This window comes from Zhongshania aquatica (assembly GCF_027257955.1).
Taxonomy (GTDB): domain Bacteria; phylum Pseudomonadota; class Gammaproteobacteria; order Pseudomonadales; family Spongiibacteraceae; genus Spongiibacter; species Spongiibacter aquatica.
The window spans coordinates 56,584-114,254 of sequence record NZ_JANZNQ010000011.1; the positions used below are offsets into that span (position 1 = coordinate 56,584).

57 protein-coding genes and 1 tRNA gene (2 of these 58 only partly in view) are annotated in these 57,671 nt (G+C 47.6%); 36 read left to right on the top strand and 22 right to left on the bottom strand.

Translation table 11 applies throughout. The features are described 5' to 3' along the window. From O9X78_RS12470 to O9X78_RS12525, 12 genes are all read left to right on the top strand, one after another. Positions 1-176, top strand: partial view of an acyl-CoA dehydrogenase family protein gene (locus tag O9X78_RS12470; RefSeq protein ID WP_269620028.1) — the end only. It extends 1,000 nt beyond the left edge of the window; only the last 176 of its 1,176 coding nucleotides appear in the window; its start codon lies off the left edge, out of view; it ends in the stop codon at positions 174-176. Between the two features lie 11 nt (positions 177-187). Beyond that, entirely contained in the window at positions 188-877 is a 690-nt protein-coding gene (locus O9X78_RS12475; RefSeq protein ID WP_269620029.1) for a glutathione S-transferase family protein, read from the top strand. Positions 878-914: 37 nt separating this feature from the next. Then, positions 915-2,072, top strand: coding sequence for an acyl-CoA dehydrogenase family protein (locus O9X78_RS12480; protein ID WP_269620030.1), 1,158 nt, complete (start codon positions 915-917; stop codon positions 2,070-2,072). A gap of 584 nt (positions 2,073-2,656) precedes the next feature. After that, positions 2,657-3,031 (top strand): hypothetical protein, encoded by a 375-nt coding sequence (locus O9X78_RS12485; protein ID WP_269620031.1) that lies wholly within the window; start codon positions 2,657-2,659, stop codon positions 3,029-3,031. Between the two features lie 109 nt (positions 3,032-3,140). After that, positions 3,141-3,554: a hypothetical protein gene (locus O9X78_RS12490; protein ID WP_269620032.1), complete on the top strand. Its 414-nt coding sequence runs from the start codon at positions 3,141-3,143 to the stop codon at positions 3,552-3,554. 67 nt (positions 3,555-3,621) lie between these two features. Continuing rightward, a complete protein-coding gene (locus O9X78_RS12495; protein WP_269620033.1) occupies positions 3,622-4,473 on the top strand; it encodes a hypothetical protein in 852 nt (283 codons plus the stop codon). 111 nt (positions 4,474-4,584) lie between these two features. Further along, entirely contained in the window at positions 4,585-4,956 is a 372-nt protein-coding gene (locus O9X78_RS12500; RefSeq protein ID WP_269620034.1) for a MerR family transcriptional regulator, read from the top strand. Between the two features lie 56 nt (positions 4,957-5,012). Further along, positions 5,013-5,552, top strand: a complete 540-nt coding sequence (locus O9X78_RS12505) for a carboxymuconolactone decarboxylase family protein (protein ID WP_350339235.1) — start codon at positions 5,013-5,015, stop codon at positions 5,550-5,552. Positions 5,553-5,631: 79 nt separating this feature from the next. Further along, positions 5,632-6,072 carry an anthrone oxygenase family protein gene (locus O9X78_RS12510; protein ID WP_269620035.1) on the top strand — a complete coding sequence of 147 codons (441 nt, stop codon included), beginning with the start codon at positions 5,632-5,634 and terminating at the stop codon, positions 6,070-6,072. A 247-nt stretch (positions 6,073-6,319) separates the two neighbouring features. Further along, entirely contained in the window at positions 6,320-6,724 is a 405-nt protein-coding gene (locus O9X78_RS12515) for a GNAT family N-acetyltransferase (RefSeq protein ID WP_269620036.1), read from the top strand. 119 nt (positions 6,725-6,843) lie between these two features. Further along, positions 6,844-7,599 (top strand): methyltransferase domain-containing protein, encoded by a 756-nt coding sequence (locus O9X78_RS12520; protein WP_269620037.1) that lies wholly within the window; start codon positions 6,844-6,846, stop codon positions 7,597-7,599. A 423-nt stretch (positions 7,600-8,022) separates the two neighbouring features. Further along, entirely contained in the window at positions 8,023-8,580 is a 558-nt protein-coding gene (locus O9X78_RS12525) for a hypothetical protein (RefSeq protein WP_269620038.1), read from the top strand. A 129-nt stretch (positions 8,581-8,709) separates the two neighbouring features. On the opposite strand, the gene O9X78_RS12530 is transcribed toward O9X78_RS12525, so the two are convergent. Next, positions 8,710-9,534, bottom strand: coding sequence for a helix-turn-helix domain-containing protein (locus O9X78_RS12530; RefSeq protein ID WP_269620039.1), 825 nt, complete (start codon positions 9,532-9,534; stop codon positions 8,710-8,712). A gap of 121 nt (positions 9,535-9,655) precedes the next feature. Between O9X78_RS12530 and O9X78_RS12535 the strand changes: the two genes are divergently transcribed. The 3 genes from O9X78_RS12535 to O9X78_RS12545 all read left to right on the top strand — a co-directional run bounded on the left by O9X78_RS12535 (position 9,656) and on the right by O9X78_RS12545 (position 12,899). Continuing rightward, positions 9,656-10,216, top strand: a complete 561-nt coding sequence (locus O9X78_RS12535; RefSeq protein ID WP_269620040.1) for a hypothetical protein — start codon at positions 9,656-9,658, stop codon at positions 10,214-10,216. Then, positions 10,213-11,493: an alpha/beta hydrolase gene (locus O9X78_RS12540; RefSeq protein WP_269620041.1), complete on the top strand. Its 1,281-nt coding sequence runs from the start codon at positions 10,213-10,215 to the stop codon at positions 11,491-11,493. Before O9X78_RS12535 ends, O9X78_RS12540 begins: the two co-directional genes overlap by 4 nt. Before the next feature lie 497 nt (positions 11,494-11,990). Beyond that, positions 11,991-12,899, top strand: a complete 909-nt coding sequence (locus O9X78_RS12545) for a hypothetical protein (protein WP_269620042.1) — start codon at positions 11,991-11,993, stop codon at positions 12,897-12,899. A 404-nt stretch (positions 12,900-13,303) separates the two neighbouring features. Here the strand turns inward: O9X78_RS12545 and O9X78_RS12550 are convergent, their stop codons facing one another. Beyond that, the gene (locus tag O9X78_RS12550) at positions 13,304-15,040 is read right to left on the bottom strand and encodes a potassium/proton antiporter (RefSeq protein ID WP_269620043.1); all 1,737 of its coding nucleotides are present in this window, start codon (positions 15,038-15,040) and stop codon (positions 13,304-13,306) included. A gap of 492 nt (positions 15,041-15,532) precedes the next feature. Between O9X78_RS12550 and O9X78_RS12555 the strand changes: the two genes are divergently transcribed. Beyond that, positions 15,533-16,204 carry a type 1 glutamine amidotransferase domain-containing protein gene (locus O9X78_RS12555; protein ID WP_269620044.1) on the top strand — a complete coding sequence of 224 codons (672 nt, stop codon included), beginning with the start codon at positions 15,533-15,535 and terminating at the stop codon, positions 16,202-16,204. 132 nt (positions 16,205-16,336) lie between these two features. Next, entirely contained in the window at positions 16,337-16,792 is a 456-nt protein-coding gene (locus O9X78_RS12560; RefSeq protein ID WP_269620045.1) for a nitroreductase/quinone reductase family protein, read from the top strand. Between the two features lie 318 nt (positions 16,793-17,110). On the opposite strand, the gene O9X78_RS12565 is transcribed toward O9X78_RS12560, so the two are convergent. The 3 genes from O9X78_RS12565 to O9X78_RS12575 all read right to left on the bottom strand — a co-directional run bounded on the left by O9X78_RS12565 (position 17,111) and on the right by O9X78_RS12575 (position 20,258). Then, complete coding sequence (locus O9X78_RS12565; RefSeq protein WP_269620046.1) at positions 17,111-18,304, bottom strand: EAL domain-containing protein; 1,194 nt, start codon at positions 18,302-18,304, stop codon at positions 17,111-17,113. 385 nt (positions 18,305-18,689) lie between these two features. Further along, on the bottom strand, positions 18,690-19,889 hold the full coding sequence (locus O9X78_RS12570; RefSeq protein WP_269620048.1) for a winged helix-turn-helix domain-containing protein: 1,200 nt from the start codon (positions 19,887-19,889) through the stop codon (positions 18,690-18,692). Positions 19,890-19,904: 15 nt separating this feature from the next. Further along, on the bottom strand, positions 19,905-20,258 hold the full coding sequence (locus tag O9X78_RS12575) for a metal-sensing transcriptional repressor (protein WP_269620049.1): 354 nt from the start codon (positions 20,256-20,258) through the stop codon (positions 19,905-19,907). A gap of 191 nt (positions 20,259-20,449) precedes the next feature. Here O9X78_RS12575 and O9X78_RS12580 point away from each other — a divergent pair, with 191 nt between their 5' ends. Beyond that, the gene (locus O9X78_RS12580; RefSeq protein WP_269620050.1) at positions 20,450-20,965 is read left to right on the top strand and encodes a hypothetical protein; all 516 of its coding nucleotides are present in this window, start codon (positions 20,450-20,452) and stop codon (positions 20,963-20,965) included. A gap of 60 nt (positions 20,966-21,025) precedes the next feature. Next, positions 21,026-21,922, top strand: a complete 897-nt coding sequence (locus O9X78_RS12585) for an alpha/beta hydrolase (protein WP_269620051.1) — start codon at positions 21,026-21,028, stop codon at positions 21,920-21,922. Between the two features lie 114 nt (positions 21,923-22,036). On the opposite strand, the gene O9X78_RS12590 is transcribed toward O9X78_RS12585, so the two are convergent. Beyond that, the gene (locus O9X78_RS12590; RefSeq protein ID WP_269620052.1) at positions 22,037-23,605 is read right to left on the bottom strand and encodes a long-chain-fatty-acid--CoA ligase; all 1,569 of its coding nucleotides are present in this window, start codon (positions 23,603-23,605) and stop codon (positions 22,037-22,039) included. Between the two features lie 233 nt (positions 23,606-23,838). Here O9X78_RS12590 and O9X78_RS12595 point away from each other — a divergent pair, with 233 nt between their 5' ends. Further along, the gene (locus O9X78_RS12595; protein WP_269620053.1) at positions 23,839-24,867 is read left to right on the top strand and encodes an AraC family transcriptional regulator; all 1,029 of its coding nucleotides are present in this window, start codon (positions 23,839-23,841) and stop codon (positions 24,865-24,867) included. Here the strand turns inward: O9X78_RS12595 and O9X78_RS12600 are convergent. Continuing rightward, the gene (locus O9X78_RS12600) at positions 24,864-25,757 is read right to left on the bottom strand and encodes a LysR family transcriptional regulator (RefSeq protein ID WP_269620054.1); all 894 of its coding nucleotides are present in this window, start codon (positions 25,755-25,757) and stop codon (positions 24,864-24,866) included. The two genes, O9X78_RS12595 and O9X78_RS12600, sit on opposite strands and share 4 nt — an antisense overlap. A 190-nt stretch (positions 25,758-25,947) precedes the next feature. Between O9X78_RS12600 and O9X78_RS12605 the strand changes: the two genes are divergently transcribed. The 4 genes from O9X78_RS12605 to O9X78_RS12620 are packed head-to-tail and all read left to right on the top strand — an operon-like array spanning position 25,948 to position 29,753. Further along, a complete protein-coding gene (locus tag O9X78_RS12605; protein WP_269620055.1) occupies positions 25,948-26,634 on the top strand; it encodes a histidine phosphatase family protein in 687 nt (228 codons plus the stop codon). Between the two features lie 58 nt (positions 26,635-26,692). Continuing rightward, on the top strand, positions 26,693-27,916 hold the full coding sequence (locus tag O9X78_RS12610) for an acyl-CoA dehydrogenase family protein (RefSeq protein ID WP_269620056.1): 1,224 nt from the start codon (positions 26,693-26,695) through the stop codon (positions 27,914-27,916). Between the two features lie 10 nt (positions 27,917-27,926). Next, the gene (locus tag O9X78_RS12615) at positions 27,927-28,955 is read left to right on the top strand and encodes a phosphotransferase (protein WP_269620057.1); all 1,029 of its coding nucleotides are present in this window, start codon (positions 27,927-27,929) and stop codon (positions 28,953-28,955) included. Positions 28,956-28,973: 18 nt separating this feature from the next. Continuing rightward, complete coding sequence (locus O9X78_RS12620) at positions 28,974-29,753, top strand: SDR family NAD(P)-dependent oxidoreductase (RefSeq protein ID WP_269620058.1); 780 nt, start codon at positions 28,974-28,976, stop codon at positions 29,751-29,753. Positions 29,754-29,803: 50 nt separating this feature from the next. On the opposite strand, the gene O9X78_RS12625 is transcribed toward O9X78_RS12620, so the two are convergent. After that, entirely contained in the window at positions 29,804-30,730 is a 927-nt protein-coding gene (locus O9X78_RS12625) for a LysR family transcriptional regulator (protein WP_269620059.1), read from the bottom strand. A gap of 154 nt (positions 30,731-30,884) precedes the next feature. Between O9X78_RS12625 and O9X78_RS12630 the strand changes: the two genes are divergently transcribed. Both O9X78_RS12630 and O9X78_RS12635 read left to right on the top strand, forming a co-directional pair. Continuing rightward, positions 30,885-31,241 (top strand): hypothetical protein, encoded by a 357-nt coding sequence (locus tag O9X78_RS12630; RefSeq protein ID WP_269620060.1) that lies wholly within the window; start codon positions 30,885-30,887, stop codon positions 31,239-31,241. Between the two features lie 275 nt (positions 31,242-31,516). After that, a complete protein-coding gene (locus O9X78_RS12635; protein ID WP_269620061.1) occupies positions 31,517-33,046 on the top strand; it encodes an acetyl-CoA acetyltransferase in 1,530 nt (509 codons plus the stop codon). Positions 33,047-33,114: 68 nt separating this feature from the next. Here O9X78_RS12635 and O9X78_RS12640 read toward each other — a convergent pair whose 3' ends face one another. The 3 genes from O9X78_RS12640 to gpt all read right to left on the bottom strand — a co-directional run bounded on the left by O9X78_RS12640 (position 33,115) and on the right by gpt (position 34,852). Continuing rightward, complete coding sequence (locus tag O9X78_RS12640; RefSeq protein WP_269620062.1) at positions 33,115-34,134, bottom strand: AraC family transcriptional regulator; 1,020 nt, start codon at positions 34,132-34,134, stop codon at positions 33,115-33,117. Positions 34,135-34,215: 81 nt separating this feature from the next. Beyond that, positions 34,216-34,292, bottom strand: a tRNA-Arg gene (locus tag O9X78_RS12645). Positions 34,293-34,387: 95 nt separating this feature from the next. Further along, the gene (gene gpt / locus O9X78_RS12650) at positions 34,388-34,852 is read right to left on the bottom strand and encodes a xanthine phosphoribosyltransferase (protein WP_269620063.1); all 465 of its coding nucleotides are present in this window, start codon (positions 34,850-34,852) and stop codon (positions 34,388-34,390) included. A gap of 218 nt (positions 34,853-35,070) precedes the next feature. On the opposite strand from gpt, the gene O9X78_RS12655 reads away from it, so the two are divergent. Then, entirely contained in the window at positions 35,071-36,429 is a 1,359-nt protein-coding gene (locus O9X78_RS12655; protein WP_269620064.1) for a sigma-54 interaction domain-containing protein, read from the top strand. 16 nt (positions 36,430-36,445) lie between these two features. Here the strand turns inward: O9X78_RS12655 and O9X78_RS12660 are convergent, their stop codons facing one another. Together O9X78_RS12660 and O9X78_RS12665 are read right to left on the bottom strand one after the other, a co-directional pair. Further along, positions 36,446-36,847 (bottom strand): VOC family protein, encoded by a 402-nt coding sequence (locus tag O9X78_RS12660; protein WP_269620065.1) that lies wholly within the window; start codon positions 36,845-36,847, stop codon positions 36,446-36,448. A gap of 136 nt (positions 36,848-36,983) precedes the next feature. Further along, the gene (locus O9X78_RS12665) at positions 36,984-37,331 is read right to left on the bottom strand and encodes an SUI1 family translation initiation factor (RefSeq protein ID WP_269620066.1); all 348 of its coding nucleotides are present in this window, start codon (positions 37,329-37,331) and stop codon (positions 36,984-36,986) included. Positions 37,332-37,418: 87 nt separating this feature from the next. Between O9X78_RS12665 and O9X78_RS12670 the strand changes: the two genes are divergently transcribed. Beyond that, the gene (locus O9X78_RS12670; RefSeq protein WP_269620067.1) at positions 37,419-37,637 is read left to right on the top strand and encodes a SlyX family protein; all 219 of its coding nucleotides are present in this window, start codon (positions 37,419-37,421) and stop codon (positions 37,635-37,637) included. Between the two features lie 94 nt (positions 37,638-37,731). On the opposite strand, the gene O9X78_RS12675 is transcribed toward O9X78_RS12670, so the two are convergent. Beyond that, positions 37,732-37,965: a cold-shock protein gene (locus O9X78_RS12675; RefSeq protein ID WP_269620108.1), complete on the bottom strand. Its 234-nt coding sequence runs from the start codon at positions 37,963-37,965 to the stop codon at positions 37,732-37,734. Between the two features lie 451 nt (positions 37,966-38,416). On the opposite strand from O9X78_RS12675, the gene O9X78_RS12680 reads away from it, so the two are divergent. Beyond that, positions 38,417-41,035, top strand: a complete 2,619-nt coding sequence (locus O9X78_RS12680) for a PAS domain-containing hybrid sensor histidine kinase/response regulator (RefSeq protein ID WP_269620068.1) — start codon at positions 38,417-38,419, stop codon at positions 41,033-41,035. Positions 41,036-41,093: 58 nt separating this feature from the next. Here the strand turns inward: O9X78_RS12680 and O9X78_RS12685 are convergent, their stop codons facing one another. From O9X78_RS12685 to O9X78_RS12705, 5 genes are all read right to left on the bottom strand, one after another. After that, on the bottom strand, positions 41,094-41,303 hold the full coding sequence (locus O9X78_RS12685) for a cold-shock protein (protein ID WP_269620069.1): 210 nt from the start codon (positions 41,301-41,303) through the stop codon (positions 41,094-41,096). 292 nt (positions 41,304-41,595) lie between these two features. Continuing rightward, entirely contained in the window at positions 41,596-44,463 is a 2,868-nt protein-coding gene (locus tag O9X78_RS12690; RefSeq protein ID WP_269620070.1) for a valine--tRNA ligase, read from the bottom strand. 172 nt (positions 44,464-44,635) lie between these two features. Then, complete coding sequence (locus O9X78_RS12695) at positions 44,636-45,049, bottom strand: hypothetical protein (protein WP_269620071.1); 414 nt, start codon at positions 45,047-45,049, stop codon at positions 44,636-44,638. Between the two features lie 6 nt (positions 45,050-45,055). Continuing rightward, positions 45,056-45,478, bottom strand: coding sequence for a DNA polymerase III subunit chi (locus O9X78_RS12700; protein WP_269620072.1), 423 nt, complete (start codon positions 45,476-45,478; stop codon positions 45,056-45,058). Between the two features lie 4 nt (positions 45,479-45,482). Next, positions 45,483-46,964, bottom strand: coding sequence for a leucyl aminopeptidase (locus tag O9X78_RS12705; RefSeq protein ID WP_269620073.1), 1,482 nt, complete (start codon positions 46,962-46,964; stop codon positions 45,483-45,485). 219 nt (positions 46,965-47,183) lie between these two features. Here O9X78_RS12705 and lptF point away from each other — a divergent pair, with 219 nt between their 5' ends. Together lptF and lptG are read left to right on the top strand one after the other, a co-directional pair. Further along, complete coding sequence (gene lptF / locus O9X78_RS12710; RefSeq protein WP_269620074.1) at positions 47,184-48,296, top strand: LPS export ABC transporter permease LptF; 1,113 nt, start codon at positions 47,184-47,186, stop codon at positions 48,294-48,296. Beyond that, positions 48,289-49,350, top strand: coding sequence for an LPS export ABC transporter permease LptG (gene lptG / locus O9X78_RS12715; RefSeq protein ID WP_269620075.1), 1,062 nt, complete (start codon positions 48,289-48,291; stop codon positions 49,348-49,350). The genes lptF and lptG overlap by 8 nt, the downstream gene beginning before the upstream one ends. A 3-nt stretch (positions 49,351-49,353) precedes the next feature. Here lptG and O9X78_RS12720 read toward each other — a convergent pair whose 3' ends face one another. Next, positions 49,354-49,941 (bottom strand): RDD family protein, encoded by a 588-nt coding sequence (locus tag O9X78_RS12720; protein ID WP_269620076.1) that lies wholly within the window; start codon positions 49,939-49,941, stop codon positions 49,354-49,356. A gap of 36 nt (positions 49,942-49,977) precedes the next feature. Further along, positions 49,978-50,466 carry a hypothetical protein gene (locus O9X78_RS12725; RefSeq protein ID WP_269620077.1) on the bottom strand — a complete coding sequence of 163 codons (489 nt, stop codon included), beginning with the start codon at positions 50,464-50,466 and terminating at the stop codon, positions 49,978-49,980. A 186-nt stretch (positions 50,467-50,652) separates the two neighbouring features. Between O9X78_RS12725 and O9X78_RS12730 the strand changes: the two genes are divergently transcribed. Both O9X78_RS12730 and O9X78_RS12735 read left to right on the top strand, forming a co-directional pair. Further along, positions 50,653-51,330, top strand: a complete 678-nt coding sequence (locus tag O9X78_RS12730; protein ID WP_269620078.1) for a response regulator transcription factor — start codon at positions 50,653-50,655, stop codon at positions 51,328-51,330. After that, positions 51,317-52,696, top strand: coding sequence for a sensor histidine kinase (locus O9X78_RS12735; RefSeq protein ID WP_269620079.1), 1,380 nt, complete (start codon positions 51,317-51,319; stop codon positions 52,694-52,696). Before O9X78_RS12730 ends, O9X78_RS12735 begins: the two co-directional genes overlap by 14 nt. Before the next feature lie 25 nt (positions 52,697-52,721). Here the strand turns inward: O9X78_RS12735 and O9X78_RS12740 are convergent, their stop codons facing one another. Continuing rightward, on the bottom strand, positions 52,722-53,387 hold the full coding sequence (locus O9X78_RS12740; protein WP_269620080.1) for a hypothetical protein: 666 nt from the start codon (positions 53,385-53,387) through the stop codon (positions 52,722-52,724). Positions 53,388-53,482: 95 nt separating this feature from the next. On the opposite strand from O9X78_RS12740, the gene O9X78_RS12745 reads away from it, so the two are divergent. The 3 genes from O9X78_RS12745 to O9X78_RS12755 form a co-directional block, all read left to right on the top strand. Further along, positions 53,483-54,538, top strand: a complete 1,056-nt coding sequence (locus O9X78_RS12745) for an AraC family transcriptional regulator (protein WP_269620081.1) — start codon at positions 53,483-53,485, stop codon at positions 54,536-54,538. Between the two features lie 235 nt (positions 54,539-54,773). Continuing rightward, positions 54,774-55,973, top strand: a complete 1,200-nt coding sequence (locus tag O9X78_RS12750) for an acetyl-CoA C-acetyltransferase (protein ID WP_269620082.1) — start codon at positions 54,774-54,776, stop codon at positions 55,971-55,973. Positions 55,974-56,096: 123 nt separating this feature from the next. Then, positions 56,097-57,671, top strand: the 5' portion of a protein-coding gene (locus O9X78_RS12755) for a 3-hydroxyacyl-CoA dehydrogenase NAD-binding domain-containing protein (protein ID WP_269620083.1). Its footprint extends 588 nt past the window's final position; only the first 1,575 of its 2,163 coding nucleotides appear in the window; the start codon lies at positions 56,097-56,099; its stop codon lies beyond the right edge, outside the window.

The window sequence follows — 57,671 nt, forward strand, 5'->3', positions numbered from 1 at the left end:
AGGCCAGTGAAACCATGGAATATTGCGCCCGCGAGGCCAGCCAAATTTTAGGCGGCGCAAGTTACTTGCGTGGCAATCGCGTTGAACGTTTTTATCGGGAGGTTCGCGTAAACGCCATCGGCGGTGGATCTGAAGAAATCATGCGTGACCTTGCCGCGCGCCAATACAAGCTGTAATAGGACGCATTATGAAATCAGTAAAACCGCCTAAACTCTGGCATTGCTATACCGCGCGCTCGCTTAGGGCTCTATGGGCGCTTGAGGAAATGGATATTGAGTATGAGCTTGAGGTGTTGGCCTTTCCCCCGCGCATGTTTCAACGGGAGTTTTTAGAGGTCAACTCCTTGGGCACCGTACCGTATTTTGTAGACGGCGATACCCATATGACCGAGTCTTCAGCAATTGGCCTGTATTTGGTTGAACGCTACCAGCGCTATGATTTTGGACTAAGGGTAGATCATGCAGAATACGGTGACTATCTGAATTGGCTGTTTCATAGCGATGCGACGTTGACGTTTCCTCAAACGCTGGTGTTGCGCTATTCCCAGCTAGAGCCAATGGATCGTCGCCAGCCACAGGTTGTTGAGGACTACTACAAATGGTTCTTAGCACGTCTCAAACGTTTGAATGCGCATATAGCAGACCGCGAGTTTTTATGTGATAACCGATTTACCGTTGCAGATATTGCGATTGCTTATGCGCTGTATCTAGGTGATGGTCTGGGCTTGTCGCAGTTTTATGAGCCGCAGGTGCTGGACTACTTTAAACGTATGACCGCGAGACCGGCGTTTCAAAAGGTGGAATCCATGGGTAAAGAACACTCTTTGTTTTCGCCGACCCCTTATCCATTTGAAAATGTGCCCGACTTATTCGCCTAACGTCTGAAAATTATAATTAGTATTTACGGAGTGACACATGATTCTGACCGAAGAACACGAAGCGATTCGCCAAACCACCGCAAAGTTTATTGATAGTGAAATTAATCCCTACGCGGACAAGTGGGAAGCTGAGGGTATTTTCCCCGCCCATGAACTTTTCAAAAAAATGGGTGATCTCGGTCTACTTGGTATCTGCAAACCCACCGAGTATGGCGGTATGGGTTTGGACTACAGCTATCAAATCGTGTTCTCTGAGGAGTTGGGCCGCATCGCAACCGGCGGCGTGTCTATGGGGATTGGTGTCCAAACGGATATGGCAACACCAGCTTTGGCGCGCTTTGGTAGCGACGAGCTACGTAAAGAATTTCTTGTTCCGGCAATTAGCGGCGAAGCGGTGTTTTCTATAGCGGTGAGTGAACCCCATGCTGGTTCTGATGTGGCCGCTATTAAAACAACGGCAAAGAAAGATGGCGACGATTACGTCATCAATGGCTCTAAAATGTGGATAACCAACTCCACCCAAGCGGATTATTTTTGTCTACTGGCTAACACCAGTGACGATAAACCACACCTCAATAAATCGTTGATTGTTGTGCCGAGCAATACGCCGGGCATTTCGTTTTCTGAAAAATTAGACAAACTGGGCATGCGCTCATCAGATACCGCACAGGTTTTTTTCGACAATGTGCGAGTACCGCAACGCAATCTTATTGGTGAAGAAGGCCACGGCTTTATCTATCAAATGCTGCAGTTCCAAGAGGAGCGCCTATTCGCCGCCGCAGGTAGTTTAAAGGCAATGGAAGAGTGTATTAATAAAACTATCGACTACACCCGCGAGCGCAAAATATTTGGTCAGTCAGTATTAGATAACCAAGTCGTGCATTTTCGACTGGCGGAACTGCAAACAGAAGTAGAAGCACTCCGCGCGCTTACCTTTGATGCGGTAGAAGGTTATATCAACGGAACCGACGTTACCCGAAAAGCCTCAATGGCGAAACTTAAAGCGGGACGTTTACTCCGTGAAGTAACCGACAGCTGCATGCAGTACTGGGGCGGTATGGGCTATATGTGGGACAACCCCATCGCCCGTGCCTACCGCGACACCCGTTTAACCTCGATCGGTGGAGGCGCCGATGAAGTGATGCTGAGCATTATTTGTAAGACTATGGGAACCTTGCCCAGCCGTAAAAAGTAGCTTGTGTTGATGTTTCTATCTGGCTCATAGAGCCAGTTAGCTTTTCTACGCGATACGTGCCTATTCTATTCGCGTCTGACTGGCCGGGAGGTTCTTTTTCTGTCCTTAGACGGCCTAGCCGAATGCTGTCCGCCAGGCCGACAGTCTCAAGACACTTTCTACACGCCATGTGCCTTTATTTAAGCGATTTTTTTACCAATAACTTGGCCAGCAGTTTACCTATATGACAGTCGGAAAGTACTGGGAGTGTTTGGCTCTAGCGTCACATTAGCGGTCAGTCATCGTAGCCGGGGGAGTCCAAGTAAAGCTGCCAATCTCGTATTCAGCAGCATTGCGCTCACTAATACTGGCGGAATTCACTTAAGTAATTGATTTTTCTTGATAAGCGATTATGCTCATGGCTAAGGGATTCCACATCGAATGCAGGATGCACACATATGAAAAAAACATTTCAGACTTACTATCCTCCTGATTTAAATAGAATTATCCTGCTTAATCACCTCAAACCTTCGTTTCGCCGTGTACACGAGTTATAAAGCGCAACGCATTTGAATTCACTGTTATGTGTAAAAAGGAGAAAAGCAATGACTGTTAGCGATTGCATCTTGCTGCTTTCAGCAATCATTGTTGTGGTTGGCTGGTTCGTGAATAGCTATTTGAATCGAAGGCACGAGATAGCAAAAAAGCGGATAGATCACAGACTGGAGACTTTAAAAAGCTATCTCTCCTTCTTTATAGAGGCTCAAAAATCTAAGTCTCTAGATGGTTTTAATGATGTCCAAGTATCGTTCTATTTATATGGGTATGACGACGAAATTGAACTGGTTGAGAAAATTACCTCCATTGTTACTACAAAACCGGATAATCCGGAATGGCTGAAGCTGTTGACCGATCTGAGTATATTGGTCAGGAATCGGTTAAGGAAACAACTAGGTCTTCCAAAAGTGAAAAAACCGTGAATCACATAACAATGCAAATTCACTCGGACGGCAAAAAGCGCCGCTCCTTCGTCGCTATGCTTTTGGCCGCCGGTGATTTGCGGCGTTATGGGGCAACAACTAAGAGAATATGAATAAGCTATTTGCCGTAATTCTAATCACTTTATCTAGTTCAGCTTTCTCTGCGACTTTAACGCAAAAGGATCTGATTGGGAGTTGGGTGCCGAGCGAACAGGTTCCAACAAGTCGTGAAGTGGTAAAATACAACCTGACAGTCAGTCAGGATTTATCAGCCACCTATAAATCAACTGGCAAGCAATCTTTCGAGCTGGCTTGCAAGCATATGCCTAGTGCTACCCAGCAAAGTGTTTTCGTGTTCTATTGCTACTTGAAAGGGCAGCACTTGATCACATTAAGTTTAAGTGGCTGGGTGAAAAAAGGTGCGGAGAAAATGGCCTATGGATACGAGTACTGGCTTGGTTCGCCAGAACCGGGTAGCACATACGGCGGGGTACCAGTTAGTTTTGTGCCAGCCCGCCCATAACAAGCAAAGGCAGCCGACGCATACTGCGCGGCTGCTTTGAGCGTTATGTAACCACCCGAAAATTCCGGTGGACGAAGCTGTATTTGATTTTAAGGTGACTATGTTTGATCTACGTAGACTTTACTTAGAAAATCCTCAAAAACATGATGAGCTATCTGCCTTTCACTGGTTCACGAAAGCTATATGTCTCGAGTACGAAAGTTTAGATCTCACCGAGAGGCCGGACTTTATAATCGTTTCGGATCAGAGAAAAATAGGTATTGAAATTACACTTGCTGAGCGTAATTCCTCATCGAGAAAATATTCCTCTCAACAAATAGAAGCTGAGCAGACGAAGTTTTCTGAAAATTTGCTTCAGTCAATCAATCCAAAAATCCCCCTGGACGTTGGCTTAATTTTTGAGGATGGTGTAGTGGTTGATACAAAACAAATTAAAGGAGTTAGAAAGGCTCTTGCGCAGAGTATAAATGAGATTTCCGTAAATATGACTCCCCACTCTGTGGAGCTGATTGTGAGATCTGAAGAGGACATGTGCCGTAGCAATCATAGGAAGCACATTTTTCCTGACCTCCCTAAATTCCTGCAACATATTCAATTGCTTAACGACGGCCATACAGAATCAGTTGTGACCGGAGCTAGGGGATGTATTCTTGATACATTTACGGAAGCTGACATATCGTCAATATTAGAGAAGAAGCACCGGGCTCTTATTGGGTACCAGAAGTGTGATGAGCAGTGGCTTGTAATAGTTTCGGGGCCGGTGCCTCCTCTCTTTGTGGAGCATGATAGTCGGCCAAAAGTACTTCTTGCATCCATCGCAACCAGTTACGCTGGAATTGATGCCAAACTGCCGTTAAAGTCAAATTTTGAAAATGTGTACTTTTTTAACAGCCCTACTCATGCCACATTACTTACATAACAAGGTTGTCAAATTGACAGTTTTTCCGTCGCTCCTTTTTGTGCTAAATAGCACAAAAAGGCTCCTCCAAAACCGCAATTTACAACGGCGTTATGCATTTCCCCCACATATATGAACGTAACTGAATTTTCAAAACGTGTCGGATTGAACCCACATACGGTGAGATACTACGACAAAATTGGCTTATTAGACGATGTACATCGACTATCTAATGGCCACCGGTCATTCTCTGAGAAAGATGTGACATGGATTGAATTTGTACAAAGATTAAAAAACACTGGCATGCCTCTTGAAAAAATACTTGAGTATGCATTGTTAAGGAAAAAAGGTAGTGAGACTTTGGCTCAGCGAAAAGAATTACTCGCAGAGCACTCAAGCAATCTACAACAGCGAATTTCCTTGGAAAAGCAACACCTTAAAAAACTGTGTGAAAAAATAGAGCTTTATCAGTCCGCCCTGGAAGGAAAAACATCACTTGACTGAGAGTAAACTCTAAGGCTTAGCCTAGTTGATAGAGTGAAACAGCGGAGAGTAAACAGATGCAATCTAGGCAAAATCAACCTGATGAAAGCAAACGAGAATTCCTTCAATCATCCCTGATTTTGGCGGCGATTTCCTTTGGATATTTAGTATTAGATGGCTGTTCATCTCTATCTTATTCAACTATAGCCAAGGAGCAAACTATGAACACTGAAGGTAACGAACGATTTACTAGAGGATGGGATAAGCTTAAGGAAATTGATGGGGAGGCTGGCGAAAAAGTGATTGAATCATTGAAGAATATAGCCCCAGATTTGGGGCGATACACGATTGAATACCCATTTGGGGATATCTATAGTCGGCAAGGCTTGGATTTAAAATCTCGTGAAATTGCAACTGTAGCGGCTCTTACCTCTATGGGTAATGCAGCTCCCCAACTCAAAGTCCATATTAATGCAGCGTTGAACGTTGGATGCACACCAGAGGAAATAGTCGAAATCATTATTCAAATGTCTGTCTACGCTGGGTTTCCAGCTGCATTAAATGCAGCATCTGCTGCTAAAATAGTGTTTGTTGAGCGGGGAATAATCAATGTATAACAAAGCGTTGCACCGGACAAGCCGGTGAACGCGACGTTAGGTTGCAAAGGATTTATATACATACAAGGAACAATCGCAGATGCTCATTCTTGAAATCATCGCATTGCTGTCGTGCTCTCTGTTTGCGGGTGCTGCAATTTACATAAACATCGCGGAACATCCGGCCCGATTAGAATGTGGTACCGAACTTGCCGCAAGCGTCTTTGGGCCAAGCTATCGCCGAGCGGCAGCAATGCAGGCGTCACTAGCATTGATCGCAACGATTAGCGGTTTAGCCGTTGCTACTACCGCCGGCTCATATCTTTGGTATTTGGGCTCCGCACTAATATTCTCGGTGGTGCCTTTCACGTTCATTGCAATCATGCCAACGAACAAGCAATTGCTTGATCTAGAGCGGGACCGAGCATCAGACGATACCCTCAAGCTGTTGCGGAAGTGGGGCCGATTGCATGCAGTTCGAAGTGGCCTAAGTATTGTCTCAGCAATCTTGTTTTCATATGCCGCAATCGCCGCAACCTAACAATCCAGGGCAGTGGGACGCTCTTATTGTGCGTCGGTTTTCCGCTCTTGTTGCTGTTGCATGCGTGGCGCACATATAGCCGTAGGCCAGCAAAAATCGCGGTAGTATTTCGGGCTTTATCCATCAATGGCTTCACTTCATGGTTACTTGTCATTCAAACCTGAGTTCTAGAAAATGGTAGTTCCCAAAGCCAAGTTCAATCGCCTGCAAAAAAAGCATCCTAGCAGCGTTATATTTCAAGGAAACTATGTACTACGAATATGAAGATTATCGTATAAGTGATGATCATGAAGAGATTCAGCTAGAGATCGTAGAATCTCTATTAAGATCGTCATACTGGGCCAGTGAGAGAAGCTTAGAAACTATGAAAATATCCATAGAAAATAGCATTTGCTTTTCACTTTTCTTCAATGGTGATCAAGTTGGTTTTGCACGAGTAGTAACCGATTTTGCTTCGGTCGCCTATATCGCTGATCTAATAATTCATCCCGATCACCGTTCTAAGGGCATAGGGAAATGGATGTTCGGAGTTATAGTTAATGACCCACGTTGGTGTTCCATGTTCCAATTTTTAGCTACAGATGATGCTCATGGTTTATATGAGCAGTTCGGCTTTTCGGGCAGCACTAAATTAATGAGTACAAAAATATAGCGGCTGCACTGGACAAATTTCCGTTGCCACCTTTTGTGCAAAAATACCCACAAAAGCCGCCATCAAAAATTTTCTCGGTGACCCTAGCGTTATGTATTTAATGCCCAAAGGAGTGATATGTGAAAAGAAGTAATTCAACAACAGAAAGGCTGTTTAGGTCTGCAGGAATTTCTGAGGGCATGAAAGTCCTTGAACTGGGAAGTGGCCCCGGAGAGATATCTGAACTTCTGAGTGATATTGTCGGTCCTGCTGGCAGTGTGCTAGCCATTGATCGCAGTGAAGATATGATATCTTTCGCCTCGAAAAGTCTCGAGAAATCAGGAAGGAGCAATGTACGTTTTTTACAAGCCGATTTGAATGATGCTCCGAAGTACTTGGAAAGCATTGATCTTTTGTCTTTTGATGCAGTGGTTGGCCGTCGGGTTCTGATGTATTTGCCCCGCCCTGATAGAGTTCTTTCCAGTTTGTTACCTTGGTTGCGAGAGGGTGGCTTAGTCGTTTTTGAGGAGCACGACTCTACTATTTGTCCGGGTTTTGTTACTGCTATGCCAGCACACGAACGAGGCGTATCTTTGCTCGAAAAAATGCTTGCCGAAGAAGGTGTTGATACGTCTATGGGATTCCATTTGCCGGCTACTTTTTCTAAAGCCGGACTAAAGTTTGAGGCAATTTGGGCAGAGGCGGTTATCGACGGGCAAGGCGACCAATATTCCCTTGGGGAGCTTTTGGAATTGCTTAAATCACGTATGGAGTCGTCGAATGTTGCCGTCGCGTCTGAAATTGATGAGCTGATAGCACAAATTGAAATAGAGAGGGAGCCGACGACGGTATTTGTTAGTGGAATGCGTTTCTGTTCCAAGGCTATAAAAAGGTGAAGCGTAACAAATTAGGCCAGCAGAAAATAAAATCAATCTTGTTAGCGGATGGGTGCTAGATGTTTAGACTTTATGGCGCTTTGTGCCTTTTTTGCGCTCTCAGTGCTTGTGCTGGCCACCCGGATTGCGAGCAGTCCGATTTTTTGGGGCATTGCAAAAAGTGGAAGGGGCAGGAAAATTCGTGTGAGAAACCCGATTTTCTTGGTTTTTGTCCTCCACAGTAGAATGTGAATTAATTGAGGATGTATTGCTTGAGCTTATTTAGGTAAAAGTGCGAGCTTGTGTATTATTCTTTGCCGACAAGATTTTTTTTTAAATAGCGCATGATAGGCGGGAGGAATATTATAGCTTGGTTCGGGGGCCTCAATCTGGCCTTCTATTTAAAGTGTTTAAATTATTCTAAGGCGATTAAAAAACTCAAAAATGAAACATCCTAAACATCAAGTCATTATTAAATTTCTAATCTTATGTTCAATTTTAATATCTTATTTTGCGTATTTGACCTACCAGTATGATTTGCTAACGGGTGGCGTCGCCGCCTTAATTACTTGGAGTTTCTTCGTGTTGTGCACACCAGTGGCGGATGCTGGTTTTCTCTTGGATTTCCCCTTGCGGCTGCTGTTCGGTATTCGTATGGTGGTATCGGAAGTGGTGGTTTGGGCTATTGCTATCTCGGTTAACACCTTGGCATTGTTGTATTTTCGTGACTTTTATCAGACCACGATGCTCACTCGTTTAATGGAGGCGATATTAACCACGCCGTTCCCGTATTGGTTCGTTATTATTCTTTCGGGAATAGGCACATTTTTATCTATTCGTTTTGGTGATGAGCTAATGGATGTTCTGCATCATAGAGATCGTGAATACTTCCATAGCAATCATTTTAAGTACGAGCTTGTTTTGGTGGTGTTCTTTATTTTTGTACTATTTGGCTATTACGAACTTATTGCTTCCTTGGGTATTAATATTAAAGGCGAGTAGTGTTGTTCGGTTTATCGTAGAGCCAGGGTGCCAGACAAATAAAGCCTATTAGTTATTCTGCGTAAGTTATTGCTAGTCAGATTTTTGCGGGCCAAGTCTGATAAGTGCAGTGAACGTAGCTCGCTTGTGTTACTCGCAGTTAACTAATTTTATGTAAGACGGGTCTATGACGGTCGATGGGTTCATGCCGAAGACTTCATTAAATGCTCTGTCAACATGGGCGAGATCGTGGAAGCCTGCCTCAATCGCTAGATCGGTGAACTTAAGACCTCGTTTCCATAGTAAGGCTCCCCTCCAAACGCCCCGCCAGCGAGCGTATTGTCCGATAGTGAAACCAGTGTTCTTTTTGAAGAGCTCGCGTAGACGCGAGGGGGAGAGGTGTACTTGTTCTGCTATCGCTTCCGCTCGAACTTCATCAAATGGCAAATCATCTAAGATTTTGCAGGCCCGGATAATTCGGTCATCCATATCGGCTTGAGTCTTGCCGCTATCCCCGGTGATGGTTTGTACGACATCTCTGAGCAATGTCTTGATAACGTCGGGCGAGGCAGTCTCAGTCATGGCCTTGCGAATAATGGGCAGTAAGTGTTCAAAGTCCTCAATGGCAAGATCAAGAATATCCTGCTTACCCAGTATGTTTTTCAACGCTGAATATTCGGGCATGTCGAGCGGGATATAAAACAATGCGATATGGCTGTTCAGTGCCTGCACTTTTTTTCGACCCGCGCGAGGTGCGACAAGAGAGGCGCGTGTGACTAGCGTTTTGCCTTCGACCTCAATCGTATAGGGCTCGTTGCAGGCGATTCGAATTGTCGCGCAAAGTGGGCTCGTGGGTCGATCTAGTAATAAGGTCGGTGCCAACAATACCAAGCTACATGGCCAGTAGTAGATGGTCACTCCGGCTGGCGTAGGGTGGGTGGCGCCATGACTTTTCTCGTTATTTTGCGATGTCACTGATATCGCTCCGCCTATTCAAATACCGTCGTTTCATACAAGCGTGATCGTACGTCGAAGCGCTAGAGTAGGCAATGTTATATATACCTGACAACAATAATATCAAAGATAGGGGAATGTGATGGTTCGTGTAGTATTTTTATCTCTGATTGTTTTTATCATTGCAGCGTGCGGTGGTAAAGAGAGTTCAATAGACGAGGACGCGCTCAGTGTCGCCGCTGGTGAGGAAGGTGCAGCGCCTTGTCCGATTGCCAATGAGTCAAGTGCGAGAGGCATGCCTTCAGAATCAAGAATCTTCGGCTGGATTGAGGACTTAGTGGGTATCGGTTTTAGACGCACTGGAACGCCGGCTGGCTATGCTGCCGCAGCCTACGTGAAATGCCAGTTCGAAAGTCTGGGGCTTGAGAATGTTCACTATATAAAAGCAATTTCTTGGAAGTGGGAAGCCACGAATAGTAGCGTGGAAATTGGCGGTGAGCCAGTTGATACCTTTCCATCGGTCTTTTTATCCGTTACGCCTGACGAAGGTTTTGTCTTTTCAACAGACCGAAGGGTACTGGCAGCACAGTTGATTGATATTGCTACTGCGTTTATTGATGCTATAGATGTGACGCCTTCTGATCAGATTGGGCTACCTTTAGCAGCCCTCGATTCAGAATTTGGTTTGCAGGTAATGTTATGAATAAATATCTCATAATATTTTTATTCTCCCTGTTAACTGCTTGTCGCGGAGGAGATAGTCCCGTTAACGACAACTCTGATTCAGGAGTTGGGGTAGAGGAAAACGGTAATGAAGAGTCAGCGTACGCGGTTCCAAGTACCCCGCATGCTTACATCCCGCCGGTTGCTGTTGTCGGTTGGCAATTTATGGAGCCCGGTCTGATAGTTGAGGTGTTTGATGCGCCTGAATTTAGCCAACTCGACGGTGCAGAAAGTGCATTGTTTGTGAGGTATACGACGACGGATGTACAGGGGAATCCGGCGCTAGCTTCGGGGCTAGTGCTTTTTCCTGATCAGCAGCCTTTTGCGGAAGGTGATTGGCCGCTTGTGGTCTACGGGCATATGACGACGGGTGCGGCTGATGCCTGCGCGCCAAGCCATATATCTCCAGATTCTACCGAACTGCAAAAGATGCAGCAGGGTGATGAGATTGCTAGGCGTTTGTTGGCGTCGGGTGTGGTGGTTGCGCGTCCTGACTACGAGGGTATAGGAGAGGCCGGGCCACACCCGTATTTGCGGGGCGATTCCTTGGCGCGCTCCATGAGAGATATGGCTTCAGCGGTGGCAACGCACTGGCAAGACATAGGGGATCGCTGGGTCGCCGCTGGACATTCAGAGGGTGGGGTTGCTGCACTAAATACAGGTAGTCGCATGCATCCGGAGGCTCGGGGTTTAACTTTGGTTGGTGTTGCCGCCGTTACCCCTGTGACGCAATTAGAGAATCTGGTGCTGATAGCAGAATCTCTGCCGGTTACCGGGCCCGGTATTAATGAGTCGGTTGCTTTGGCTGCATTGGTTGCTCATGGCATTGCCGCAGTCGATCCGGCATTCAAACGTCTGCTTTTGGAAGAGGGAGGTTTGTCAGAGCGGGCACTTGAGCTGTGGCCGGATATTGAACGCCTGTGTCTTGCCGATTTATCCAGAGCAGAATCTTGGGGGGGCTTGCCGCCTGATCAAGCAAAAGGGCCCAAGGGAGATGAGGCCCTAGCAGAATTGCGTCGTGCGCTGGCAGAGGATGATGTGCGCCATCTGCCAATGCGATTTGATGTGCCGATTCGGATTGACGCAGGTATTCTGGATTTGGTTGCACATCTGCCCTATACAGAACAATTAGTAGAAACCTATCGGAATAACGGTTATTCGGTGACCTACGGGCGCTGGCCTGCTCCGCATTCTCCTACTGCCGATATGGCCGCGCCAAGCATCGTATCCTGGATAATTCAGCAATTTCAGGATTGATAAATGCACTTTTATGATCCGGAGTGTTTTATTCGCTGAGGTTGTTTTTACATTTAGCCTTTTGAGTTGAACTCTCGGAGGTGATTGAAATATTGCGGCTGATAATCAAATGCCGTGTTATTAAGTAACGAGGCTTGAATCTCTTTGTTTTGACTCTGTTTGGCCGTACATATAATTGTGATAACTTGTTGAGATTCAAGCCTTTTTATGTCCCATTTGCGGGGCCAAAATGAGGTAGTAGTGTGAATAGATATCTCGTGATATTCATATTCTGCTTTTAGGGAGAGTATGCTTTTGGGGAAATACTGACAGGAGTTAAAGGGGCGGCAAAACCATAACGATGAGTTAGAGTTTCCGGCTACAAGTGGCCTCGACGGCTATGCGACTAGCCATGACAACTTACCATATATTCAATTTTGTGTACTTTCTTCGTGACGTGATAGTGAAATGGAAATAATATTGCTGACTACTACATTTAGCTGTTAAAGGAACGTCACTTGAAAATAATAACCTTAACTACTGCGTGCATGTTGCTTTTTACACCGCTTGTTCACGCTAAAGTTTTTTCACCAAGTTTTGCGTTGAAAGGTATCCCGGAAGTTGAAAAAAGTGCCTATGACGCCCAGTTGGCAGACATTACTAAGCAAGCGCGTACTAAATTGGTTGGAACTGGAACCTATGAAGTATTTGAGGATGAACTAGAAGTTGCACCATTAGTCATTGTCATTGATTTTCAGGATAGGCAGAAAGTAGATCAAAATGTGAGTGTAGTAGGTGAGTACCGCGCTTGGATGAGTGATTCAGATTATCAAGAGTTAGCGACGGAAGCCGATATTAGATTCACGAAGAAACTCAGAGAATCACTAAATGAAGTCTACTCGCTCAGTGAAGCTCCGCAACGCGTCGCCGAGAATCCTAAGAAACCATACAACGTTTCTTTCCCCGTTTCGCCGTCAGGATTAAACAGTAAAATGCCGTCAGAGAAACATACGGCGGTTGCAGATGGCCAAGGTGGCTTTAGTAGTGAAAAGGCATTGAAAGCAACCGAGCTTGCTTCGGAAGACGGGGATTCGGTTATCTTCTTTCCCTATGTGAACATGGTTTTTCATAAGCAAAATGCCGGTGTTTCTCAAATGAGTGGCGAGGTGCTGATCAATTATGTTGTGGAAATGAATGGCTATTTTTTATTGTGCGTTCCACAGAACTGTTTATCCGCTAAATTGGCTGATAAAAACTACATTAATTTTATTGCGCCACTAGTACATTTTAGATCTATCACCTCAGACGAAACACAAAAAGAGGTGTTTTGGTACGGTCAAGAATTGCTAGCGCAAATGGTCAGTAATTTTGTTGTAGAAGGCTTCGATGTACTTGCCGATTTTGGTGATGAAATCGAAGATGAATGAGCTTCGAGTTGGGAATAATCTTGCCAATGGTGAGTCGTATTGCCACCTGAAGCAGGTGTTTAAATATTGGTTGTTGGTTTGATGTGTTAGATCACTAAAATCAAAAAGGCATCCACATACTAAATGGATGCCTAATTTTTCTTCGATAGGCCACTTTCTTCCCATTTCCAAAAGTAGGTCAGCAATTGATCTGAGGCTAAACGTGCACGAATGGGCAAGAAAACCGGATACTGAATACAATCCAACTATCTGAACCGTGGTCACAATAGGGTTCTGATTAGATGGCGGTTGTCTCTGGAGGCTTAGTAGTTTTATGCATTTGACGTATCGTCGCTATCATGTTCAAAAACTGCAATGTTTGATATTCGCTATCGTAAAAAGCAGCAAACACCATCTCACTTGCGTTACTTTTGGGGCAACAACTTTAAACCAACCGACAGAATACGATCTCCCTCAAGACTTTGCACAATGAGTTTTACCGGCCCTATTCGAACGTTATCGCCAATGACGGGTTTGCCGTGAAAGTGCTTAACAATAAATTGTGCTACTGATATATCGCCCACGTTAGGATCGGGATCGAAACCATAGGCTTGGGCGATGTCGGCTAATTTCGCGTCGGGCTGTAGCGAAAACTCGCCAAAGAAGTAGCTTGTGTTAGGTGAGGGTGACGGCGTGCTAGCTGCAAATACCCGAGCGAGTCCAGTTTTGGCACTGGTTGACGATAAGATGACAACTTGGTCGTCGTCTTTTAGCGTTTGTTCCTCTTTGTTCTCTACCAGTATTCCGTGTCTAATAATTCCGAGGAATTGGCTGCCTTCTTTCATGGGTAAGTTTTTTGCTGCCAAACCGGCTGCGCGACTTTCTGCCACTACGCTGTATATCAATAGTTCTTTGTCGTTGTCGTGCATAAGCGTTAAGTGCTGGTGTTTAGGCTCTTTGTTGGATGGTGGCAGTTCTATCTGCAGCCATTTCGCAATCGGCGCGATTGTCCAGCCTTGTAGAATGAGAGAGATCAAAACCACGAAAAATACCAGCTCGAAATAGGTTTGTGTGTGCTCTAATCCCGCCAGGGAGGGAAACAAGGCAAGAATGATGGGGACTGCACCGCGCAGGCCGCACCAGCCGATAAAAACTTGCTCGCGCCAGGGGAAGTGGAATGGCAGCAGAGACAGCCAAACCGCTATGGGTCGAGCAATGAATATGAGTACGAATGCGATGGCCAAGCCGGGTAATATAAAGGGAATCAGGTTGCTCGGTGTAATAAGTAAGCCGAGCATTAGAAACATACCTATTTGGCTTAACCAAGCCATGCCGTCATGAAAACGACGAACGTCATTACTGAAGGGCAGGGGGGTATTGCCAATCATGACGCCCGTGATAAAAATGGCCAGAAAACCACTTCCATCGAGAACGGTGGTTCCGCCGAATATACTGAGCCCACCCGCGAGGGTTAGCAAAGGATAAAGTGACGGAGTGAGGCGCAGCGTTTTGAGTAGAAGCGTCAATAGATAGCCACCGGCAAGGCCAATGGCTAAACCTAGACCTATTTGGCTGAGCAGCTCTTGGACTACCGTCCAACCTAGACTGGCGCCACTGTCGCTTATTTGCAGTATTTGCACCATGGTAATGGTCAAGAAAATTGCCATCGGGTCGTTTGATCCCGACTCAATTTCGAGCGTCGCACTGGTACGTTCTTTTAATTCTAGCCCCGCTGTTCTCAGCAGCCCAAATACTGCTGCGGCATCGGTGGATCCGACAATAGCGCCAATTAGCAGCCCCTCTTGCCAAGATAAATTTAATATCCAGTGCGCTGCGAAGCCGGTGATCGCGGCTGTTGCGAATACGCCCAGCGTAGCCAGCGACAGTGCGGGTTTTAGACTGACCCGGAAGGTATCCTTTCGGGTGCCTAGACCGCCGTCAAATATGATAATAGCTAGGGCTAAGTTGCCATATAGAAATGCTAGGCTGAAATCATCAAATGTGATGCCGCCAAAACCATCTTCGCCAGCGAGCATGCCTAGTAATAGGAATACCAACAGCAGGGGTGCGCCGATGCGTCGTGATAGCACGCTCGCTATAACGCAGAGAAACGCGAGGACTGCGCCACCGAAAATGTATTGGTATATAAGCTCTATAGTCACTAATTGATCCTGGTTAGCGTTTAAATTGCCCTTTATGGACAGATTTTTTCGGATTTTGATCTCAAGTAAGATGAATATTGTTTATCGTATTTATATACGCGCTAGCGATTACTTCGCAAGATTGCTGCGCGCTTGAAATGTTACTATCTAAGCTTCATAGAGGAATATCTTGCTTAAATAACCCGTGGATGGCGAATTGATATTGTAATGCAATAGTTTGCGCTAGTGATGCGCTCTGCGTTAGTTTGTTTCTGAACATAAGCGTTTGTTCGTTTTGCAGTTCTTTCGTCTCAGGACCTCGTTGCAACACAGGCATGATAGTCAGATCTAGCCATACGCGTGGCGCGTTTTAACAACCCACACTAAATGCAAGAAATCTAGCGTTTACTTATACTTTCTCCCAATTACCATCTGATTGATAAACGTGTCTTAATAGTCGATTGACTTACGTTGCAATAGCAACAAGCCATTTTTGAAGACTGGAGAGTATTAATGAAAAAAGTTCTGATTCCCGTCACAAATCACGCCACGCTAGGTGATACAGATAAAACAAACGGGACGTATGCCCCGGAGCTTACTCATGCCCTGCAGGTATTGTTAGAAGCAGGGCTAGACTACGACATTGCCTCGATAAAAGGCGGCAAAGCGCCGCTTTACGGCACCGATATCGAGGGTGATTCGGTTAACGAGGCCATTCTAAATAATGAAGAATTTCAAAATCGTATCAACAATACGCTAGCGGTTTCGCAGGTGAATATTGATGACTATGCTGCCGTATTCTATCCTGGTGGCTTCGGTCTGTTGTCGGATTTAGCAATGAATGAAGACTTTGCCAAACTCAGCGCCAAGCATTATGAGGGCGGTGGAATCTTGGCTGCGGTGTGTCATGGTCCAGGTGCTTTATTGCCGATTACACTGAGTAGTGGTGAAAAGCTATTAGCCAGTAAATTTGTTACTGGCTTTACACGGGAAGAGGAGATCGATTTTGGCACTCTTGCCGATATTCCTTTCCTGCTTGAGGAATCGCTTGCTCGAAGCGCTGCGCGTTACAGTAAAGTTCAGCCTTGGGGGGTGTTTGTAATTGAGGACGAACGGGTGATAACTGGACAAAACCCGGCAAGCGCTCATGCTGTTGGTGAGGCGCTCGTTCGGCATCTGGCTTAGTCTAACAAGTGCTAATTGTGCTTGATTTCAATCTGTTTGTATTAACAGTTTGGGCTCGTCGCAATGCTGTATTTTCATCACCGTATATCTTAAATTGTTGTTTGTTTTTAAGCTAAAAAGGAACCCCCTGTTATGACCGCAATTAAGCTTCCAGATTATCTCCCTGCGTGGATGAGTGAGCATGTAAATACTTATCTTGAAGACGGTGAGGCCGGTCATTTGTGGGATGCTAGCTTGGGTGGTGGCAAAGGCAAGCTAACCACATTATTACTGACAACCAAGGGGCGTAAGTCGGGTAAGACTTTAATACTTCCGTTAATTTACCGACCTACAGATAATGGCGGTTTTTGTGTTATTGCCTCTAAAGGCGGCGCGCCCGAGCATCCGGCTTGGTTCCTGAATTTACAAGCGAATCAAGACATACAGCTAAAAGTGATAAATGACGAGTTTAAAGCCGTAGCTAAAGTTGCTACCGGGGCGCAGCGTGAAGAGTTGTGGAATTTGATGGAGGATTATTTTCCTCCGTACGCAAATTATAAAGCAGCTACGGATAGGGAAATTCCCGTTGTGGTTTTTTATCCTGCTTAAATGACTTAGAGAATGGCCGGGAATTGAAATCCATACGTATTACAAAGTGTGCGGCGAAACCTGTATGTAGTACCGTTAGAAGCATTGCCCTCGGCCTGAGGCTGCGGGCCCTAGTGTTAATTTAGTGTTTGGACTAAGTGCCGCGTATCTTTAGCGTAAATTTATTTTGGATGCTACGTATACGAGATGTGCGAATATTTTATGTCGTTTATTGGCTAAGCTTAGGTTTTAAACATTTAGAATGTAAGATATCAAATATACTATTTTCGCATTCTTGGAATATCTCCGTTTGTTGATGAGAACACCGTTTTTTGTAAACTAGTAGATTTGCGCGGACTCACCATTCGTGGTCGAGCGAAATGAAAATTGCTTTAAGAGGCCTTGTTGACACTCTTTTGAGTAGACTTCTTGTAGCAGCGAACTAACCGTGCTGCTCATTTCGAAAAAGTCAGGTAACAATTTGTCAATTAGCGCCTGATCTCCGGCACATTTTGCACTTAACATTATTTTGGCAATTTCATAGCAGTTTTTGTACACAGTATTAAGCTGGTTATAGGCTTCAATATCGACACTGTCCGTTACTTCAAGTAGGAATATTCCTGTTGCCGCGTCTTCAGGCTCGAAAGGCACAATATTAATGTTTGCATTTGACATGTAGAGGGAGCAATGAACCTTTCGAACCCACTCAATGTAGTCCACCATGGCCTTGTAAACATGTCCATGGATAAACGTGCGCCAAACGAGTTTTTTATTTAAAAACTCGATTAGTGTCGGAAGCGCTAGTGGTTTACTGATGTAATAGCCTTGGGCGTGTTCGCATCCGACTCCCATCAAGTAACCAACAAGGTCTTGGTTATCTACGCCTTCTGCAATAGAGTCCATTTTAAGTTGGTGGGCGAGTTTAATACTATGATCTAGTAGCGTAAGACCATCAGGCGTTGCCATAGCATCTTTAGTAATGCTGTAGTCTATCTTTAAGCAGGTAAATGGCAGATTACGTAGTTGGTCAAAAGTCGCGTGTGCCGTTCCAAAGTCATCAATCGCTAGTCCAATATTATTTGCTTTTAGTTCTGCTATTTGTAGTAAGCCCGTGTCACTAAGCGATAAGGCCGAGCTTTCGGTTAACTCGATTTTAATCTTAGAGCGATCGATGCCAGAGTCGTCTATAAGGCTAAATAATGTTGGAATAAAAGTATCATCACTAAGATCTTTGGCTGATATATTGAACGATGAAACAATAGTTTCATTTGCTAGAAGTATACTTTTTTGATCGTCGAGGAAGCGCGGGATCATTGCTTTGGTGATTTCTGTTATAAAGCCGGTTTCTTCAGCAAAAGGTATGAACTCCGAAGGCGCGATCAAATCGCCATTGTTTTTTTTCCACCGGATAAGTGCTTCGACACCGTCTATCTTGCCTGTCCGTAACGAAAGTATAGGTTGGTAATGGAAAAGAAATTCATTATTTTTTAGTGCGTCTGATAGTTGTTCTACAGTTAAATTTTCGACAGCCATTTTATCTTCCTCGATATTTTCTATGCCAAAGCATTGGAAAGCCGAGCGCGCTCGCTATCAGGCTAGGTGCTTTGCTAAATTCGACGCAACTCATTAACTTTATAGAGAAAAATGTGGGGAATAATGTTTAGGGCTGTTTTGAGAAAATGAGCATACCTGCCGCAGTATCGAGCATATCCCTAGATGGTAAAGAAGTATACGTATTTGTTTGTTGCTATATCAATTTATTAGGATGTTGTTTATGTGATGACGCAAGCGTTCGGTCGCTAACTCGATTAGTTTGATAAATGTTGCTGCGAATTGTGTGGCGAGTTTCGCATTTTAAGTGCTGGCGTTATTCATATTCTATGTGGCGCTCAGGGGCTTTCAGCTCGCTTGACTCCATTCATAGCGCGATATTAACGAGTTCAACTTGAAATTTTTCCGCGTAAATTTGGGGCTGTGTTTTATGCAGACTCACTGTCGCGCAGCCGTTAAATTTCAAAAATGCGGGAAGCCTTTGACATAGCAGGTTAAAAAACTTGTCAGTATTATTTAGGGATGTTTCTAAGGCTAAATGATGGATATATAAGTGGGATTTCTGTCGGTCGGCTTTGCAATCCATTCTTGCTACAAGATTACCGTTACACAATAGGGGTAGTGAGAAATAGCCGTACTGACGTTTCGATTCAGGTACGTAGCACTCAATTAAATAGTCAAAATCGAACAGCGCTTTGGTGCGCTTGCGCTGAATTAGTAAATTGTCGAAGGGGGATAATATTGTCAATCTATCGCGAGGCAGCGGTTTGTTTATCAGCTTCATTGAGTTGCTTAGTGCATAGTATGTATTGCCAGCGACCTCGACTTGCTCTAGTTCGCCGCTGGATATCATCTCCCTGAGCATCGAGGTGATGAGTGGCTTTGTATTCTTTAGCAAATAACCTATTTCGTTAGCTTGACCCAGTCCATTTGCCTGTAGATAACGCTTAATAAGAAACCGTGCATGTTCGTCTGGTGTCGGAGTTGATGTGTTTATATTCACTGGCAGTACGCGTTCAGTTAGGTCGTAAACTTTATGGAAATTGACGCGGCTTGCGATCATCAATTCACCCTGCATATAAAGGCTTTCCAGTGCACGTTTTGCAGGTTTGGCGCTCCAATCCTGACGTTTTTTACCCGTATGCTCAAAGTCCTTGGCCTTTAACGGGCCTTCTTCCCTTATGCGTTTTAGTACTTCCTTCATGAGTTTAGGTTCGGGTGCATACCAGTGACGTTGATCGCCGTTGGCGATGGCGTGCTTGCGCGGCAAACTGTGGCGATAGTCACGCATAGGCAAATATGCGGCTGCGTGTGACCAGTATTCGAAGACTTTCTTGTCGGCGACTAGTTGGTCGAGTTGCTCAGCTTTGTAGCGCGGGTTGCGATTCCACAAGGTGTGGTGATGTGCGCGCTGAATGGCAGAGATGGTATCTATTTGCACATAACCGAGGTGCTCGATAGCTGCCAAGGTAGCTTCTTGTGCACTCCCACTTTGTTTGGTGGCGGGCAGCCGCTGGGAGTGTAATACGAGCTTTCTGGCTTCTTGTTCTGAAAGCTGGAATGTCATTTTTGCGGTCTTGCCTTAAGCATACTTTGCCAGTATTCGGGTGATGTCTTCTACGCCGGTTTCCATGTCGTCGGTCATGACAGCGTGTTTTTCCAGTTCTTGAGACATTGCGCAGGACATCATAGTGAAAAAGGCCTTGTCCATCGCCTTACGCGCCGCCGCCATTTGCGCCGCAATGGCTTCGCACTCTTCGCCATTTTCAAGTTGGCGTTGAATACCACGAATCTGGCCTTCAATACGACGGAGTCTGTTAGTGAGGTCTTTGCGTTTCTTTACCCATTTGTCCACGATGAGTTTCCTCTCGTTGTTTGCATTGGTGTGTTGGATAGTATTGCGTTCAGCAAATACGACGTTCTTAGTGTACCTCATCAGGTATACGCCTACGGGTATATTTTTGATGTTCAAACGAGTGATTTTATAGGTGTATGGCGAGTCGTTCTGGGTGAACGGCTGTCCGGTAATCGTATTGTCTCGGCGGCGAGGAATGGTACTATGCAATTGAAATACTATGTGTCAGCGCACCTAGATGGTGTCGCTGCTGATGTTGAGAAAAGCTATTTATGCGTTTGCCCGCTTTTATTTTGCACCGTCTACAGGCTAGAGCCGAAAAGATTTCCCTCCGTACACCCAGTAAAATCATTGGTACTGACTATTTGACGCGCTGGTATGTTATCCCGCGCAACCGCCTGTTCAATGTGTATCTGCATCATGTTACTGGCGATGACCCAGATACTAATTTGCACGACCATCCTTGGATATTCAATTCATCGATAGTTTTGCGTGGCCGGATACTAGAGGAAATGCCGGTTAAGGATAGAGTATTGGAGACTGGTAGTTTTACGACCCGTATGGGAAGAGCGCCGCACCGTTTGGTGTTGAATACACCCGATAGTCTCACACTGTTTATTACCGGACCAAAAATGCGGAAATGGGGGTTTTACACGCCTGCTGGCTGGGTGGATAGCAAGTCTTATTTACGTGCAGATGGCAACGGTCGAAATGTGACGACATTGTATTCTTTACCTGCAAAAAATGACGCCGCAGTACAGCTAGATACTAAAAAACGGTCAGCGTAATACCACGCTAGTTTTGTGGGAACTGATCGTAATATTTATCATTAATAATAAGAATGACATATGAAAACAAAAATTAAAGCAGCAGTGATACGGCGAGTGATCAAAGCGGACACTCTATTTCGTTGGTTAGGTAAGACCGCCAAACATATTCTTGTTCGCAAATGCGATATTGAAACCGGACATGGCCGTATTCCTCTGCGGATTTATCAGCCACCGGGTGATGGCCCGTATCCGGTTGTGGTTTACTATCACGGCGGTGGCTGGGTAATTGGTGACCTCGTCGTCTATGATCCGCTGTGTCGAGATCTCTGTAATCACAGCGATTGCATTGTTGTCGCGGTGGATTATCGGCTCGCTCCAGAACACCCGTTTCCAGCTGCACCCGAAGACTGTTTGGCTGCTCTCAAATGGACCTACGAACATATTGCGCAATATGGTGGCCTGCCAAATTCTATTGTAGTGGCTGGAGATAGTGCAGGTGGTAATTTGGCTGCGGTTACCGCGCTTCAGGCCAGGGAATGTTTGCCGGGAGTGGTTAAGGGACAGGTCTTAATATATCCCGTGACTGACCATTACGATCCGGGCACGCCTTCTTATGTAGAGAATGCTAAAGGCCCGGTGCTCACCCGTAATTTAATGGTATGGTTTTGGGATACTTATCTACAAAACAGTCCCTTGCTAGACGTTGGGCAAACCCGTCATCCACGTGCAACGCCGCTTACCCGCAGTGATTTAAATGACTTACCGCCAACCCTATTACTTACGGCAGAGCGAGATCCCTTGCGGGATGATGGCGCAAACTATGCTGCCCGCTTACAGCAGTATGACAATGAGGTGCAGTACAGTTTATATCCTGGTGCCTGCCACGGTTTTGTTGGTTTGCAGGGGGCAAATCCGGACCATAATAAAGCGATGGAAGAAATCAGTGCTTGGTTAGCAGCCCTGTTTATAAGGTAGGCAGCGAACATATAAACAAGCGGAACATAGGCAGTTAGAACGACGTTTTAGCGTAAAAAAATAGGCAGTACTGGTACTGCCTATCTCGAATCAATTTGCTTGAAAAAGCATTGGCTAATTTATTTGCCGATCGCGATTTTGCCAAAATGGTTCTCGCAAAATTTTCTTCAGTAATTTACCCGACGGATTACGGGGCAAAATGTCATAGTGCTCTACGCGACGAGGTATTTTGAATCCGGCGAGTTTGTCGCGGCAGTAGCTGATTAACTCTTCACTGCTGATTGTTTGGCCTTCTGCGCAAACAATGCATGCCAGTGGAGTTTCTCCATATTTATCGTCGGGTATGCCAACAACAGCCACATCTGAAATGGCGGGGTGTTTGCTGAGCACGTTTTCTATTTCAATAGGATAGATATTTTCGCCACCACTGACGATCATGTCCTTGATGCGATCGCGCAGGAATACATAGCCATCTTTATCGATCATGGCGGAGTCGCCGGTATGTACCCAGCCGTTAACGACGGTGTCGCGGCTGGCCTGTTCTAAATTAAAGTAGCCCGTCATATTGGATTCGGACCGGATAAGTAATTCACCGGTTTGTCCGCTCGGCATTGATTCGCCTTGTTTGTTCACCACTTTAACTTCTACACCCGCGTATGGCCGCCCGCAGGACTGCAGTAATTCCGGTCTGCCGTTTAGCGCCAAAATATGGTCGGCCGGTGATAGTGAAACCACCGTCCCCGTGGTTTCAGTCATGCCGTAGCACTGATAAAAGTCACACTTGAAGATACTCGCTGCTTTTTCAAGTAAGCCGGTACTGATTGGCGACGCACCATAGAGTAGTTGCTTTAGGTGGCTAAAATCACGTTGTTCTATATTGGGCACATACTCGATGATTGCCAAAATCATCGCTGGCACAATAAACATGTTATCTATTTTTAGTTGTTCAAGATCGTTCACAACGGCAATTGGATTAAAGCTGCTGTGCAGTACTACGCTGGCGCCCGCTAATATCGGCAGTATCAGGGTGCCAGAGCCGCCGATGTGAAAGTTCGGCGCGCATACCAAGTCACGGACTCCAGGGCCAGATTTTATTGGCATGGAGGTTTGACTCATTGTGTATAGGGCGATGATGTTGTGATGGCTGATCACCACGCCCTTGGGGTTGCCGGTGGTACCGCTGGTATACAATTGTAAAAAGGCTGAATAAGTGTTTGGCTGGCATACATCGTCGTTCGCAACATTGCATGAGTCACTGTTTTCTAGCCATTCTTGCCAGTTATGGCTCCCCAGGTCGGTGGTGGATATTACTGTTAAATCGCCAATTAGAGGCCGCAAGCCGTCGACTAACTCCGTTAGTTTGCCATCAGGGGCGAGTAGGATGCTGGCTTGGGAGTCTTTAAGAACAAACAAGACTTCTGCCGGCGCCAAACGGTAATTAATCGGTACGAGAACGGTGCCAATGCGACTACAGGCTATCATCAGGGCTAAATATTCGGGGCAGTTCTCACAGAGCACCGCAACGCGGTCGCCGTAGGCGATGCCTTGATTGCGCAAGGCTCGAACTAATTGCTGTGATTGTTCTGCGATGTCTTGATAGCTGAATTGCTTGCCAGAAAAAGTGAGGCAGTTGTTATCGGGGGCGCGCTGGCAGTGAAAATCGAAGAACTGGTGAACTTGCATAAGGTGCTTCCCGCAGGTTTTTTTTATTTATTACTGCGCTTGATTGTACTGCAATTGGGGGTAGCGACAAGAGTGAATGCGGCCTATCGTTCATTGCTCGTAGGTAGTGATTAGCGCTGTGCCAAACTGCAATACTTGCTATTCTTTGTCGTCGAATAGAGGGAGGAAGGATATCGCTTATCCTAGTAGACGTTGCTGCCCTCCTTTAAAGTATCAATACATGAGGTGAATTCGTGCGTACACCAACAGTGTGCTCGGAATATTTGGTCGATTTACTGCAGTACATAGAAAATCATGGGGTAGATGCGAAAGCGCTGATCACTGAAGTGGGGTTTACCCCAGAGCAGCATTTAACGGTGCAGGGGCGTTTTCCGCTGCGGCTATTTGAAGTAATTCTAGATGTGGCGAGCGTCTTATTGGATGATCCCTTCCTGGGTGCACATGCTGGGGCCGACTCATCGCCATCAGCCTGGGGTATGGTTAGTTACCTAGGTATGAGTGCGCCGAATTCTCGGGCTGCATTCGATGCGGTAGTACATTTTTCACGCTTGCTTATTGATCACGGCGATGTGATGTACACCGAAGCGGACGATGAATGGACCCGACTGACGTGGGTCGTGCCAGAGCGTAAGCCGGTGTCTCGACAATTGACCGAGTTCTTTTTTACGAGCTGGTATCGTGCAAATAAAGTTATTTTAGATCGTTGGTGTAATCAGCGGGAGGTCTATTTTCAGCACGCTGGCCCTGAGGATCGAAGCGAGATAGAGCGTATTCTCGAAGCGCCGGTGAAATATAAAAGTGATGCCAACTTTGTAAAATTTGATAGCCATTTCCTAGAACGCCCAACCCGTTTTCCGCATACAGGCATCCATGATTCACTGGTGCAAACCGCGCGCTCAGAGTTAGCCAAATTGCAGTTGGAAGACCGCATAGTAAATGACGTTATGGCCTGTGTCGTGCGCCAGCTACCTGAGGGCGTACCTAAGCTAGATGATGTTGCCGCAGAGCTGGGTATGGCGGCCCGAACCCTGCAGAGACGATTGAATAACACGGATACTAATTTTAAATACTTGCTGGATGATGCACGGAAGCAGCGGGCAAAAGTCTTGGTGAATGAGGGGGAGTTAGAGCTTCTCGACATTGCGGCAGAGCTTGGGTTTAGTGATCAAAGCTCGTTTCAAAAAGCCTTTAAACGCTGGTACGGCTTGGCGCCCGGTCGCTATCGCTTGAGCCGGCAGTTGTCCAAGGGGTTAGATAGTTAGTGGGCCTGTGCTAGCTTCATGGTGAATTGACGCAGCCATAGCAAGGCGGGGTCGTGCTCAACGCTTTTATGCCAGAATAATTGCAGTTCTAGTTTCGGGGAATCGAAGGGCAGAGGGCGACTGACGAGGTGCCAGTGTTTAGCAACGGTCGCCGGCACAGCAGCAATGAACTTAGATTGAGCAAGCAGTGAGGGGAGGGCTGCATAGTGCTGTAGACGAATGGCGACGCGTCGTTTGCAGCCGATTGACCGCAGAGCTAAATCTACGTGACCAGCCCCCTTCACTCGACTAGATACGTGGATGTGTTCCTGCTCCAGAAATTGTTCTAGGGTTAATATCTCGGTGCTCAGGGGGTGCGTGGCCTGCATAACGCAAACATAGTCATCGCTGAGCAGCGGGTGACTTGCAAGTTCTGGATGACTCAGCAGCGGTGCATCGAAGGCCAGATGCACGTTACCACTTGCCATCTCATACGCTACTTCGCGTCGGTCAATGAAAACCACTTCTAAATTGATTCCCGGTGCCGATTGTTTGAGATGCGTTATCAGGGTGGGCAATAAAATGATTTCGGCATTTTCAGTGGCATGAATACGGAAAGTACGGCTTGCTGTGCTCGGGTCAAAGGGGATGCGGGTAGCGACACAATTATCCAGATTTTTAAGAGAATCACGTACCGTGCCGACAAGCTGTCGCGCCAATGGCGTAGGTGTCATCCCTGCGCTGGTGCGGACGAAAAGAGGGTCGTCGAAAATGCTACGTAGTTTTGCTAGCGAGCTACTGACAGCGGGCTGGCTAACATGCAGTACCCCGGCAGCACGAGTCAGGCTTTGTTGTGAATAAATAGCGTCGAAAACGGTAAATAAATTCAGGTCAATCTTTGCTGAGCTCATATAGTTTAGGTCCGTAGGCACCGCTCACATATTGGTGACGTATAAGTTATGCTTATTATGCATGATAAGAATAATAGATTTCAATAATGTTGTTGCGAACGTTATGATGCTGCTCAACATTTGTCGGCGGTGACGTCTTCGCTACCGGCGAGACCCTATTTTGTGTGATCAGTTTAAGGAGAGGCTCGCATTGGCTGAAGTTATAGTAGTCCGGCATGGGCAGGCCGCCTTTGGAACAGATGATTACGACCGCCTGACGGGAATAGGTTGGGAGCAGGCGCGTCTTTTGGGGGCGCATTTTGCGGATATTGAGCAGGGGTTTGACGCCGTATTCACTGGCACTATGCGTCGTCACCGTGAAACGCTGGCGGGCATAAGTGAAGTGCTTGCGCAGGCCGATATTCATCTGCCTGATGCGGTTGAACTGCCGGGTTTAAATGAGTATGACTTTCATAGCTTGGTTGCTAGCTATGTTGCGGCTAAGGAGGATGTACCAGAAGAACCGCAGCCCGACCTTGCTAACGCTAAGAATTTCTACCGTGTCTTACGACTTGCTTTATTAGCCTGGAGTAGAGGCGAATTGCTCAATGTCGCTGAACCGTGGCAGAGATTTGAGCAGCGGGTGCGCGGCACGTTGGCGGCAACATCCGCTATTCGCGGTAGAGTGCTGGTGGTGACTTCTGGTGGTCCCATAAGCGCAATGCTGAGAGAGGTGTTAAAGCTCGATGTGGAAACGATGGTGAATACCAATTTGCAGGCCAAAAATACCGGTGTCACGCGTTATTTCACCCGAGGATCGCAGTTTAATTTAAATATGTTCAATGCCGTCCCACATTTAGAAAACGTGAGTCATCGTCATTTGATCACTTATACCTAATTATTTTTAACGACTAATGACGTGGCCTCGGTCGCGCACAGTAAAAGAGGATTTAATCATGGATCTTACGCCAAGCCCAAAAGCTCAGGAATTACTCAAAAAGCTCACAACCTTTATGGATGAGCATATTTATCCAAATGAGAAAGCTTACGCCGAACAATTACATGCGGCTAAGGATCGCTACGCGATACTACCCTTGATGGACGAACTTAAAAGTGAGGCAAAGAAAGCGGGCTTGTGGAATTTATTCTGCCCCGAAGAATATCCGCAGTATTGCGATCACGGCGGCTTGAGCTTTGTTGATTATGCACCACTCGCCGAATTGATGGGCCGGGTTTTATGGTCGCCAGAGGTGTTTAACTGCAATGCGCCCGATACCGGCAACATGGAAGTATTTATGAAATACGCCACCGACGCACAGCGCGAAACGTGGTTAACGCCCTTACTAAATGGTGATATTCGTTCTTCTTACGCTATGACCGAGCCCCAGGTTGCGTCCAGCGACGCGACGAATATTGAACTCAGTATCGTAAAAGACGGTGATGAGTGGGTGTTGAATGGTCGTAAATGGTTTATTACCGGCGCGATGAATGAGCGTACTAAAATCTTTATCGTCATGGGTAAATCTGATCCTGAGAATGCCAGTCGCCACAAGCAACAAACACAGGTGTTGGTGCCTAAAGATACCGCAGGTGTCTCTATCATTCGTCCGCTTACAACCTTGGGATATGACGATGCACCTATCGGCCATGCCGAAATAGTTTTTGACAATGTGCGTGTACCTCTAGAAAACGTATTGCTAGGTGAAGGTAGAGGCTTTGAAATAGCTCAAGGCCGTTTGGCCCCCGGACGTATGCACCATTGTATGCGTTTGATCGGCGCTGCTCAGCGCTCGCTCGAACTTGCCTGTCAACGCGCGGTGTCTCGCACAACATTTGGTAAGCCACTGAGTAAGCATCAATCAGTGCGTGAAGAAATTTCGCGTAGCTTCTCGGAAATCGAAATGGCACGTTTGCTGGTTATGAAAACCTGTAAGCAGATTGATGAACAGGGGCCTATGCAAACCACCGATATGATTGCGGCAACGAAAACCACTGTGCCACTATTGGTGCAAAATATTATTGATCGTTGCATGCAGTTGCATGGCGCAGGCGGTTTAACCGAAGATTATTTCATGGCTGAGGCGTTTAACTACGCGCGCTGGTGTCGTCAGGCGGATGGTCCAGATCAAGTGCATCAGATGGCTCTGGGTAAACAAATTATCGATCGTTACGCTGGTTGAGGGACGGGTTATGGCAGATGTATTTGAGCTAGATATCGCCGCGTTAACGGCGTATCTCGAAAAGCATATCGACGGATTTAAAGGGCCTTTGAGCGCAGAAAAATTCGCAGGTGGTCAGTCTAATCCTACTTATTTACTTGCGGCGGCTAGTGGCAAGTATGTGCTGCGACGTAAGCCGCCAGGTGAGTTACTAAAGTCGGCGCATGCGGTAGATCGTGAGTTCAGGGTGATGAAGGCCCTAGAAAATACTGATGTTCCTGTACCTAAAATGCGGGTGCTGTGTGACGACGATAGTATTATTGGGTCCATGTTTTATGTGATGGATTTTCTCGATGGTCGCATTTTTTGGAATGCCGCCTTACCTGAACAAACCCCGGCTGAACGCAGCGCTATTTATGACGCCATGAACAAAGTGTTAGCGGATCTGCACAATGTTGATGTAGAGAAAGTCGGTTTAAGTGATTACGGTAAACCCGGTAATTATTTTGAGCGTCAGATTAGTCGTTGGACAACACAGTACCGCGCTAGCGAAACCGAAACTATTCCAGCGATGGAAAAAATGATGGTGTGGTTGAATGACAATTTACCGCCTGATGATGGCTTGGTGTGTATCAATCACGGGGATTTTCGTCTCGATAATATGATGTTTTCCCATGACAGTAGCGATGTTTTAGCGTTGTTGGATTGGGAACTATCCACCTTGGGACATCCCTATGCGGATCTAGCTTATCAGTGCATGCAGCTTCGTATTCCCGAAGATTCGGCGATTCCCGGTTTGGGTGATATTGATCGTGAGGCGCTGGGTATTCCCTCAGAAAAAGCCTACGTGAAACAGTATTGTGAGCGTCGCGGTATTTCCGGTATTGATAACTGGGTTTTCTATTTGGCATTTGCGTTCTTCCGTTTAAGTGCGATTTTACAGGGTGTTTACAAGCGCGCCTTGTATGGTAATGCCTCTAGTCAGAAAGCATTGGATTATGGTGCGCTCGCTGCCCCATTGGCAGAGTTGGGCTTGGCCCTTATTGAGAAAGGCGAGTAAGGGAAGGGTGTTTGGTTTATGAATGATGCAATGTTAAAGACCCTGGATCTATCGGGACAGGTTGCTCTAGTGACTGGTGCATCCAGCGGTTTAGGTGCCCATTTTGCAAAGGTATTATCGCAGGCTGGGGCAACTGTGGTGGCGGCGGCAAGGCGCATTGATAGGCTTGAAAGTTTGGTGGCGAATATTGCCGCGACGGGTGGAAAGGCAATCGCCGTTGAAATGGATGTGAACAATAGTGACTCAGTTGTTGCGGCGTTTGATACGGTGCAAGCGTCGGAAGGTGTCATCTCTATTGTGGTGAACAATGCCGGTGTCGCCGATCCCAGCCGCTTTATAGACAGCACAGAGGAAAACTGGGACTTCACCGTTGACACCAATTTGAAGGCAGTGTGGCGAGTGTCTCGGGAAGCCTCGGCGCGGATGATTCAGGCTGGCGTGGCTGGCAGCATTGTCAATATTTCATCAATTCTCGGCTTACATCCAAGTGCGAATAATACGTTGTACGCAACGGCCAAGGCCGGGGTTATTCAGTTGACCAAAAATAGCGCTCAAGAGCTGTGGCGTCATAATATCCGGGTCAATGCATTGTGCCCCGGCTATTTTGAGACTGAAATTAATGCCGACTTTTTCAAGTCAGAAAAAGGGGTGCAATACCTTAAAAAAATACCACCGCGTCGATTAGGTCAAATGGATGAATTAACGATGCCATTGCTCATGTTAGCGAGTAATGCGGGCTCCTTTATTAGCGGTATTGCCTTGCCAGTAGATGGTGGTCATTTGGTTCAGTCTTTATAAGAGACGGTATTGACCTCCGTCTTCTCACCCGCGGCGTGCCGCCGTGGGTTTTACATTAATCCCATCTTTTTTCTCAGTATAAGCGCGTCTTCATTACTCATTCGTCCCTCGATAAGTGGGATATAGGGTTGGATGGCCTCTAGCATAAAGTCTCGGAATATTCGGATTCTTGCTGTGGTGCGCAGGTCGATGTGAGACAGCAGCCAAAAGTCCATGCCCGGCTCAATATAATCGCTGTCTATTCGGGTTAAGCTTGGGTCTGAATCGCCTAAGCCACAGGGAAGAAGGGAAAAGCCGAATCCTTGAACTACAAGGTCGTAGGCGATAGTTAAAGAGTTTACCCGGTAGCGCACCTGCATATTGGGGAAGGTTTTTTGAAGCCACGGCGGCAGGGTGTGGCCGTCTCCCATCCATGTAATACCGCTAATTCCGTGGTCACCGTTTAAGTAGCGATCATAGAGTTCTTTATTGCCGTAAATAGCGTAGGCAAATTTTGCTATTTTTGTGCCTAACACGTTTGGTGGTGGCTCGTTAGTGGTGCGAAATGCAATGTCAGCCTCGTGGCCCGCTAGGTTAAATGTGCTTTCTGAGGCGATTAGTTCAATGCTAATGTCTGGATAACGATCTGAGAAGGCTTTAAGGCCGGGCATTAATATACGTTGAATACAGACGTCCAGCGCGGTGATTCTTAGTTTGCCACTTAACTCCTGACGGTCGACCTGCACCGTGCGTTGAATGCCAAGTACCTGTTCGTGTATTCGCTCTGCGGAGATAAGCACGGCCTCGCCCACGGGAGTGATTAACCAGCCGCTGGTTGAACGGTCAAAAAGAGGGGCGCCTAGCACGGCTTCTAATCCGCTAATCCGGCGGGATACTGTGGCATGATTCACATCAAGCTTTCTTGCGGCTGCGGTTACAGAACCTTCTGTAATGACCGCAAGGCAATAACGAATATCGTCCCAGTTGATGTTTTCCATGCCGGCAAACCCTTTATTTAGATTGTCTAATTTTGCACAATCAATGTGCTTTTTTGATATTCCTGTGCATCAATGTAGATCTTAAACTGCCTCCTGTGTTTGAGCAACTCATCAACGAACGCAGTTAATGACATCTAAGGTGAAGGGGAAGGATATGAAACATCGTCAAATTACAGTGAAATCTGCATTGCTACTTTTGGTTTTGTCTTTAGGTTTGGGGCAGCACGCCTACGCCGGATCGCATCTTAGCCGCGTGTCTGAAATGTGTAAGGCTGAGCTTAGCGCGAAATATGGAAGCGAGAGCGAACCTGTGCGTATAAAGTTTAAGGCCGCGTCAGGCAGCCAGGTAAGTCCGCGTCTATTGATGCAGGTTTTACCCCTCAATGGTGACTCTTTTAAGGTTTTTTGCAATGTGGATGGCAGAGCGTGGCAGGTGGTCTCTGTTGAGCGGGAGGATGGGCTGGGAAATGTTCAACTTGTTGGCGCCCGCAACAACAATATGGCGCCATAGTATTTGGAGTCATGCCTGACAGTCACTCATAATTATTGTTTGATAATACGTGGATGTTAGTAGCGGTGAAGAGGCGGGGGCTCTATTTTGAAGGAGTCCCTTTTTTGACTTAACTGTAAGCAATTAGGCATTTTGTTACATTGGATTAAGCGAATCAAAATCCTTGTTTCTTTACCGGTTGACTGAGTTTCCGGTAAGTAATGTGTGAGCTGTCAATTCAATTCCTGCGCTATACCGCTACACTGAACACCAATAATGACTAATGAGGAAATCTTGTGGCCAATACAACGCCCATTTTAGTAGCGTCAGGACAATATGTATTCCGAGGCGAGGTGACCGCAGAGACCGCGATGTCACCGGTTGATATTGCTGCAAAGGCGGCCTCTGTAGCGATTGCTGCTGCGAATGCTGAAAAAGACGTGGTTTCGCAGATCGATACCATCGCATTTATTCGTGGTTTTATTGATTCTATTCCAGGTGGTGCGGGGCCTTTTGGTGCCAGCAATAATGTTCCGCGCTCTTTGGCTAAGCGCATTGGCGCGAATCCACGCCACGCCATTTATGGTCGAGAAGGCGGGCAATCTCCCCAGCGTTTCGTTAATGAATTCGCAGAGAAAATTGCCGCGGGTGAAATGTCGCTAGGCATGATTGCCGGCGCAGAAGCTACCGGAATCATGAAACAAGTCGGCCGTGCGGGCTTAACCGTGGACTGGAGTGAAACGGTTGACGGTGATTTAGATGATCGAGGCTGCCATTGGCTGTTTACCGAGCATGAAGTGGCCCACGGTATAACCTTTCCGACTCAGGTCTACCCCCTGTTCGAGAATGCCTGGCGAGCACGACATGGTTTGAGTGTTAAGGAACATCGGCAATTGGCGTCTGAGCTGTTTTCTGCTTTCTCGAACGTCGCAGCGAATAATCCTTACTCGCAATTTCCAGTAGCCCGCAGTGCTGAATTTTTAAATACCGTGTCTGACGAGAATTACTGGGTCGCCCATCCCCATACAAAGTGGATGGTGGCGCAGGACGCAGTCAATCAGGGCGCCGCGCTGTTAATGTGTTCGGTTGATAAAGCGGTTGAGCTCGGAATTCCCGAGTCGCAATGGATCTATTTACATAGCTATGCAGATGTTGATGATCGCTTTGTTTCCGCACGACCTGATTTGGCGGTGTCTGAGTCCATGAAGTTGACTTTGAATGGCGTACTTAATGCGGCGGGAAAAACGATTGCTGACATTGACGTTATGGATATTTATAGCTGTTTCCCAATTGCAGTGTTAGCCGCTTGCGAAGCAATGGGATTAGACTGGCATACCAAAGCACCGCTAACTGTGACCGGCGGTTTGCCCTTTTTCGGTGGCGCGGGAAATAGCTATAGCACCCACGCGATAGCGAGTTTAACCGATAGTCTGCGCCAGTCGCCATCGGCGTTTGGATTGATCACCGCGAATGGCGGCTTTTTGTCTAAGCAGTCAGTGGGCTTATATTCTGCTCAGGCTCCACATATACCCTGTCACAATGCTGATCCGGCTTTGCAAGCACAGTTCGATAGTTTGCCGATAGCGGAGTTGGCGGAACAAGCTAACGGCCGGGGCATAGTCGAAACCTTCACGCTCACCTATAAGCGCGGCAAACCTGATTTAGGGATTGTGATTGGCCGATTGGAGGATGGCCGACGTTTTCTGTCTAATACAGCGCCAGATGATGAGGCGGCAATTGCCATTTTACAGGGAGATAGCGAGGTAATCGGTCGACAAATAGAGGTCAGTCACAGGGACGGCAAAAATACAGTGCGCTTTGTCTAACCTAAATTATGATTAGCTAAAGATTGTCTAGCCGAATTTTTGGTAGCTAACTTTTGCCTTAGCGCTAATTACATTCGTCGTCGGTAGTGCTGGGGCGTCATCCCTGTCCAGCCCTTAAAAGCACGGGTAAAGGCGCTGGATTCTGAAAAGCCAGTGCGCTGCGCGATACTTTCTACAGAGAGTTTAGAACGGCCAAGATAGTAAAGCGCAGTGTCGTAGCGGCACTGCGTTTTTACATCATTAAAGGTGGTGCCTTCCTGCGCCAGCCTTCTGCGCAAAGTTTGCGGGTGTAAATGCAATTGCTCCGCTATTTCTTCAATGCCCGGTGTGTCGATTAGGCGCTTGTTAACAATCATCCTGACCTGAGCTGTCCAACTCTTTTCTTTGTACTGTTGGATTAGCAAGACCAAGTTTGGATGTTGCAAAAATCGGTCTAGCGATTGCGGAGTTTGTTCGACGGGTAATTCGGTTAGGCTGCGGTGAAATATAATTTCAGTGCGCGGTTTATTGAAGAATACCGCTTGGCCTAAAAATAAATGACGATATTCTTGGGCGTGAGTCGGTGCGGGGTACTCAAGATTGACGGCAATAAGGGGTAGGTGCTGTCTTACCATCCAGCTGCAGAAGCGGTGGAGGTTAAACATGACCAACTCGAAACCGTACTCACCAATAGGGTGCTGGGTATTATCGTGTTCAATAATTATTTTTGCCTCGTCACCGTTGATTTCTAAGCGAGGCTGCAGGCCCCATTCGAACATTTGGTAAAAGCGACAATATCTTGCCATGACATGGCCGAGGGTGGCGCAGTGAATAACGGAGTGGCACATGTTTGTCCATGTTCCGAGCACATAGCGGGAGGAGCCGTAACCAAGAAATTCGTCCTTCATTTCCCGCGCGACTATCGTCTGTAGGCGACCAAGGTTTACCGCCGGCACACGGGCATTACTTTCCTTTAGCAGCTCGGAGGAAATTCCTGCGGCCTTTAATAAAACCTCGGAATCGAGACCATTTTTTTCGACATTCTTCAATACGGCATGGATGAAGTAGTTGCCGACGGAAATGTTGCGCATTGATGAAATGCTGCTCATGCTACGGAGCCTCTGGTAACGCTGTCTTTCAAAAGGCAGGCGAGGAGCTAGTCTGATTCGCGTGAATTATAGCGTTTAAAATGGTGTCCCCGACAGGATTCGAACCTGTGACCTGCCCCTTAGGAGGGGGCCGCGCTATCCAGCTGTGCCACGGGGACATGTTTGAGCAGAGTGGTCTGCTTAAAGCGAGACGGATTCTATAGGTAATACTGTTTTGAATCAAAAAGGCGTCTCGCGATGTTCGTTGTGCTTTTTATTTTACTAAAGGTTGGCTATACGTGGGTTCTATATCCCAAGGGAAATGAATCCAAGTATTTTGCGGAAATTCGCGCACGTAGTGCTCGGCAAGTGCCATAGCCTGTGGTTTGGCATAGATTGTTACAAAGCAGGCTTTAGGTAGTAATTCTTTGGCGATCTTTGCTGTACCGCCGGTATCGACCAAGTCATCAACCAAGAGGTAGCCATCGCCATCACCTTCTACCGTTTTTAAAATGCTGATTTTTCCCTGTTGGTCGTGGTCGTAGCTGGCGATACAAAGGGTATCAACGACGCGTAAATTTAGTTCCCTTGCCAAGATGGCGCCCGGAACCAAACCGCCGCGAGCGATACTGATAATACCTTTCCAGGGTTGTGCTGTGAGCTTGCGGGCTAAATCCCGGGTGTCACGATGCAGCTCATCCCATGATAAATAGTAAACGGGGGTATCGCTGTCTGACATGTTGATGCCCTTTCTGAGTCTGGAAAAGGTGGCAGATTGTGCCGTATGGCTGCGTCCATCGCAAGGTTTTAGATATCGCAGCAACGTTTTCATGGCGGCAATATAATTCGTTACTGCTGTCAATTTTTTGACTTATTTTGTGGGTTCAGGCTGGTTTCTGTGTTTTTGCTGGTATAGTCAACAAAATGACAAAATATTGAATTTAAGGCAGTGATTAAATGACTGATAAGCTTGGCTCTCCCTCCGGTAATCCTCGCTTTCTTATTTTGGCCCCTAGCGACGTCAGCCTTCGATTACAAAACTTGTTAATGTCCTTGGGTGAATATGATGTACTAAGTGATCTCAAAGACCTTAATCCAAACGAAGTGGATGCCATATTCAGTAGCGGATTAACCGCGGATCAGCAACGATGGTTGAACTCGGTGCCTGTGCCTGTGCCTGTGGTCGACATACAGCCGTCGTTATCTTCAGCGACCAAAGACCTTGATGGATTGGTTTTAGGCGCAGAGCTCTACTACCAAGATGTTTTAGAGGTCTTATACCGTTTGCATTTGGGGCGCGGGACACCGGTGCAGCTTGGCAAGCATGATCGCTTAGTTGGCATGAGCTCAGCGGTAGCAGAGCTTCGACGTCTGTCTGTGCAAGTGGCGGATAAGGCGGTGACAGTGTTAATTACCGGACCATCCGGCGCAGGTAAAGAGGTTGTTGCCCGCGCCTTGCATGACTTATCCCCTCGGCGTGACGCGCCCTTTGTTCCCATTAATTGCGGCGCTATTCCACGGGAACTGCTAGAAAGTGAACTCTTCGGTCACGAACGCGGCGCGTTTACGGGCGCCATCTCAAGTAGAGCAGGGCGCTTTGAATTAGCCGAGGGCGGTACATTATTTTTAGACGAAATCGGGGATATGCCCCTTGAGATGCAGGTGAAAATTCTGCGGGTTATACAGGAGCGTCAGTTTGAGCGAGTGGGGTCTGATAAAACGCGTACCACCGATGTCAGGATTATCGCCGCGACCCACAGAAATCTTGAGGCGATGATTGAAAAAGGGCAATTCCGTGAAGATCTATACTACCGAATAAATGTATTTCCGCTGCAGGTACCCGCTTTAGCAGAGAGACGGGAAGACATCCCCCATTTAATCCGCGTGCTGACAAAGCAACTAGAGTCCGAAGGTTTGGGGCGCTTGCGTTTGGCCGACTCGGCGTTGACCTCACTGTGTGCTCACGGATGGCCGGGTAATATTCGTGAATTGGCGAATTTACTTGAGCGCTTGGCGATTATGTTTCCTGACGTTGTGGTTGGCGTCGCCGATTTACCAGAAAACTACCGTTATGGTGATGATGTATGGCAGCCACCATCTCAGCCAGACAGCGCTAATAGGGTTGAGCACGGAGGCCTGCCCACCTTGCCCACAGAGGGTGTTGATATGAAGGGCTATCTTCAATCAGTGGAACGAGAATGGATTGGCGAAGCGTTACGTTTGCATGGTGGTGTCGTCAGTAAAGCAGCGACGCATTTAGGGCTAAGAAGAACAACCCTGATTGAGAAAATGCGCAAGCTTGATATTCAAAGCTAGGCTTACGCGTATTACATTAAAGTATACCAAAGACCTCGATCCAGTTGCCGTCAGGGTCAGCTATAAAGCCAAACCCAATGCCATCTGCAAAGGCAGTAACGTCGACGGGAATGTCTACGCCGTTGGCTTTTAGCTCTTTAAACCATGCCGATAAGCCATTTACACCCATCGAAATATAACGGTAGCCCCTGGCACTATGGCCTCCGCCCGGAATGACCTCATTGGCGGGGGCTGTATCGTAGCTTACCAGTTTTATAATGGCGCCGCCCAGATGATAGCGATGCATATGACCACCGGGGAACGCCAATTCTGATTCGTATTTGAGGCCCAATAATTCGCCATAAAATGCGCGCATGTCGCTCATATTGGTGGTGACAATACCAATTTCGACACTGTCGCTGAGTAGCGGTGGATGCATAAGCTAGTCCTTTGGTTTGTTATTGTTGTGGGCGTGCCTGCGGAATATTAATTGAATATGGCGTTCGGCACTAAGCTTGCTATCCCGCGATGACTCAACAGCGCGGCAAGGACTAAACTATTAAACCGATTGAGTGTTAACCGCCCGCTAATTTAACCGTGAATCCCATGTTCTCCAGAAGCGTTTTGAGTGCCTGTCGCTGATCACCTTGAAATTCCATCTCGTGGCCTTTCACTGCACCGCCAGTGCTGAGTTTTTGGCGCAGCTCTTTGCCAAGTGTTTTTAATTCATTGGCGGAAAGCGGTACGCCGCTAACAATACTCACCCCTTTGCCTTTGCGGCCCTTTGTTTCCCGCCGAATACGAACAATACCGTCACCGCTGGGGGCGCAGGCATCGGCTTGCTTACATACGCAGTCGGTGCTGGCTTGTCCGCAATCTGGGCAGCGGCGGCCAAGGTCGGTTGAATAAACAAGTCTGGACACGATTTTCTCCTATTTCATGCTGTGACGATTATAATAGCTTCGCCCGTCTATGGGCGATCTGTGACTGAGTTTTTAAGGGAGCCTTTAATGGCCGATGAGATGTCTGCCCAACTTGTTGATGTTCAAACCCAATTGGCGTTTCAGGAGGATATGCTGACGGCGTTGAATGACCGGGTTGTTGCACAAGATCTTGAGATTCGTAATTTAAGACGGACTCTAGAGCTACTGCACGAGGAAATGAAACAAAAGAATAGTACAGGTGAGGATGCGCAATTGATGGATATGGAGCGCCCTCCGCATTATTGAAAATAACGTTGGGCCTAATGTGAGAGCCCGGCACTTTATAGAGGCGCTATGACATTTGCCGCTGTGGCCATGTCATAGCGCAGATACTGCAGATTTACTTAACGATAGACACTTCTTCGGCCTGCGGGCCTTTCTCACCTTCGGTAAGCACAAACTCCACAGCTTGTCCCTCGTTTAAGCTGCGGCGTCCGCGCCCCTGGCCGCGAATGGAACGAAAGTGGACAAAAACATCGCCACCGGCGTCACGGGTAATAAAACCGTAGCCTTTGCTCACGTTAAACCATTTAACCGTGCCGCGTTCCCGCTGACTTTTGAACTTGTCAGCCATTGCCGGAAGGTTTGGCGACAGTAACATTCCAAGTAATATTGCAACCGTGATAATGGCAGCAGACAGTGGGTTAGCTGCTTCAACACCTGTAAATTGAAGTGCTGCGATACTTAAAAAGCTTAAGATGGCCAAAAATATAATTCTAATTATCAGTAACATAAAGATCCAAAAATAGCTGAAAGTGGAAAAAAATTGCATTTAGTTAACGGGGCTGATGTTTTGCCCGCGCCGTATTATAGCACTGGTACACGATAACGTCGCGGCGACTGGGGTTTGCCACGATAGCGCCGCATTACCGCGATATTCCAATAGAAAAACAGGGCATTTAAAGCGCGAAGAGAGGATGCTAGGGGAAAATACGAATATCTTGCTGGCGAGCTAAAAAGCACTATAGCGGTTCGTTGAAAGTCGAGGTTGACTATTCGCACGCCTGATGGATAAGGGGATATTGATGCGTGACTGGGTGGAGACCGCGGAAAGTAATCTCAGTGTTAAAAGACATCGAGCTCTACTTGATGTTGCCATTGTATTGCTAGGTGGCTTGATATTTGTATTATTAATCTCCGAGGCTGTTTTCCTATTTAAGAAAGAGAATGCTGATTCTCTTTCATTAGCAGCAATGGCGCAGTTTCAAGCTAGGGAGACAGCGTTGCTCAAGTTAGATGAGATTCTGGCTCAGGGTGACGTTATCCAAGAGTTTGCTGCGACCAATTTTGTTAATGATGCTTTCCGAGTTGACGCCATTCGGACTCGGCTAACCGCTGCGCGCGAATTACTACTTGGTGATGAATTCCAGTCATTTCCTCAAAGTGTTGTGCAAGACTTGGTCCGCCTTCTTGGTTATTACTTATCTTATCAGGCGAATTCGGCCGACAGCCTAGTTGCTGTTTCTGTGCCATTAAACCCTAATGCAGATAGTCAGTCTGTGGTTAATAGCATACATGCGCTGCGGGTTTTTCAGCGTGATTTCTCTGTCGAGTTTGCCAATGTGGCGCTTGAACAGCGTCAGCTATGGCGCAAACAGAATGAGTTGGTCTTTGCGATACTTCTCCTGTGTTTAATCCCGCTGATATTTGGTGCTTATTTGGCGAAAAAATTTGCGAGAGAACACAAGGATATCCTCAAGACCCGAACGTATTTCAATCGGTTCATTGATGCCTTGCCGGGTGTTGTACTGTTAACTGATCATTCGGGGAAAATAGTTTCCGCTAGCCAGTCGGCGGCTAATTTTTTAATGTATTCCCGTAATCAATTGTCCGACATGGATATGTCTTCGTTGTTGCCGAAGCGATTTCGACAGCAGTATCAATTATTTAGTAAGAACTATATTGAATCATTGGGCGATGCTCGTGGACAGCAAGTTAAAGGGCGTGAATTACTGGTAATGAACGCCGATGGTGTTGAAATACCTGTAGAGGTCCATTTTGGCGATTTCGATACGACAGAGGGCGGCATATTAGTTGTCTGTTTCGCAGATGTTACCGAGCGCCGCCATTTGTATCAGCAGTATCAGCATTCTCAAAAGCGCTTTGAAATGGCAATGATGGCATCCCGAGATGGTCTCTGGGATTGGGACATGATTTCGAATTCGGTGTTTTTCAGCCCAGCGTGGTTGAAGATGATGGGGATTAGAGGAGGGCAGCCTCTGGATAGTCGTGTGGTGTTTGAAGACAGTATTCACCCAGATGACCGCGCGCGTCTTAGGGCGTCGATACAGACATTTATAAAGAGCGACCAGATATTATTTAGAGACGAGCATCGCTTACGTCGGCGAGACGGGAGCATGTGTGATGCGGTGACACGTGCCTGCGCGCAACGAGATAATACCGGCAAGGTTATTCGTATTGTCGGTATGCACTCTGACGTTACCCATTTCAAGGAAGCGGAGCGGGAGGTGCGACGTCTAAACAGGAATCTGGAAGATCGAGTCCGTTTGCGGACGCAACAGTTAGAAACCGCTCTGCTGCAGGCCGAGGCGGCGAATCGCACTAAGGCCACGTTCTTGGCGGTTATGGGCCATGAAATCCGCACGCCAATGAACGGTATTATTGGCATGGCTGATTTGTTAAGCAAGACCAAAATAGACCGGGAACAGGGGATGATGGTCGATACCGTGCGACGATCCTCTATGAGTTTGCTGGGGACGCTAGATAATATCCTAGACTATTCTGCCCTCGAATCTGGCGATGTTGAATTAGATACTCAGAGCATACAGCTTGTTGAGTTTGTTGAAGGCGTGGCAGATGAATTTGCTGACCGAGCGTATAAAAATAAACTTCACTTTATTTTGCATGTGGATCCCGACGTACCTGTCATGGTTACCGCCGACGCGACGCGGTTGCGCAAAATTTTGGTTAATTTGCTAGATAATGCCATGAAGTTTACCAATTCAGTTGCTGGCCAAGGGCTTGTTCAACTGCGTCTCGGTGTTTCAACGCGGTCGGCGGGACCCCGTCAACGAGTGGAATTTGAGGTTATCGATAATGGCATCGGTGTCTCGAGGGAAATGCGTAAGCAACTGTTTAAGCCCTTTATGCTAGAGGAAAATAGTCGTGCTCGCCGGTTTGGTGGGACAGGCTTAGGCTTGGCAATTACTACGCGGCTGTTGCGAATTATGGGCGGTGACATAGCGCTAGACGAGGAGCGAGATCGGGGTAGTCGTTTTATTTTTTCGATTCCGTTTACTGTCGATGACACCGTAAAGCGTATTCCACTAGCCGACGGGGTAACTGTGCTGGCTAGGGTGAGTGATCCGCTACTAAAAGAGTCGGTGCAATCCGCCCTAGCACTCGTTGGGCAGCAGCTTACGTGGATTAAGTCCAGCCAAGAATTGGATGAACAGGTATCCGCTCATGGTGCCGATAAATTGGTACTTATTGTCTGTGCGGGTGAAGATGGTGATTTGGTCGACTATTGCGAAAATCACGAGATAGAAGTGATTTCCATCACTAATAGGTCGACCCGAGCAACGACGATTGATCATACCAAAGTATATCGTGACCCCTTACTACCATCTGCCCTTGCTAGAGCGGTGGAATATAAGTCGCGGTTTACCTATGAAAAGCTATAAAAATTAATATCCGCTTGCTGCAATATGCTGAGCGGGTTTTATAGCTCCTTGGCTGGCTTTAGACTTTAGTCACATCTTCTGCTTGCAGCCCCTTGGGGCCATCTATCATAGTAAATTCAACGGTTTGTCCTTCGTCTAGCGTGCGGTATCCCTCGCCGCGTATTGAACGGAAATGAACAAACACATCACTGCCTTCGCTGTGAGTAATAAACCCAAAGCCTTTGGCATTGTTGAACCACTTAACCGTACCGGAGACTCGGTCGCTCATTGCTCTTCCTCATTGAGTTGTTAAACAGATCGGGTAAAAAAGGGGTAAGCGATTTACTTCGGACACTGGCGTGTCCTAGAAAAATAATCGCATTATATAGTTTAGATTTAGAGAGAGGATTGACGCATGGGCAGTGAATACTGCTAAGCGCGGGCGCTGTGAATATAAGCGCGTTGTATCTGCGTGCAATCATTACATTACTGCGGATATCGGACTTGACGTGAGTTCTACTATAACGGCTTTGGTAGCTTTGTCTATGCCTTCGGGCGTTATAGTAGAATCTCGTCGGCGCTTACAGCGCGTTGATGACTTGAATTTGCTCGCTGAGCTTTGTTAGCGCGGCTTGTTGTCCGGCAAGCTTTTCTTGCTCTTTGGCGACCACATCGGCGGGGGCTTTGTCTAAAAATCCGGCGTTGCCGAGTTTGCCGCTTAAGCGCTGGATCTCCTTGTCTAGCTTCTGGATCTCCTTTTCTAAACGAGCAATTTCTGCCGCCTTATCAATTAAGCCGGACATGGGAACCAGAACTTCCATCGCGCCGACTAGCTGCGTTGCTGACATGGGAGCTTCATCGCTCTCAGCTAGCCATTGAATATCGTCCAATTTTGCGAGCTTGCTAAGTGACTGACGATTGGCCGTCAGACGACGAAGATCCTCTTCGCTGCCGTTTTTTAATAGCAGGGTTAACGCTTTCGATGGCGGTACATTCATTTCGCCACGAATATTTCGAATAGCCAGAATAACTTGCTTTAGCCATTCGACATCGGCAACGGCGAGTTCATCCACCTTCTCATCTGCTGACACAGGGTAGGCTTGCAGCATGATGGTGTCGTCATCTGGTTTGAAATCAACCCCCGCAATAGGCGCAACCCGTTGCCAAATTTCTTCGGTGATGAAAGGCATGAAGGGGTGGGCCATGCGTAGGGTGGCTTCAAGTACGCGGATTAGCGTTCTGCGTGTGCCGCGCTTTGCTTCGTCACGGGCGTTGTCGTCCCATAGCACGGGCTTAGACAGCTCTAAATACCAGTCGCAGTATTCGTTCCAGATAAATTCGTAAATCGCTTGGGACGCAAGATCCAGTCGGTATTGGCCCATTGCGTTGGCTACTGCTTGCTCGGTTTGTTGTAGCTTAGAAATAATCCAGCGATCAGCGAGACTAAGTTCCACGGCTTCGCCGTTGATACCGCAGTCTTGCTCTTCGGTGTTCATCAGCACGTAGCGTGCGGCGTTCCAAATTTTGTTACAGAAGTTGCGATAGCCCTCTAGGCGTCGCATATCCCAATTGATGTCGCGACCTGTAGATGCCAGTGAAAACAGGGTGAAGCGCAGTGCGTCAGTACCATGTGCGCCAATGCCATCTGGGAAGGTGCTACGGGTGGCTTTGGCAATTTTTTCGGCGAGCTGAGGCTGCATCATATTGCCGCAGCGCTTTTCTAGCAGCGCGTCTAATTCGATACCGTCGATCATATCTAAGGGGTCGAGAACGTTGCCCTTAGATTTGGACATTTTCTGACCCTGCTCATCGCGAATCAGGCCGGTGACGTACACGGTTTTAAAGGGCACTTGCGCCTCGCCGTTTTCGTCTTTATTGAAGTGCATGGTCATCATAATCATTCTGGCAACCCAGAAGAAAATAATGTCAAAACCGGTGACTAGAACGTCGGTAGGGTGGAAGGTTTTTAGACGTTCTGTTTGTTCCGGCCACCCCAGTGTGCCGAAGGTCCACAGCGCTGAGCTAAACCAGGTGTCGAGTACATCGTCGTCTTGTTTTAGTGGCAAGTCGGTGCTCAATGCGTATTTTTTACGGGCTTCGTTTTCATTGCGAGCGACGTAGATATTTCCCTCTTCGTCGTACCAAGCGGGAATTCTATGGCCCCACCATAGTTGGCGGGAAATACACCAGTCTTGAATGTCGCGCATCCAGCTGAAATACATGTTTTCGTATTGTTTGGGCACAAATTCAATACGACCGTCCTCAACCGCTTCTATAGCGGGTTTTGCCAATGCGGCGGTCGCGACAAACCATTGATCGGTTAGCATAGGTTCGATGACCAAGCCTGAGCGGTCTCCACGCGGCACTTTTAACGCGTGGTCGTCGATCTTTTCAAGTAGTCCGGCGGTCTCTAAATCGGCGACGATGGCCTTGCGCGCCGCGTAGCGATCTAGGTTTGCATAATTTGTCGGTAAGGCCCTGTCGATGTCGGTGTTCTCTGAGCTATCGCTATTGAATATTTCTGCTTCGCTGCGAATGGCGGCGTCTTTGTCGAGGATGTTGATCATCGGCAATTTGTGACGTTGACCTACGGCGTAGTCATTAAAGTCATGTGCTGGAGTGATTTTCACGCAGCCGGTGCCGAAGTCGCGATCGACATAGTCGTCGGCAATAATAGGTATGAGTCGCCCCACCAAGGGTAGGGTGATGAACTTGCCGATTAGTGAGGCATAGCGTTCATCCCTCGGGTTCACCGCGACGGCGCTATCACCGAGCATGGTCTCTGGTCTGGTGGTGGCAACAACTAAATAGGATTTGCCGTCGGCGGTAGTCGCGCCATCTGCCAGCGGGTAGCGGAAGTGCCACATAAAGCCTTTTTCGTCGGTGTTTTCGACTTCAAGGTCAGAGATGGCGGTGTGGAGTTTTGGGTCCCAGTTAACGAGGCGTTTGCCGCGGTAGATGAGCTTGTCGTCGTAGAGACGAACAAACACTTCTTGAACGGCTTTGTAAAAACCGTCGTCCATGGTGAAGCGCTCGTGGTTCCAGTCAACAGAGGCGCCAAGGCGACGCAACTGGCGAGTAATGGTGCCGCCAGATTCTTCTTTCCACTCCCAGACTTTGTCTAAAAAGGCGTCGCGGCCGAGATCGTGCCGAGTTTGCCCGGTTTCTGCTGCTAGTTTGCGTTCAACCAACATTTGCGTGGCAATACCGGCATGGTCGGTGCCGACCTGCCAGAGGGTGTTGTTTCCTTGCATACGGTGATAGCGGGTGAGGGCATCCATGATCGAATCTTGAAACGCGTGGCCCATGTGCAGGCTGCCGGTGACGTTCGGCGGTGGAATCATGATGCTGTAGGATTCGCCTTTTCCTTGGGGTGAAAAATAGCCTTTTTCTTCCCAGTTTTTGTACCACTTGGTTTCGATGTCTACTGGCTGAAATGTCTTATCCATTGTTTCTCTACGGCGCAGTGGCCTAATTTTTAATTCGTGTTTAGGGTGGCCGTGCTAGGCTGAACGATATAAAAGGTCAGCGCGGAGTGGCGGCGATTTAAAAGGGGGCAAGTATACTGAGTTTTAGGCAGGCTGGCTAAAAAGAAGGTTTATTTTTCATCAACTTGGCTATTCATTTGTCTGACTGGAGTTGGGCGTACCAGCGTTCTAAAATGCTCTCGTCTAAACTAAGTAACCTTATGCGTAGCTCGGATTCTATTTCTGGCATCATTGAATCGATAACTTCCTGCATGAAAATTTCACGCTCGTAATTCCCGTCATCAGCATAGCCGGACTTTGACTGGGGCTGTGCCACTTCTTCGAACATCAACTCGTCGCTAGACTCGGTGTGATCGTCGGTAACAATGACGTCGTCGTTGTCGGCAACAAACTCCGCTTCCGTTTCCGCATCGTCTACGAATTCCGGATACTCGGTGATAATGTCGTCAAGCAGCGGGATGGCTGACAAATCGACGCCGCGAGGTTTACGCAGCACGGCTTTTAGTTCTTCTAACTCACCCAGCAATGGGCCTTTATCCTTTGCCATGGTGAATTAACCTTTGATGGTGTGGGTTTTTAAGGGATAGCCGCGGTTTTTGTAAAAGCTATAGCGCTCCCTAGACGCGCTTAGACAGTTGTCTTCTTGGTTAACGATTTCCGCTAGGCGTTTAAAGCGACTAAAAAAAGTGGGTGTCTCTTTTGCTAGGTTGACCAACACATCACAATGCTCACCAGCGTGATCACCGCAGCCGACTAATACTGGGTGCTGGTCCGCTGGGTGGCGACTGTGAGGGATAAAGCTTTCGTCGCGATACTGCCAAAGCATGACATCTAAGGCTTCGGTCATCTCGACATCATCGCAGTGCAGATAGACTTGATGACCGGCACGCCACGCTTTTTCAGTAAAGCGGCAGGCGTAATGCATGGCCGCTTCGCTGCTGTTGAGACTGAGAATGTGAAAATCAATCCGCGTCATTTTCCTAACTGCCAGCTTTGCTCGATAGATATTGACATAACAAGCCAACGGGCCGCCCGGTGGCGCCCTTGTTTGCACCGCCATTCCACGCTGCACCCGCGATATCAAGATGAGCCCAGCGATAATCTTTGGTGAATCGAGATAGGAAGCAGGCCGCTGTGACGCTGCCGGCTTCTGGGCCGCCGATATTGGCCATGTCTGCGAAGTTACTGTCAAGTTGACCTTGGTAGTCGTCCCAGAGAGGCATATGCCACGCGCGATCTTGTGCTAATTTGCCCTGCTCAAGTAATTCAGCCGCAAAGCCGTCATCATTGCTAAATAGGCCCGCGGCATGTTTACCTAGAGCGACCACGCAGGCACCGGTGAGTGTGGCTATATCAATGACTGACTCAGGTTTGAATTTGCCCGCGTAAGTGAGTGCATCGCATAGCACTAGGCGGCCCTCAGCGTCGGTGTTCAGAATTTCGATGGTTTGTCCCGACATACTGGTGACAACGTCGCCAGGTTTGGTTGCGCTACCGCTGGGCATATTCTCGGCGGCAGCGATAATACCCACCACGTTGAGTTTTAAATCCATTTCGGCGACGGCGCTCATTGTGCCGACAACGCTGGCTGCGCCACACATGTCGTACTTCATCTCATCCATTTTTGCGCCGGGCTTCAAACTGATACCGCCAGTGTCGAAGGTGACGCCTTTGCCAACTATAACGTGGGGTTTGTCCGCTTTTTTGCCGCCGTTGTATTCAATAACAATGAGCCGTGCCGGTTGATCGCTGCCAGCCGTCACTGACAGCAGCGAGTGCATGCCGAGCTGCGCCATTTTCTTCTCGTCTAATACGCTTACGCTAACAGAATCGTATTTGCGGCCCAGCGCGCGTGCTTCGCTAGCGAGGTAGTTGGGGGTGCAAATATTACCTGGTAGATCGCCTAAGTCGCAGGCGATATTTATCCCTTTGCCGGTACTCGCACCGATGTGGACGGCGCGGCGGTTGGCGTCATTGTTTGCGCCCTGAAGCGTGACACGACGAATTGAAAGTGGGGGTTTAGGTTTGCTAACTGTCGCGGTGTAGCGATAACCCGCAGTGGTGATTAGCTGCGCAATTCGCTGGTATTGCCACGCAGTTTTTCGGTCTGTTACGTTAACGTTGTCGAGCATAACGCTAATATCTTTGCAGCCGGCAACTGATGCGCTGTTAATACCTGCATTAATAATCTTGTCAAATTCGCTGTCTTTAATTTCTGCGTTTTCGCCTTTGCCAATAAGCACTATTCTTTGCGCCTTCAAGCCAGTTACCGCAGGAAGGTAAAGAACTTCGCCTGTTTTGGCCTTAAAATCGCCCCGTTTGATGAGTTGGCTAATTGTGCTGCCACAGGCTGCGTCTGTCGCTTTGGCGATGCTAGCACTGAGTGTGCTATCTACAATGAGAATTAAACAATCGGTGTTTACCGTGGTGACATCTTTACAGGGCTTGAGGCTTATTTGCATGGATACACTCGCAGACTATGGACAGATTGGCGATAATTCACGCCGTTATGTTCTCGTTAAATAGCTGAACTATTCATCGCATTAGTAGTAATGCGCTATAAGGCAGTATTCTCGCCTTAGTGTAAAGGGTATCATCGGCGCGTGAAATAGTTAGGCATAAAGACATGATGCTCTCGCTGAATATGAGAGGGCGGAAAGTGGTGGTGGAGATATGACTGTTTGATTTTATTTAGGTACCTAGCTAGCGAAATGTTAAAGACGGTGTTTGCCGTCACGCTGACCCTGCTTGTTATTATTATGAGCGGACGTTTTGTAAAGTATCTCGGTCAGGTAGCGTCGGGTGATTTTGCCCCCGATGTGCTGTTCTTGGTGATGATGTACCGACTACCTAATTTTCTAGAAGTGGTACTGCCGCTCGGTTTGTTTATTGGCATACTCCTGTCGTACGGACGCTTTTATGTCGACAGTGAAATGACGGTGATGAGTGCCTGTGGCATGAGTCGTCGACGCTTGCTTTCTTACACAATGATCCCCGCTATGATCACAGCAGGTGTTGTTGGCTACATTAGCTTGGTGGTAACCCCGTCCGGCATTCAGGCTTATATTGAATTACTCGCTGAAAGCAGCTCTGAAATTGGTGTTAAGGCGGCGGTGGAGGGGCGTTTTCGGCTTGATAAAGCCAGTGGCAGAGTCACGTATATTGAAAAAGCAAACCGTGATGACCAGACCATGCAGGGCGTGTTTATTGCCCAGCCGGAGCCTGTCATTGCTGGCGGTCGGCCCTTGGTGTCTGTGGTGACTGCGGCCCAAGGCCGTTTTGAAATAGATAAAAATTCCGGTCAGCGCTATCTGGTATTGGACGATGGCGTGCGCTATGTCGGTGAGCCAGGCTTCATGGACTATCAGGTCACCACCTTTGCACAGCTAGATCAGTTAATTCGGGACTCCGAGGTTAAGACCTACCGTCAGGAACTTGATGGTAAAGACAGTGCTGAGTTGTGGGGTTCGCCAGCGTTAGAAGATATCGCCGCTATTCAATGGCGTGTTTCCCTAGGTCTGTTAGTCCCGATTGCGGCACTTATCGCCGTGTCTTTAAGTAAAACTAATCACCGCCGTGGTCGATACGGCAAAATGTTTCCCGCCTTTATGATTTATATGGTGTATCTGGTTTGTTTAAATGCGATTCGTGACGCCATTGCGAAAGGGGCGTGGCCGGTATTCCCGGGAATGTGGATAGTCCATGTCGCATTTTTATTATTGGGTTTAGTCCTGCTTTACTGGGACAGCATGATGCGGCACTGGTGGCTGAGCTGGAGACGCAATCGTGACTAAACTCAACCGCTACATAGGCCGAACCGTTGCGGGTTCAATCATTTTGGTGCTGATGGTTATTGTTGGCCTCGATATGTTGTCTGAGCTTATCGATGGGCTGAAAGAGGTTCGCGGTGACTACACGTTTATGGCGGTCATTAAATATGTTGCCCTGACATCCCCTGGTAGTTTTTCTGATTATCTTCCTTTTGCGGCCTTAGTGGGGTGTTTAGCGGGTTTAGGCTCTTTGGCGAGCAGCAGCGAATTAATCGTAATGCGAGCGGCGGGGGTGTCTACCCGTCAATTAGTGTTTGCGGTTATCAAACCGACCTTGGCGTTAACGCTTTTGGGGCTTTGTATTTCCGAATATGTAGCGCCGGTGTCGCAGCAAATTGCGGAAAGCCAGCGTGCGGTGGCGCTTCAAAAATCACCGACCATGCATTCTCCGCACGGCATGTGGCACCGCGAAGGGCCGCAATTTATGCATTTTAATGCCGTGCAGCCAAACGGAGTTTTGTACGGGGTCAGTATTTTTAGTTTTAATCAAGACCGCCAACTCGAACGTAATATTTTTGCCGAGCGGGCTTATTACATAGATGACAACTGGACCTTGGAAACGGCAAAAGTAGTTGATTTGGGCGATAAGGGGGCGAAGCAGGAGCTTGTAGCGCAAATGCCTTGGGATACAGGTTTGTCCCCAGAGTTGTTAAATATATTGGTTCTAGATGCTAAAGATTTATCGATTAGCGGTTTGTGGCGCTACGCTGGCTATCTGAGCAAGCAGGGTTTGAATGCCGGTGATTATGAACTGGCATTTTGGAATAAGCTGCTTCAGCCACTAACCATTATGGGGATGGTGTTAGTGGCTATTTCGTTTATTTTTGGGCCATTGCGTAATGTGACGATGGGCTTTCGCGTGTTTGTTGGGGTGATGGTTGGTATTGTCTTTCGTACTCTGCAAGACATTTTGGGACCATCCAGTATGGTCTATGGTTTTGATCCCATTTACGCCAGTATTCTGCCCATTGCGATTTGTTTTGTCGTGGGAACCTATTTATTAATGAAAAAGGCTTAGGTTCTAAGCCTTTTTCTTGTCTTTTGGTATAGAGCGCAACACTGTATTTGATGCTCGGTCGTGCCAAGAGCGACTATCTTTGTCGATCCAAATCCACCAGTAACCCAATCCGCCGGCGGCCAGCGATACACCTGCGATCAGGACTCGAATAATGCACTGCGTCCAGCTAGGTTTGTCACCGCTAAGGCTTTCCAATTTAATTCGCCATGCTTGCATGCCAAGAGTTTGTCCGCTTTTACGCCAAAACCAACCATAGAAAATAATGATTAATACCACGAGGTAGGCGCGATATAGCCAACCCTGCAGCGGTATGTCCAGCTCGTGAACAACGCTATTATTGGCTGGATTTGCCACAAAGGACTCAGGACTCAGAAAAAAAGCAGGGATTAGCGTAGCCACAAAAAGAACCGCAAATAATAGAAATGCGTCATAGACAATCACGGCGATGCGACGGAACACGCCAGGGGCCGCTTCGTGGGTGGCGGACGAATTGTTTTTAGACGTTTTTGGCGCTGAATCGTTATTGAGTTCAGCGCTTGGTGTTTTGGGTTTTGCGGGCATTGGCGGCAGATCCACGACGTAATCGGCCATATTGTATCAGGGGCAGGCCCGCGAGGTGTAGTTGGATTAGAAAGCGAGAGCAATCCCGAGGGTGAGAGAATCGCTGCGCACGTGTACGCTGTAATCAGTTTTGTACCCATCGAAATTAGATACTGCCACCCGTCCTTCTTCGTCGGGGAGATAGCGCTTTGCGCCATCGCTGCGGTCGTGAAATGACTTATAAAGCGCTTTCAACCCCATTTTTAGGAGAGCCTTGGTCGCGTCATTCCCTTGTTTTGCGCTGTTTTGATCCATCCATACACGATTGAATCGCGCTTCGTTGGCATTAAACGCCTGAAAATTGCCGGTTGCTTCATCGCGTTCAATACAAAAGCTAATGGTGGGCTGGTAGCTAAGTTTTTGGTTAAGGGGCAAGGTGATGTCATTCACAGATTCACGTCCCCAAGTATCGCTAAATGCAGCGCAGGGCATCAGGCCACAAGACAGTAGAATCAAATAATGCAGTTTACTTACACAATGAGTAAGACAGGCGTAGGCATTTTTTATATTATTCATTGCTGATAGTCTCCCTTGCCGGAGCTGAAGCTGTTGGAAAAAAGTCTACTCGCCCCCATACTAAGGGTGAATAAGTAGATGTACTTCACCAACATAGGTCTTTCATCGATGGCTGTTTCGCTTGATAAGTGGCGAGAAGTGGTTATGAAGGTGGAACATAATAAAAGTGGAAGGGATGAGCAGTAGATGCGGGTTTTATTGATAGAAGATGATACTAGCGTAGCTGAGTATATCGTGAAGGGCCTGCGCGAGAGCGGGTATCAGGTTGAGCATGCCGCCGATGGAAAAACCGGTTTGGTTAAAGCGACGACCGAGCAATATGACGCACTCATAGTGGATCGTATGTTGCCCCACGTAGATGGGCTAACCATTATTCAGACTCTTCGTGCGTCCAACGATACTACCCCAGCACTCATCTTGAGTGCACTTGGTGAAGTAGATGACCGAGTTAAGGGCTTGAAGGCCGGTGGCGACGATTATCTGGTGAAGCCCTTTGCCTTTGCTGAGTTATTAGCGCGAATAGAAGTTATTTTGCGTAGAAAGGAGGCGGGTTCTGCGGTCACTCGTTTAAAGGTCGCCGATTTAGAGATGGATTTACTCGCTCACAAAGTATCCCGCGCTGGGCAGCCCTTTAATTTGCAGCCTAGAGAGTACAAATTACTTGAATATTTGATGCGTCATGCCGGTCAGGTCGTTACCCGAACCATGCTGCTAGAAAATGTGTGGGATTATCATTTTGATCCTCAAACAAACGTCATCGATGTGCATATCAGTCGCTTGCGTCAAAAAATCGACAAAGGTTTTGATAAACCCCTGCTGAACACCGTTCGCGGCGCTGGATATATGTTGGATGATTCTCAGTAAAATCTTCACCAGCTTCACCTTTCGCTTTCTGGTTAGCTATGTCGCTTGGCTAAGTGTCGCTGTATTTATGGTGCTTGCGCTGATCTATGCGTTCATTGCCTATGACTTTTTCGCTGAGGTGCATCATTCCGTTACCGACGAGCTTGAATCCCTCAGTCAGGCTTATCAAAGCGGCGGTGAAGAGGCGGTCGACGAGTTTGTTAAACTCCATAGCGGCCCAGATAGGCTCATTCGTTTCTTCTATTTTGTGGGCGATGAAAATCTCAATAAAATCGCAGGCAACTTGGATCAGTGGCCAGATAGCAAAGAGTATCGTAATGGTTGGTTGGGCTTTAATTTTGAGTCTTTGACCAATTCGGCAGACTCTATCGGGACGGAGTTTGTAGCTCGATCTAAGCAGCTAGAAGGTGGCGAGCATGTGCTTGTTGCCCGTCATTATGCCGACGTTCTCAATAGTACGAAGTTGGTAGGCGGTGCATTGACCCGCAGTATGGTTGCGACCATTTTGTTGGGAACCATAGGCGGCGCCATTGTTGCAGCCCTCAGTCTACGAAGGGTTGAGCATATTAACGTGACGGTGCGCCGCATTATGGCGGGGGATTTGTCTGAGCGTATTGATACCCACAGCAGCAGTGGTGATTTTTTGCGCTTATCTGAGAGCGTGAACCAGATGTTGGATCGGATCGAGGTCTTGATGACCGGGGTTCGGCAGGTCTCAGACAATATTGCCCACGATTTGCGAACGCCACTTACCAGGCTTAGAAACAGGCTGAGTGACCTTCATGAAAACTGTGAAGATAGCGCTAATCGAGAGCAGCTAGAGTTACTGATTGAGGAGGCTGACGGTTTATTAGGAACCTTTAGCGCCTTGCTGCGAATCGCTCAGGTCGAAACCGGCCATCGCCGTTCTGGTTTTGCCGAGGTTGATTTATGTACGTTGGTGTCAGACGTTATAGAACTTTACGAACCTTTGGCAGCGGAAAAAGGGCAGACCTTTCACACCGGCTTGGCGAAGGTAGGGAGTTTTAACGGCGATCGAAATTTGCTGTTTCAAGCCGTCGCAAATTTGGTGGATAACGCGATTAAGTACACTCCCGAGGGTGGTCGTGTGCAGGTGAATCTCGCGGTCGAGGGTGGTGTAGTTAGAATTGAAGTGGCTGATAGTGGTATCGGTATTCCAGAAGAGGATCGCGAAAAAGTGTTTCAGCGCTTCTTCCGCGTTGAGCACAGCCGCAGTCGTCATCCAGGAAATGGTTTGGGGCTAAGTTTGGTGCAGGCGGTTGTGCGGCTGCACGACGGTTATATTGAATTAAAAGATAATAATCCTGGTTTGCGTATAGTATTGCGATTCCCACGAGTGACGTGAGGCATAAATTTAAGCAGAAAATGCGCTATAGCAAGTCGAGGTGTTCGGTATTGGGAATCCGGTATTCAACCTTGGGCCTAGGGTCCAATAGCGGGGTTCCCGTGCCGCAAAGACTGAGCTGGCTAGTCTGTATTACCGGTGGTGTGACCGCCGACCTTGTTTCAGGCAGCAATGCCGTGCCAGTGGCTGCAAGGCTTAGGTGCTCAGTATCGGGAGCCGGTAGTGGAGGCATTCCACCATTATCAGAGAGATTTTGGCCAAGTTCTACTACGCTAAGGTGAGCTGTTTCGGGGGCGGCGACGGGAGGGTGCTGACGCTCATCATCGCTCAGTACCGGTGTGCCATTGGGACAAAGCGATAAGTGGGGAGTTGACGATGGGATATTACTTGTTGACGTTTCCAGTTTGGGCGCAGCGGGTAGCACTTTAGTCACGACGCCGATGGCATTAAATGCCTGCTGGTAGCGCTGTAGCTCGGTTTCGTTCAGGTCTTTACGCACTCGGCTGGCTTTACCACTAAGTAACGGTTCTACTTGTTCAATAGAGCGTTTGAATAGTGCTGCGAGCTTACTGATGGCAGCGTCGCGCGACACGCCCGGGGCGAGATTGCCAGTGAGGATTAGATCAAAGCGTGATTCCGTCATGTCATTGATTATGGCTAGCTTGATGAATGTATTCAAGTTAGCAGACATTTTATTGCTATACCGAGTATCTATCGTGGTTTTTGACGTGGATGCTAAAATAAAAAACTTACATTTAGGCGCATTGGAGAAATCTGCTGAGTAATATGGATCTTGAAACGGTACCGACTAAATTTGCACGGTCGCTGTTAAGTCTTGCTGCCGAACGTGGCTACGACCACGGTGGTATTCTGACGGTGGCGGGGATTGGTTTTAATCCGCTAAATAGTCGTTCGGCTGGTTATCAGGCCAATATATCCGCGATGCAATACACAAAATTGTATCAGCAAGTAATGAACCTCCTTCAGGATGAAGCGTTTGGCTTAATGCTAGGTCAAAGTGTGACACCCGGTGCATTTCGAATGATGTGTTATTGCATTATCGGTTGCGAAAATTTAGGCAAGGCAATCAAACGTGCCTGTGAATTCTTCAGAACGTTCTACGATGCCGATGCACAGATATACTTAGATACTCGAAAAGACAGTGCGATTGTAGGTTACGGCAGCGTAAAAAAGGGCTTTGCCGGTGATAAGGTAGATGCCGCTGACTTGTACGGATTATCAATTTGGCATCGATTTTTCTGCTGGTTGGTCGGCAGCAATATCGAACTGAAAGAAGTGCGTTTTGCTGGGCAAGCACCGTCGGGAAAAGGGCGAGTCGAAAAATACCAGCAGTTATTCTCTTGCCCGGTGTATTACGGCCAACTTAGGGATGAGTTTGTTTTCGACACCCGCTATTTGGGCTATCCATTGGTCCACAATGAGCGAACCCTGAAAGACTTTTTACGTGCTGCCCCTTATCCCTTGATGGTAATGAGCGGTGGTCGTGATGATGGTAGTTTGGTTGCGCGGGTAAGGGCGATGATTGGGCACGACTTTTCCCAAGGCTTTCCAAGTTTTGAGCGTATCACCGACGCCTTAAATATGTCAGCGCCAACCTTGCGTCGTCGGCTCAAGAAGGAAGGTACGACCTTTCAGCAGCTTAAAGACGAATGTCGTCGCGATGCCGCAATGGCTTATTTGGGGAATTCGGAATTATCTATCAATGCCGTTGCGGCGCTGATGGGATTTACTGATCCATCTGCATTCCACCGATGCTTCAAAAAATGGACGGGTACTACGCCCGGCGAATATCGTCAGACCGAGCGCGAAAGTTTACGTTAAATAGAATGTGGACAGCGTGAATCGTCAGATGATGGTGTGGTCTTAAAGCGATTTTGTTGGCCACATCACCCCCCTTCCTGTTTTGTAACTCTCTGTTTTTTATTATTTTTATAAAATTCTGCCAGTGTGTTGACCCGAAATGCCATTGTCTTAAAAGGGCCTGACAGTCCATTGTGCCAGCCGTGGTTGCTCAAGCGACCCAATGACTTTCATCCCAAGTTTGGCAGGAAATACCATGGCAGAAGCTTTTATTTACGATGCGATTCGCACCCCGAGGGGCAAAGGTAAGCGCGGCGGTTCGCTTTATGAGGTTAAACCCATCGACTTGGTGACTAACCTGTTAGAGGCGCTCAAAGAGCGCCATGATTTAGATACCACAAAAGTGGAAGATTTAATTCTCGCCTGCGGTGAACCGGTCAAAGAGCAGGGGCAAAATATTGCTAAAGCAGCCCTTGTGTATTCCAGCTGGGATGATGTGACTACAGGTGCACAGCTTCACCGCTTTTGTGCTGGCGGTTTAGACGCCGTTAATATGGCCGCCGCAAAAATTGCTGCGGGCTATGAAGATCTAGTTGCCGCAGGCGGTGTCGAGTCCATGTCTCGTTTGGGTATTGGTGCCAGCGGTGGTGCGACCGGCGATCCTTGGGTGGCAATGAAAAGTTATTTCATTTCTCAGGGCTTGGGCGCCGACATGATCGCTACCATGGACGGATTTAGTCGTGAAGATGTTGACCGCTACGCGGTGATGTCTCAGCAACGCGCGGCGCAGGCGAGGGAATTGGGCTACTTTAAGTCAATTGTGCCAGTAAAGGATTTCAATGGCGTAACGATTTTGGACCACGACGAGTTTATTCGTGGCGATACCACGCTTGAAGGTCTAGCGAAGCTTAAACCCGCATTCCAAATGTTTAACGACTACGGTCACGGCGGTGTCGCAAAATTGAAATATCCTGAGCTAGAAAACATTCACTGTGTTCATACACCGGGAAATTCCTCGGGTATTGTCGACGGTGCAGGGCTCGTTCTAGTCGGCAGTGAACGGGCGGGTAAAGAACAGAACTTAAGCCCCAGAGCGCGCATTTTAAGTTGTGCTTTAGTCGGCACTGAACCCACCATCATGTTAACTGGACCTGCGCCCGCCACGGAAAAAGCGTTGAAAAAGGCTGGCTTAACGGTTGACGATATTGATTTATTCGAACTCAACGAAGCTTTCGCGTCTGTGGTTTTGCGCTACCAAAAAATATTGAATATTCCCGATGAGAAAATAAATGTAAACGGGGGTGCGATTGCAATGGGGCATCCCATCGGTGCAACTGGCGCGATGATTCTTGGCACCTTGCTCGACGAGCTCGAGCGCAGAAACCTAAAGCGAGGCGTCGTTACGTTGTGCGCCGGCGGCGGCATTGGTATCGCCACCGTTATCGAGCGGGTTTAAAGGCGTTTTGTCAAAATCAATGAACACGGTTGGGGCTGCGCGCACACACGTGATTTAGCAAAAGAATAGCGATTAGCAGCTTTATGTAAATGCTGTTATCAGAATATAGAGAGATAAAATATCATGACATATATTCGCTTAGAAAAAGACAGCGACGGTATTGTAGAGCTGATTTTTGATCAGCCGGGTAAAACTGTTAATACCATGGGCTATGAATATGACGAGGCAATGCGAAGCGCGGTTGCTGAGCTTGTACAGATGGTTGCCGATGGCGGTGTTACCGGAATTTACGTGCGCAGCGGTAAGCCGCAGCAGTTTTTTGCTGGTGGCGATATTAATGAAATGCTGAATATGGATTTAAACCCCAGCGAAGCGGAAAAAGCAAAAATGTACGCGGGTGTTATGGCGACCAAAGCGCCTTTGCGTCAGCTAGAGACTCTCGGCGTGCCCGTCGCGGTTGGGCTCAATGGCCCCGCACTTGGTGGTGGCTTTGAAATCGCCTTGGCATGTCACTATCGAGTTGCAATCAACGGTATTCAAGTCGGTTTGCCTGAGGCCATGATTGGGTTGATGCCGGGCGCCGGTGGTGTGGTTCGGATGACCTATTTACTTGGTATGCAAGAAGCTATTGGCTTAATCAGTCAAGGGCGTCGTCTTAAAGCAGCCCAAGCATTAGAGAAAGGTTTGTTGCACGAATTAGCTACTGATGAAGCCGATATGCACGTAAAAGCGAAATCGTGGATCAAAGCGAATGCTGAGGCTAAGCAGCCGTGGGATAAAGACGGCTATGCTATTCCCGGAGGTCGCCCAGATGAACCTGCTAATCAGGGACTGACGTTCTTTGGCCCAGCCAATGTCATGGTGCAAACAAAAAATTTAATGCCGGCACAAAATGCCATTTTTGCTTGCGTGGTTGATTGTGCACGAGTCGATTTTGATACCGCACAAAAGATAGAGGGGCGGTATTTCTTGAGATTGTTACTAGATCAAACCGCAAGAAATATGATGACCGCGTTTTTTGTACAAATGGAAGCTTTGAACAAAGGCGCGAGTCGCCCTAATGTGGCAGAGCGATATAAGTGTAAAAAACTCGGTATTCTAGGTGCGGGGCAGATGGGCGCTGGTATTGCGACGGTTGCTGCGCAAAAAGGTATTGACGTCGTTCTCAAAGATATTAGCCAAGAAAATGCCGATAGGGGGCGCGGCTACGCCGAAGCTTTTTATACCAAGGGTATTGCTAAGGGTAAGTTGACAGAAGAAGCGATGACTCAATGTATGGCGCGTATTCACGCCACCGCAGAATATGCCGATTTAGCAGGCTGCGATATGGTGATTGAAGCTGTTTTTGAAGACCGAGGCATTAAGGCTGCAGTAACAAAAGAGTGTGAAGCGGTCATGGCTGAAAATAGTGTTTTTGCGTCGAATACCTCAGCCTTGCCCATATCTGACTTAGCAAAAGCCAGTGTTCGGGCGCAAAACTTTATCGGTATGCATTTCTTTTCGCCAGCGGAAAAAATGCCTTTGGTGGAAATTATTCGCGGTGAGCAAACCTCTGATGAGACCTTAGCCAAGGCCTTCGATTTGGCCCAACAGCTTGGCAAAACGCCGATAGTGGTCAACGACGCACCGGGATTTTTCACCACACGGGTAATCAGTAAAACGGTTACTCAAGGCGCGATCATGTTGGAAGAAGGGGTG

Bases quoted from the DNA above. Each gene is read 5' to 3' on its own strand.
- O9X78_RS12475 (WP_269620029.1), top strand. From the start codon at position 188: ATGAAATCAGTAAAACCGCCTAAACTCTGGCATTGCTATACCGCGCGC.
- O9X78_RS12480 (WP_269620030.1), top strand. From the start codon at position 915: ATGATTCTGACCGAAGAACACGAAGCGATTCGCCAAACCACCGCAAAG.
- O9X78_RS12485 (WP_269620031.1), top strand. From the start codon at position 2,657: ATGACTGTTAGCGATTGCATCTTGCTGCTTTCAGCAATCATTGTTGTG.
- O9X78_RS12490 (WP_269620032.1), top strand. From the start codon at position 3,141: ATGAATAAGCTATTTGCCGTAATTCTAATCACTTTATCTAGTTCAGCT.
- O9X78_RS12500 (WP_269620034.1), top strand. From the start codon at position 4,585: ATGAACGTAACTGAATTTTCAAAACGTGTCGGATTGAACCCACATACG.
- O9X78_RS12505 (WP_350339235.1), top strand. From the start codon at position 5,013: ATGCAATCTAGGCAAAATCAACCTGATGAAAGCAAACGAGAATTCCTT.
- O9X78_RS12510 (WP_269620035.1), top strand. From the start codon at position 5,632: ATGCTCATTCTTGAAATCATCGCATTGCTGTCGTGCTCTCTGTTTGCG.
- O9X78_RS12515 (WP_269620036.1), top strand. From the start codon at position 6,320: ATGTACTACGAATATGAAGATTATCGTATAAGTGATGATCATGAAGAG.
- O9X78_RS12525 (WP_269620038.1), top strand. From the start codon at position 8,023: ATGAAACATCCTAAACATCAAGTCATTATTAAATTTCTAATCTTATGT.
- O9X78_RS12535 (WP_269620040.1), top strand. From the start codon at position 9,656: ATGGTTCGTGTAGTATTTTTATCTCTGATTGTTTTTATCATTGCAGCG.
- O9X78_RS12540 (WP_269620041.1), top strand. From the start codon at position 10,213: ATGAATAAATATCTCATAATATTTTTATTCTCCCTGTTAACTGCTTGT.
- O9X78_RS12555 (WP_269620044.1), top strand. From the start codon at position 15,533: ATGAAAAAAGTTCTGATTCCCGTCACAAATCACGCCACGCTAGGTGAT.
- O9X78_RS12560 (WP_269620045.1), top strand. From the start codon at position 16,337: ATGACCGCAATTAAGCTTCCAGATTATCTCCCTGCGTGGATGAGTGAG.
- O9X78_RS12565 (WP_269620046.1), bottom strand. From the start codon at position 18,304: ATGGCTGTCGAAAATTTAACTGTAGAACAACTATCAGACGCACTAAAA.
- O9X78_RS12570 (WP_269620048.1), bottom strand. From the start codon at position 19,889: ATGACATTCCAGCTTTCAGAACAAGAAGCCAGAAAGCTCGTATTACAC.
- O9X78_RS12575 (WP_269620049.1), bottom strand. From the start codon at position 20,258: ATGAGGTACACTAAGAACGTCGTATTTGCTGAACGCAATACTATCCAA.
- O9X78_RS12580 (WP_269620050.1), top strand. From the start codon at position 20,450: ATGCGTTTGCCCGCTTTTATTTTGCACCGTCTACAGGCTAGAGCCGAA.
- O9X78_RS12585 (WP_269620051.1), top strand. From the start codon at position 21,026: ATGAAAACAAAAATTAAAGCAGCAGTGATACGGCGAGTGATCAAAGCG.
- O9X78_RS12590 (WP_269620052.1), bottom strand. From the start codon at position 23,605: ATGCAAGTTCACCAGTTCTTCGATTTTCACTGCCAGCGCGCCCCCGAT.
- O9X78_RS12600 (WP_269620054.1), bottom strand. From the start codon at position 25,757: ATGAGCTCAGCAAAGATTGACCTGAATTTATTTACCGTTTTCGACGCT.
- O9X78_RS12610 (WP_269620056.1), top strand. From the start codon at position 26,693: ATGGATCTTACGCCAAGCCCAAAAGCTCAGGAATTACTCAAAAAGCTC.
- O9X78_RS12615 (WP_269620057.1), top strand. From the start codon at position 27,927: ATGGCAGATGTATTTGAGCTAGATATCGCCGCGTTAACGGCGTATCTC.
- O9X78_RS12620 (WP_269620058.1), top strand. From the start codon at position 28,974: ATGAATGATGCAATGTTAAAGACCCTGGATCTATCGGGACAGGTTGCT.
- O9X78_RS12625 (WP_269620059.1), bottom strand. From the start codon at position 30,730: ATGGAAAACATCAACTGGGACGATATTCGTTATTGCCTTGCGGTCATT.
- O9X78_RS12630 (WP_269620060.1), top strand. From the start codon at position 30,885: ATGAAACATCGTCAAATTACAGTGAAATCTGCATTGCTACTTTTGGTT.
- O9X78_RS12640 (WP_269620062.1), bottom strand. From the start codon at position 34,134: ATGAGCAGCATTTCATCAATGCGCAACATTTCCGTCGGCAACTACTTC.
- gpt (WP_269620063.1), bottom strand. From the start codon at position 34,852: ATGTCAGACAGCGATACCCCCGTTTACTATTTATCATGGGATGAGCTG.
- O9X78_RS12655 (WP_269620064.1), top strand. From the start codon at position 35,071: ATGACTGATAAGCTTGGCTCTCCCTCCGGTAATCCTCGCTTTCTTATT.
- O9X78_RS12660 (WP_269620065.1), bottom strand. From the start codon at position 36,847: ATGCATCCACCGCTACTCAGCGACAGTGTCGAAATTGGTATTGTCACC.
- O9X78_RS12670 (WP_269620067.1), top strand. From the start codon at position 37,419: ATGGCCGATGAGATGTCTGCCCAACTTGTTGATGTTCAAACCCAATTG.
- O9X78_RS12675 (WP_269620108.1), bottom strand. From the start codon at position 37,965: ATGGCTGACAAGTTCAAAAGTCAGCGGGAACGCGGCACGGTTAAATGG.
- O9X78_RS12680 (WP_269620068.1), top strand. From the start codon at position 38,417: ATGCGTGACTGGGTGGAGACCGCGGAAAGTAATCTCAGTGTTAAAAGA.
- O9X78_RS12685 (WP_269620069.1), bottom strand. From the start codon at position 41,303: ATGAGCGACCGAGTCTCCGGTACGGTTAAGTGGTTCAACAATGCCAAA.
- O9X78_RS12690 (WP_269620070.1), bottom strand. From the start codon at position 44,463: ATGGATAAGACATTTCAGCCAGTAGACATCGAAACCAAGTGGTACAAA.
- O9X78_RS12695 (WP_269620071.1), bottom strand. From the start codon at position 45,049: ATGGCAAAGGATAAAGGCCCATTGCTGGGTGAGTTAGAAGAACTAAAA.
- O9X78_RS12700 (WP_269620072.1), bottom strand. From the start codon at position 45,478: ATGACGCGGATTGATTTTCACATTCTCAGTCTCAACAGCAGCGAAGCG.
- O9X78_RS12705 (WP_269620073.1), bottom strand. From the start codon at position 46,964: ATGCAAATAAGCCTCAAGCCCTGTAAAGATGTCACCACGGTAAACACC.
- O9X78_RS12720 (WP_269620076.1), bottom strand. From the start codon at position 49,941: ATGGCCGATTACGTCGTGGATCTGCCGCCAATGCCCGCAAAACCCAAA.
- O9X78_RS12725 (WP_269620077.1), bottom strand. From the start codon at position 50,466: ATGAATAATATAAAAAATGCCTACGCCTGTCTTACTCATTGTGTAAGT.
- O9X78_RS12730 (WP_269620078.1), top strand. From the start codon at position 50,653: ATGCGGGTTTTATTGATAGAAGATGATACTAGCGTAGCTGAGTATATC.
- O9X78_RS12735 (WP_269620079.1), top strand. From the start codon at position 51,317: ATGATTCTCAGTAAAATCTTCACCAGCTTCACCTTTCGCTTTCTGGTT.
- O9X78_RS12740 (WP_269620080.1), bottom strand. From the start codon at position 53,387: ATGTCTGCTAACTTGAATACATTCATCAAGCTAGCCATAATCAATGAC.
- O9X78_RS12745 (WP_269620081.1), top strand. From the start codon at position 53,483: ATGGATCTTGAAACGGTACCGACTAAATTTGCACGGTCGCTGTTAAGT.
- O9X78_RS12750 (WP_269620082.1), top strand. From the start codon at position 54,774: ATGGCAGAAGCTTTTATTTACGATGCGATTCGCACCCCGAGGGGCAAA.